The sequence below is a fragment of the Pirellulales bacterium genome, from assembly GCA_033762255.1.
Taxonomy (GTDB): domain Bacteria; phylum Planctomycetota; class Planctomycetia; order Pirellulales; family JALHPA01; genus JANRLT01.
The window spans coordinates 1-45478 of record JANRLT010000071.1; the positions used below are offsets into that span (position 1 = coordinate 1).

The 45478-nt window shown below is 55.2% G+C and carries 34 protein-coding genes; 16 read left to right on the forward strand and 18 right to left on the reverse strand.

The genetic code is table 11. The features are described from left to right. From SFX18_19915 to SFX18_19935, 5 genes are all read right to left on the reverse strand, one after another. On the reverse strand, positions 1-419 hold a 419-nt coding region (locus SFX18_19915; protein MDX1965422.1), incomplete at its 3' end, for a hypothetical protein. Beyond that, complete coding sequence (locus SFX18_19920) at positions 416-736, reverse strand: hypothetical protein (GenBank protein ID MDX1965423.1); 321 nt, start codon at positions 734-736, stop codon at positions 416-418. The genes SFX18_19920 and SFX18_19915, both read right to left, overlap by 4 nt. Positions 737-800: 64 nt before the next feature. Continuing rightward, positions 801-1106, reverse strand: coding sequence for a helix-turn-helix domain-containing protein (locus SFX18_19925; GenBank protein ID MDX1965424.1), 306 nt, complete (start codon positions 1104-1106; stop codon positions 801-803). After that, positions 1103-1345 (reverse strand): helix-turn-helix domain-containing protein, encoded by a 243-nt coding sequence (locus tag SFX18_19930; GenBank protein ID MDX1965425.1) that lies wholly within the window; start codon positions 1343-1345, stop codon positions 1103-1105. The genes SFX18_19925 and SFX18_19930 overlap by 4 nt, the downstream gene beginning before the upstream one ends. A gap of 198 nt (positions 1346-1543) precedes the next feature. Next, the gene (locus SFX18_19935; protein ID MDX1965426.1) at positions 1544-2914 is read right to left on the reverse strand and encodes a hypothetical protein; all 1371 of its coding nucleotides are present in this window, start codon (positions 2912-2914) and stop codon (positions 1544-1546) included. A gap of 871 nt (positions 2915-3785) precedes the next feature. Between SFX18_19935 and SFX18_19940 the strand changes: the two genes are divergently transcribed. The 7 genes from SFX18_19940 (at position 3786) to SFX18_19970 (ending at position 16121) form a co-directional block, all read left to right on the forward strand. Continuing rightward, positions 3786-4769: a hypothetical protein gene (locus SFX18_19940; protein MDX1965427.1), complete on the forward strand. Its 984-nt coding sequence runs from the start codon at positions 3786-3788 to the stop codon at positions 4767-4769. Continuing rightward, positions 4766-6352, forward strand: coding sequence for a hypothetical protein (locus SFX18_19945; protein MDX1965428.1), 1587 nt, complete (start codon positions 4766-4768; stop codon positions 6350-6352). Before SFX18_19940 ends, SFX18_19945 begins: the two co-directional genes overlap by 4 nt. Before the next feature lie 11 nt (positions 6353-6363). Next, positions 6364-8085, forward strand: coding sequence for an NERD domain-containing protein (locus SFX18_19950; protein MDX1965429.1), 1722 nt, complete (start codon positions 6364-6366; stop codon positions 8083-8085). 20 nt (positions 8086-8105) lie between these two features. After that, on the forward strand, positions 8106-11600 hold the full coding sequence (locus tag SFX18_19955) for a helicase-related protein (GenBank protein MDX1965430.1): 3495 nt from the start codon (positions 8106-8108) through the stop codon (positions 11598-11600). After that, a complete protein-coding gene (locus SFX18_19960; protein ID MDX1965431.1) occupies positions 11593-13476 on the forward strand; it encodes a DUF1998 domain-containing protein in 1884 nt (627 codons plus the stop codon). The genes SFX18_19955 and SFX18_19960 overlap by 8 nt, the downstream gene beginning before the upstream one ends. Positions 13477-13485: 9 nt before the next feature. Further along, positions 13486-14598, forward strand: a complete 1113-nt coding sequence (locus SFX18_19965) for a DNA cytosine methyltransferase (protein MDX1965432.1) — start codon at positions 13486-13488, stop codon at positions 14596-14598. Positions 14599-15449: 851 nt separating this feature from the next. Continuing rightward, positions 15450-16121, forward strand: coding sequence for a hypothetical protein (locus tag SFX18_19970; protein MDX1965433.1), 672 nt, complete (start codon positions 15450-15452; stop codon positions 16119-16121). Between the two features lie 82 nt (positions 16122-16203). Here the strand turns inward: SFX18_19970 and SFX18_19975 are convergent, their stop codons facing one another. After that, positions 16204-16470 carry a hypothetical protein gene (locus SFX18_19975; GenBank protein ID MDX1965434.1) on the reverse strand — a complete coding sequence of 89 codons (267 nt, stop codon included), beginning with the start codon at positions 16468-16470 and terminating at the stop codon, positions 16204-16206. Between the two features lie 794 nt (positions 16471-17264). Here SFX18_19975 and SFX18_19980 point away from each other — a divergent pair. The 6 genes from SFX18_19980 (at position 17265) to SFX18_20005 (ending at position 30288) form a co-directional block, all read left to right on the forward strand. Next, on the forward strand, positions 17265-20384 hold the full coding sequence (locus tag SFX18_19980) for an FAD-dependent oxidoreductase (GenBank protein ID MDX1965435.1): 3120 nt from the start codon (positions 17265-17267) through the stop codon (positions 20382-20384). Between the two features lie 66 nt (positions 20385-20450). Continuing rightward, positions 20451-20891: a hypothetical protein gene (locus SFX18_19985; protein MDX1965436.1), complete on the forward strand. Its 441-nt coding sequence runs from the start codon at positions 20451-20453 to the stop codon at positions 20889-20891. A 62-nt stretch (positions 20892-20953) separates the two neighbouring features. After that, on the forward strand, positions 20954-23152 hold the full coding sequence (locus SFX18_19990; GenBank protein ID MDX1965437.1) for a family 1 glycosylhydrolase: 2199 nt from the start codon (positions 20954-20956) through the stop codon (positions 23150-23152). 14 nt (positions 23153-23166) lie between these two features. Then, positions 23167-25038, forward strand: coding sequence for a glycoside hydrolase family 2 TIM barrel-domain containing protein (locus SFX18_19995; protein ID MDX1965438.1), 1872 nt, complete (start codon positions 23167-23169; stop codon positions 25036-25038). Between the two features lie 333 nt (positions 25039-25371). Beyond that, the gene (locus SFX18_20000) at positions 25372-28743 is read left to right on the forward strand and encodes a PSD1 and planctomycete cytochrome C domain-containing protein (protein MDX1965439.1); all 3372 of its coding nucleotides are present in this window, start codon (positions 25372-25374) and stop codon (positions 28741-28743) included. 54 nt (positions 28744-28797) lie between these two features. Then, positions 28798-30288, forward strand: coding sequence for a DUF1501 domain-containing protein (locus tag SFX18_20005; protein ID MDX1965440.1), 1491 nt, complete (start codon positions 28798-28800; stop codon positions 30286-30288). Between the two features lie 406 nt (positions 30289-30694). Here SFX18_20005 and SFX18_20010 read toward each other — a convergent pair whose 3' ends face one another. The 8 genes from SFX18_20010 to SFX18_20045 all read right to left on the reverse strand — a co-directional run bounded on the left by SFX18_20010 (position 30695) and on the right by SFX18_20045 (position 39491). After that, the gene (locus SFX18_20010) at positions 30695-35296 is read right to left on the reverse strand and encodes a hypothetical protein (GenBank protein ID MDX1965441.1); all 4602 of its coding nucleotides are present in this window, start codon (positions 35294-35296) and stop codon (positions 30695-30697) included. Between the two features lie 100 nt (positions 35297-35396). Next, entirely contained in the window at positions 35397-35591 is a 195-nt protein-coding gene (locus SFX18_20015) for a hypothetical protein (protein ID MDX1965442.1), read from the reverse strand. A gap of 606 nt (positions 35592-36197) precedes the next feature. Next, positions 36198-36872: a hypothetical protein gene (locus SFX18_20020; GenBank protein ID MDX1965443.1), complete on the reverse strand. Its 675-nt coding sequence runs from the start codon at positions 36870-36872 to the stop codon at positions 36198-36200. Positions 36873-36980: 108 nt separating this feature from the next. Next, positions 36981-37196 carry a hypothetical protein gene (locus SFX18_20025; GenBank protein ID MDX1965444.1) on the reverse strand — a complete coding sequence of 72 codons (216 nt, stop codon included), beginning with the start codon at positions 37194-37196 and terminating at the stop codon, positions 36981-36983. A gap of 78 nt (positions 37197-37274) precedes the next feature. Next, complete coding sequence (locus SFX18_20030; protein MDX1965445.1) at positions 37275-37832, reverse strand: hypothetical protein; 558 nt, start codon at positions 37830-37832, stop codon at positions 37275-37277. 55 nt (positions 37833-37887) lie between these two features. Further along, positions 37888-38013, reverse strand: a complete 126-nt coding sequence (locus SFX18_20035) for a hypothetical protein (protein ID MDX1965446.1) — start codon at positions 38011-38013, stop codon at positions 37888-37890. A 274-nt stretch (positions 38014-38287) separates the two neighbouring features. After that, positions 38288-38620, reverse strand: coding sequence for a DUF4259 domain-containing protein (locus tag SFX18_20040; protein ID MDX1965447.1), 333 nt, complete (start codon positions 38618-38620; stop codon positions 38288-38290). Between the two features lie 565 nt (positions 38621-39185). Beyond that, the gene (locus SFX18_20045; GenBank protein MDX1965448.1) at positions 39186-39491 is read right to left on the reverse strand and encodes a hypothetical protein; all 306 of its coding nucleotides are present in this window, start codon (positions 39489-39491) and stop codon (positions 39186-39188) included. A gap of 421 nt (positions 39492-39912) precedes the next feature. Between SFX18_20045 and SFX18_20050 the strand changes: the two genes are divergently transcribed. Next, the gene (locus tag SFX18_20050; protein MDX1965449.1) at positions 39913-40356 is read left to right on the forward strand and encodes a YkgJ family cysteine cluster protein; all 444 of its coding nucleotides are present in this window, start codon (positions 39913-39915) and stop codon (positions 40354-40356) included. 105 nt (positions 40357-40461) lie between these two features. Then, positions 40462-41664, forward strand: coding sequence for a DNA topoisomerase IV subunit A (locus tag SFX18_20055; protein ID MDX1965450.1), 1203 nt, complete (start codon positions 40462-40464; stop codon positions 41662-41664). Positions 41665-41788: 124 nt separating this feature from the next. Here SFX18_20055 and SFX18_20060 read toward each other — a convergent pair whose 3' ends face one another. From SFX18_20060 to SFX18_20075, 4 genes are all read right to left on the reverse strand, one after another. Next, positions 41789-41995: a hypothetical protein gene (locus SFX18_20060; GenBank protein ID MDX1965451.1), complete on the reverse strand. Its 207-nt coding sequence runs from the start codon at positions 41993-41995 to the stop codon at positions 41789-41791. After that, on the reverse strand, positions 41992-42420 hold the full coding sequence (locus SFX18_20065; GenBank protein MDX1965452.1) for a hypothetical protein: 429 nt from the start codon (positions 42418-42420) through the stop codon (positions 41992-41994). Before SFX18_20065 ends, SFX18_20060 begins: the two co-directional genes overlap by 4 nt. A 667-nt stretch (positions 42421-43087) precedes the next feature. After that, positions 43088-43744: a DUF6580 family putative transport protein gene (locus SFX18_20070; GenBank protein MDX1965453.1), complete on the reverse strand. Its 657-nt coding sequence runs from the start codon at positions 43742-43744 to the stop codon at positions 43088-43090. Between the two features lie 157 nt (positions 43745-43901). Further along, on the reverse strand, positions 43902-44486 hold the full coding sequence (locus SFX18_20075) for an SET domain-containing protein (GenBank protein MDX1965454.1): 585 nt from the start codon (positions 44484-44486) through the stop codon (positions 43902-43904). A gap of 660 nt (positions 44487-45146) precedes the next feature. On the opposite strand from SFX18_20075, the gene SFX18_20080 reads away from it, so the two are divergent. Next, positions 45147-45478, forward strand: a 332-nt coding sequence (locus SFX18_20080) for a hypothetical protein (GenBank protein MDX1965455.1), incomplete at its 3' end; no start/stop codon positions are given.

Consider the following 45478-nt stretch of genomic DNA (forward strand, 5'->3'; position numbering starts at 1 on the left):
GCAATTCGTTGTGGCCAGAGCCAGGTTATTTCTTCGGGTTGAATGTCGGCCATGCAGCGTAAGACCGCCTGGGTTGTGGTCGGCTGTTGCTGGGGTGGATCATCATCCCGGGCGTGAGGGTTAAAAACAAAGTTAGGGTCGTCAATGTCCGGCAGGCGGGACTTAGGGGCATCGGCTTTGCTGGCCGCTTGGCGTGCAAGGTCAATCAACCATCTGCCGTCCAGGTCTAATCCGTCGGTATCCTTGCAGCGTGCATCTATGACCAAACTGGCTAGGCAAGCTTGCTCCACAAACCGCATCCGCTCGCGGGCGTTATCCAGGTCGATTGTGTCCACAAATACGGACTGGCGATTCTCAAAAATCTCAAGTCGGCGTTTGCCGATTCTATTTAACTTTCCCGCTGTGACTGTGATATTCATGCCACCACCCGCCGCCGCGTTGCGGTCTGTACGGGCATCGGGCCAACTGATATGGCCTGGGGCTGTTCCGCTGGCGTTTCCGGCTCTTGGGTTGTCACAATGGCCCGTGCCAGGGCATGGGAATATCGCCGTAACTGACGCCATTCGGGTGGAAATTGACTCAATAGCAATTCAACCGCCGCCTGTTCATCCCTTAGGGTTCCCACGCGATAGCGGGGTCTCACTGGCCCCTGCTGACCGCGTTCCCGGGCCAAGTCTTGGGCAGCTTCACGCAAAATTGCGCGTGCCTCAATCTCTTGCAAATATGTGTTAAACATTCTATATTTCCTTGTGAAACGCGGCGGACGTGCGCTAACACGTCCACCGCTAAGAGAGGTAAGGTTACAGCGTCGCGGCCACGGGATCATTCCTGTGGCCGTCGGCGTTTGGGGAGAAAATCGCCGGGCATTGCTCTTGAGCCAGCTTGGCTAGCCAGTCCTTGATTACCGCGACGGGGAACATCCGGCATTTGCCAATTTTGGCATGGGGGATGACCCCGCGCTTGCACCAGCGTTCGATTGTCGCGGGGCTGACCGCAATCAGTTCGGCTAGATCGACGGCATCCACCGCCAGCTTTTCGCAATCAACGGCGTTGATCCGCGCTAAGTGCAGTTGCGGATCGCGGACTTGAGAGGGGGTAGCATTCATCGCGCACCCCCTTTGTCCGCCGGGGTGTTCGCGGTTGCCTGGGTGTCGATCCAGGCTTGCAGTTTCGCGGGGCTGTAGAGCGTTCGCCGCCCCACCCGTAGGCAGGGCAACTCCCCCTCTCGGGTCATTTGCCAGAGGGTTTTTGTGCAAATGCTAAGCATTCGCGCCGCTGTCTTGGAATCCACCAAGAGTGGGGGTTGTTCGGGGGCGGGGGATTGCTTGTAAATCGCAACTGCCATCGGTTCACCTGGGGTTTGAGTGCCAGCCCTAAAAATGGGCCGATACTCCAAATCCCCTTGCGCCAACCGATTGCGCCAACCGTGCTTGAGAATGTGCGGGAGTGAAAGCGTAAATTACGGATTGAAAATTTCTAAAAATATTTTCGCTGACAACCGCGCGCCAACCGCGCCAACCAGTTTACAGCCTGATTTTAGGGACTATTCGTCGCTGTCATCGCCGCCAACATAGGGATTGTTTCTTGCCCTATGATTTTGGGGACTGCGCATTTTATCTTTATGGACCTGTATTCGACGGCCTTGGTTTTCGTCATCTTTCCCCGCGCGATTTTTCATCCACCAATCCGTTTTGCCGATAGCCGATCGCGTTACCCCAAACGTATCCGCCAGGGTTTGCATAGTGATTTTGGCGGGGAATTTCAAAATCCTATCAATCGCCCACAGCTTTTGATCGACGGATTTGCTTGTGTCGCTGGCAATCCGCTCAATTTCCACGTATTTGCCCTTGAGAATGCTCCCGCCATAGAGCATGGCAACTTTGGGCGTGCCGCTGGAATCGCTATCGAGGGGCTTAGGCGTGTTTGCCTCCAATCCTGGGTTGCTGGGGGAGTGCCCCGCAATCTCGTTCAACCCGCCCCAGGCTTGCTCAAAATCGCAGCGTAAAAGCGGCCAGTCCAGGCGTAACGTAACCCGTCGCTTATCGTCCAGAATCACATTCCGTAGCGTGTCAAATTCAGCCAAAAGCGTTTTCCACTCATTCCCCCATTCCCTCATCAAACCCCGCAAATCCAATTCACTGACTGCCGCCCCGCACAGACGCTGAAACTCCCCCTGATCCATCCCCCCAAATGCCGCATAGTGGTCTGGCTTAGACTCCGTTGCCGGTTCCTTAATCCAGGCCCCAATCCGGTCAATTTCAGCTTTGAGAAAATCCAAAAATTGCCGTAGTGCTGGCGTTCCGTTCCGTTCCATTGTGGTTCCCTTTTCCCCCGCATCCCGGCCCGCGCTCGCCGCGCGCTCAATTTGCAGAATCCCGGCATAATTCGGCATTTCCCGATACGGCAGCAGCGATTTTCGCATGCCTTCCAGACAACGCTCCGCCGCCATCGCAGAGGACTGTAATTCAGCTTCCTTAGCGGAAACGTGCTCATTCCAGGCTGTCAATATGGCGGACGCCACCTGCGAAACCGCTTGATGGGCGGTCGCAAAGGTTTGGCCACCCAGCATGATGGGTTGTTGGCTGGCGGCCCGCATATCCAGGCAGGCGGTTTGAAAATGGGGCAGATTGCGGCTTTGTCTTAACTTCCCGGCCAAAGACGCTATGCCGGACTTGAGCCGCTCTAGTCGCGGGAATAATGGCTCGCTTTCCAATTCGTCGTCGATTTCCCGAAACGTGTTATCCCCCTGGGACTGATAATACTCCTGCACCTGGGCGTACTCGGGCAAATGCCGGTGAGAGGAGGGTTTTATGAAAAGTGCCTGCAAAAATGCGACATTACTGTGATTCAGCCAAAAATGCACTTGGGCAAATTCTGCAAAACTTCTTTCGGGGAACTGCTCACGCCAATCCATGCGTCTCCTCCTTGGATATTGAGCGATAGTTGCGGAAATAGGCCCTAAATGGCCCCCGCACGGTCCATCAGCTAATTTTATCCCCCCAAAAATTTTAAGTACAGTCACCCAGCCTATCCCGCGCGCACGCGAGGGACGACCCGCCAAACCGCTAAAAACACCGTAAAATGCGGCATTTCATTTGAGAAGGGATTTTTAGGTTTAAGGCCCACGGCATCCCTGCGGTCACGGTTGAAAAAGTATTTAGTTCCCTGCATGGCCCAGTGTTGCCGAAAAAATGGCTATTATCACGTCAGTTCAACTTTCCCCCCGTAGAAAAGGTGTAGGTTGAAACACGCTTCCCGCTAGGTTCCAAGAAATTCTAGGGGCTGGGGTCATCCGCCATCGCCACGCGGCTGAATGACTCAAAAATCCGCTGCCGCGGCAAAGGCCGCCTGTGGCCCTTGGTCCATTCCCGCCCTCACACTCTCTAGCTCTCTGCTTATCAGATCTCAAGGATTTACAACCTCATTGGCTTTTGACCCCCGATTCTAACTGGTACAGACACGAGTTAATGACGGCTCACGCGCAAATTCTATTTGGACGGAAGACCACCATGCCAGCTGATCTAGTTTAGAACTCTTGAAAAAACCTGATTGAAAAATTTACTAAACAAGGGAAAATTAATTACTTGAAAGAAGTGGAAATTTTGATATATTTAGTGTGACTGCTTTCTGTCTCAATGTTAACGATATCGAAGCTGTGACAGCTCTTCTAGCGATTCTAAAGTTTCGTCGGCAGCTTGTACGGGCAACTCCTTAAGTCGTTTTCGGAAACTTAAAAGGCAATAGTAGTGGGAACTTCAGTGAATAGAGATGTTACGACAGTCAAGTTGCACTTTGAAGATTCTGGAGATTGGTACAGTCTACCGGAATGGGCAGAGTATTTTATCGGCATCGGAAAACAATTGGCTTGTGCTGATCAATTAGAAAGCAGGATTGTAACTGCAATTGTCGTTCCTACTCGTGCGTTCGGAGCAGCGTATGTGAGCCTTGGAATGGTTATAAGCGATGCGGCAGCACGTGATTCTTCATCCGCAGCAGCCCACTTTGAAAATCTTCTCGCTCTTGCAGCAGGCACTCCTGTCATCTTCCGCCAAGGTCCTCGCAAGGTGCTAAAGGGCGTGTTGAAAGGAACGGAAGAGTATAATGGTAATCTGCATGTTCGGGTGCAGGTACAGTCTAGAGATCCCCGGACTGGTGGCGGGCTAACATACCTGATTGACAAGTCGCGGGCACTCTTGGTACAACCTGCTAAACATTCCGGTAAACTACCCAAGAAGCAGGGGGGTGAGAACAAACGGTTCGCCAATAGCTTCGTTGACACCCTCTTGGGCGATGCCGACCCGGTACAACTCGGTATACGATCAAAGCTTGTCTGCGCCATCGTGGGAAAGAAGAGTTCGCTTGAATATGAAATCCGTCACACACCCCTCGCCCTACATACCAATGGTAACTGCCAGGCTGAAGGACAATTGCAGGATGTGCTGCGAATAGATCGCTTCGTCAGTGGCGAGCAATCCTACCGCTCCGCGCTTGTACCCGTTGGCTCCAGTCCCCCATCTGGCGACGTTATCAGCAAGGTTGAGATCGGGGTTGTATTCGACGGTGCGGCTGGTTTCCTTAAATGGGGATCAATGTGGCCAGACCGACACCAAGTCATCATACTTGATCGCACCGAACTATATTTCGACGATGCAATTACTGCCATCAATTGTCGGTTCTCGCAAAACCGTGCCGACGCCTCGTCACACCTGCCTGCCGAAGGCGCACTACCCGGTGGTGAAGTCCTCGTTTTTCGGGAGGCGATTCCATGAATTCCGTCTCCATCGGCAGAGCAACAATCGTTTACGAGACCGCTTCCAAGTGTGAGATCACACGTCATTGGGTAGATCATACGGGACTGGCAGATGTTTCACGAGATCTACGGACATTAGTTAAGTCACTTGGAGTAGACGCGGAAGACGAATTCTGGCAGCGGACTCTTGGCCCTGTCCGCCGCTTAGCGTTCGCATTCTGTTCTACACCGCTGCCGTTTGACCACGCCGCCTCAGCTTCATGCATCGAGTGGGACAAACTGCACCGACAGGTGCGGCTTTGCCAGCAACTGTTTCCCGATTCTCACGTAGCACTTGCAAGCCTTGTGGAGCAACTTCAAAGCCTATGCGAGGAGACTTGTTCCCCTTTTACCGAGAACTTAGAATCACTACACAACGCAAGTGGCGGTATATCGGTTATCCTCCGCAATCCCCGAATGAACCAGGCTGTGGCCGCGTACTTTGCCACCAGTACTAGGCTCAGGAACGCCAGGGTGGTTAGTGCGAGACAGTTACGCGAAACGCAGTTCTGCAACTCCCTTGTCGCCATTGGCCCGTGCGGTTGGTTCCCAGAGTATGTGTTCTCTGCACCGCGTGCTTCGCACATCCATGTTGTGTCGTTCCGCTGGATACGCGATCCGTGGAAGCCGGGACCGGTATTTCTCAAGGCCGATGTTTCTGAAGGCGACAAAAACGGCAAACACTTTGTCGGAACAATGCCGCATATCAAGGGCCATGTTGCTCCACCCAGCCAGTCTATGACGGATATTCAACCATTGGACTTGCTCCCGCCCCTGCCGCCATTCGGCAAGGCGGGTTCGCGCATCCCAGGATGGCCCCCAAACACCAGTGTCGGTGATGAGACGCTACCAGCCCGGCTCTGCCACTTGAGCGGTGAACGTGCCGTCTTTGTATCGGCCGAGGAAGGTGCATCCTCCCTCGTTATTGATTCATCAGAGACCGGCGATTCCACGGTAAGGCGCGTGCCCATTGATGAACTGGAGCCGGAACTGAGCTTACTCCTACGCACATCTGGTGGAGGCGATTTCATTGCCCCGCTTGCAGACCGCATTCTCGGAGACCGTGCAGCAGAGCTGCGCACGCAACAGGCCGGATGGAAAGTCCGTTTGGTCGCCGCAGCGCAAGAGCAGTTTGGGGCACTCAACCGCCGCGAACTTGCAGCCCGCGTCGCAGTAAATCTTCGCTCGCATGGGCTTTCCGAAGCCCGCACTGCGAATGTCCACTATTGGATGTCCTCTAAATGCATCCACCCGCGCAAGGAATCAGACTTTGCTGCGATACTTGTCTTCGTCGGTATGGCAGACAGAACGCGGGAACTGTGGGAAGCGATGTTAGAGATTGACCGGGCGCACAAGAGGGCGGGCCAGGCTATTCGGCAAATGCTTTTGCAGAAGATTGCAACATCATCCTTGGAACCGCTAGAAAGGGATGGTGAAATGGCGTTCGATCTCGGAGAGCAGGACGGTGGGACGCTTTCGGCGTTCCAGATCACGGCCATTTCGGAAGAGGAGTTCGAGGTTCCTTCCGACCGCATCGGCGTTCTATTAGATTCGGAGGAATAACCGTGGCCCGCATGATCCCTCCAACCATGGCTGCCTCCTGCCCCAGCCCTGGCGAGCAAGAGATATTCGCTAAGCTTAAGCAAGAAAATGCGGCACGGGAATGGATTGTACTTCACTCGCTAGACATTGCACAGCATCTGCGGCAGGTGTCTGGAGAGGCCGACTTTGTGATCATCGTTCCTGCAATCGGCGTGCTCTGCCTCGAAGTAAAGGCGTGCCGCTCACTCGACATCAAGGATGGGCTGTGGTTTTACGGCCATGATCCGAAGGGTGATCCACGCGGCCCATTCAAACAAGCATCCGAAGCGATGCACAGCCTCCGGCAACAGGTTATTCAAAGCGACGCATCGCTTTCCCGAGTTCCGTTCTGGTCTGCTGTTGCGTTCCCGTATATCGAATTCAAGGTTGCATCCGGAGAGTGGCATCCGTGGCAGGTGATCGATTCGACCCGCTTCAAACAGCAGCCGATGGCGACTCTGGTAGGCGGCATACTGCGCAGTGCGAGATCACATCTAAGTTTGCAGCCAACGGCCAAGTGGTTTCGCGATAGCGACCGCATACCGGATAGCAAGCAGTCGGCCGCGATTGCCAGGATTCTCCGGCCGAATTTTGAATTCACCGAGAAGGCCAGTGATCGCCGCGCGCGCAAGCAAGCGGAAGTCATTCGCTACACCGAAGAGCAGTTCGTTGCGCTAGACACAATGGAGGATAACCCTCGCGTCCTCTTCACAGGTCCGGCAGGGACTGGCAAGACACTCCTCGCTTTGGAAATGGCACGCAGGGCAGCAAGCGCAGGGAAAAGTGTTCTGTTCGTGTGCTTCAACCGTTTGCTCGGCCGATGGCTGTCTTACCACCCTATAGTGCGCAGCGGCCAAATCGCGGCTGGAACACTCCACCAGTACATGGCGGGAATCGCCGACATCAAAGTGCCGGAGGGCGCGGACGAGTCATTTTGGAAGGCCGAGTTACCGGAAGCCGCCCTGTCGAAGCTGCTGGACGGGCACCGGGATGCTGCACGGTTCGATATGGTGGTTGCCGACGAAGTGCAGGACTTGCTCCACCCACAGTACCTCGACGTGCTGGAACTGGTACTCAAGGGTGAGCTTTCAGGCGGTTCGTGGCGAATGTTCGGCGACTTCGAGCGACAGATGCTCTACGGGCAAGACCGCGAACTAGCCGAAGAATTGATCCGCAAGCGGTTAGGGTCGTTTGCTAGAGGAGCGCTCCGCGTGAATTGCCGAAACACCCCTCGCGTTGCGACACTATCCCAGCTCCTCGGCCGCCTCAGACCGAATTACTTGCGCATTCTCCGCCCCGATGACAACATCGAGCCAGCTATTAACTACTACGCCACACCATCACAGCAGCGCAAGGAAATCAGCAATACGCTTGAACGACTTTTCAAAGACTCCTACAGCGGCGATGACATTATTGTCCTTTCGCCGAAGGCCGGGCAGCGGTGCGCGGCGGCTGGTGTGACAGAGAAGCCTTGGTGCGACCAGCTAGCTCCCTTCGAGACGGCTGCGCCCGGCAAGATTCGTTATACGACCATTCAGAGTTTCAAAGGACTAGACGCTCCAGCCATCGTCGTTACCGACGTCGAGCACCTTGATGGCGACACGTTCTCGTCGCTTTTCTACGTTGCGACAACGCGCGCGCTAGAGCGACTCAACATCATCGTGCATGAGACGGTCAAGCCTGACATCATTCATTCGCTGCTCGGCAGCAGATAAGAGTAAAGGGGGAGCAACCGGTGCAAAATATTGAGAATCGTGATGCTGTGCTGCGGGCGCTCCGCGAGGAACTGGTCGGGCCATACCCGCTCGGGCAGGAAATAGACTGCGCACAGGCGATACAACTGGACGACGCCGAGGCTGCGTACCGGCCACACCGCCAGCTCGGTTCCGGTGAGGAGATTCTCCAGCGGGATTCTCCTACGAAGCGTTACGGCGTTGGTGTTCTGTATCCGATGGAGGCACCAGTCGCGCCCGACGAGCTTGATTCTCAGTTACCTCCACCCGATGAAGAAGCTGAACCCGCGCCGCCGGAAAATGCCAGAGAGCCGCTCGCACCTTCTGCCGTGCATGACTGCGAGACGATTGCGGCGCGTGCTGAATATCGTCTCCCGGAGGCCGATTCAGACGACTTCGACCTCTCATCTGCCAATACATACAAACCGAGCAGCATGGCTGTGAGCCTACTGGTACATCTGCCACGAGGAGCTGTACTCGAAGTCGTGGCAAGTGGCGGCCGTTATCGGCTCTTGCCAGTAATGCTCACCGGGCGCGAAAGAGAGTGGTGGCTACGTTCGCTCGTCAGACTCGCGAGCAATTTCCACCGCGAAGATTTCCCCGCAGCAAATGCCTACGTCAATGCTCGCGATCCGGTGCGAGAAAATGTCGCAGACCTTGACGTGCGAATCGAAGTCTTCGCAAGGCCTTACCAGTCTCACCCAGACGAGTATCTCATCACAGTGTGCCTGGTCAACCGCGAGCCAGCTGGTGGCAGGCTGGATTTGCAGTCCTTGTTCCAGTCTCGGATAGAGGTCCGTTTGAAACCCGGCTCTGCCGGAACCATTCTGCCATACCCGACGGCTGAGCCGCTGGACAGCGATGAGCGCTCGCAGGAGCTGCTGTACCGAGACAAGCTCACTTTTGCAGTAGGCCACGGGTGCGCGGCTGACTGGACTCGCAGCGCCCCAACCTCCGCTGAAAGCGTCACCGCCGAATGTCTGCCAGTCTTTGAAACACCGAGCACAACGCCAGACATCCGCTCAAGCAGCGGCCAGCCGCTTATCGCTTCCATGCGAATTTTGGCAGGAATTGAACAAGGCTCCGATGGCACCGAACAACTTGAGGCCATTGTCAGCGAGTACGAAGCATGGATCACGGTGCAGCGCGGGCGCATCCCAAGCCTGAACGCGCGATTGCGAGAAACCGCCGAAGCCCACATGGAGCAATGCTCGGAAGCAGCCCGGCGGATGCGCGATGGATTGTCACTACTTGCAAGTGACCCGCAAATCCGCCGCGCCTTCCAGCTTGCCAACCTCGCAATGGTTACTCAACAAGTGCGGTCGAGGCGAGAGGCCCGCACTGCCACATTCGACCAGGAAGCCTCGATACTTCAATTTGCCGAACCTTATGAGCCGCTCGACCTAAACTCTGTGCGTGCGCGCGGAAGCCAGTGGAGAGCTTTCCAGATCGCATTCATTCTCGCATCTCTCCGTTCCACGGCGGACGCATCAGATGCCGACCGCGAGCGGGTCGAACTTATCTGGTTTCCTACCGGCGGTGGCAAAACTGAAGCGTACCTCGGGTTAGCCGCGTTTAGCATCTTCCTTCGTAGATTGCGCAACCCAGCAGATACCGGACTGCAAACACTGATGAGGTACACGCTCCGTCTCCTAACCGCACAGCAGTTTCAGCGTGCCTCAAGACTGATTTGCGCAATGGAATACGTCCGGCGGCAACATGCCGAGGAATTGGGCGAGGCAGAAATCTCTACGGGCATTTGGCTTGGCGGTTCCACTACTCCAAATTCTCGGGACGAAGCCCGCTCTGTACTCCGCAGCCTGCGAAGTGGAGACGGGCGAGAACAGAACAGATTTGTTTTGGATCGATGCCCGTGGTGCGGTGCCGAGATGGGGCCGGTTAACCTCACCGCTGGCCGTGGGCGCGGTCGCCGGAGCAGTATTCCCCGCGTCATTGGCTACGAGTCCCGCAACAATACCGTCGTCTATGCCTGTCCCGACCGACACTGCGAATTCCACAGGTTGCTCCCGCTATATGTCATCGACGAAGACATTTATGAGAAGCGCCCTGATCTTGTCATCGGCACGGTTGACAAGTTCGCTATGCTCGCTTGGAAGCCGCAGGCGCGCTCACTGTTCGGCATTGCCGAAGATGGGACGAGAGCCTCCTCGCCGCCCGGCCTCATAATTCAGGACGAACTGCATCTCATTTCTGGCCCGCTCGGGTCGATGGTCGGCCTCTATGAGCCGATTATCGAGGAATTGTGTACCGATAGGCGGGGACAACACGCAGCTAAACCAAAGATCGTGAGTTCTACGGCAACCATCCGCAACTTTGTCGAACAGGTGCAGGGCCTGTATGCGAGGGACCGAACGAGCCTGTTTCCACCGTCCGGATTGGATGCCGACGACTCGTTCTTTGCGAGAGTCGCACGGCGGCCCGACGGCACTCTTGAACGCGGCCGTATCTACGTCGGCGTCCATGCTCCCGGTCTTGGTTCGCTCCAAACGGTGCAAGTACGAACATTTTCGGCCTTGCTCCAGGCCCCCCAAACGATGTCGGCTGCCGACCGCGATCCGTGGTGGACGCTATTGCTCTTCTTCAACAGCTTACGCGAACTCGGGACAACGCTCACGCTGTTCCAGTCTGACATTCCAGTTTTGCTCAAAGGTGCGCTCAGGCAGCGCCTTGGCATCAACTTCCAGGATGTGCGGCAACTCAGAAAGATACTTGAACTGACGGGCCGCCTGCCGGGCGACGAGGTGCCAAAAGCCATTTCCGCCCTCGAAATCCCGACCGTCTCGCAGCAAGGGCAACCTGTCGATGTCTGCCTGGCATCCAACATCATCGAAGTAGGGGTCGATATTGACCGGCTTTCGATGATGGCAGTTGTCGGCCAGCCGAAAACAACATCCCAATACATTCAGGTGACGGGGCGCGTCGGCCGCAAATCGGATCGGCCTGGCCTGGTCGTGACAATCTACACCGCGTCGAAACCCCGCGACCGCTCGCATTTCGAGAAGTTCCGCAGTTATCACGAGCGGTTGTACGCGCAGGTGGAACCGACAAGCGTTACTCCATTTTCCCGGCCAGCACTGGACCGAGCCGCCCATGCCGTCATTGCAAGCTATGTGCGGCAACTCGGTGACTCCGATCAAGCCGAAAGCCCTTACCCATTTCCGGCAACTTTGGTTGCCGCCGTGTCGCATATCCTCGAACAGCGCGCAGCTTACGTTGATCCCGATGAACTTGTGGCGCTTCGCAGGATCATCCAACGGCGTGTTGATGAGTGGCAGAGGTGGCAGAGAACACAATGGGATCGCGGGCAAAATACAGAGAACATGCCTCTATTGAGGCCATCCGGCGCTTATGTGACGCCGGAAAAATCTAGGGTCTCATGGGAGACACCGCAGTCTTTGCGAAACGTGGACGCCGAATGCCAGGCCGAAATCACGCAACTCTACATTCTCGGAGAAGAGGAGGCTGGCGATGCCTAGAAGACCAGTACGCCGCGGCCAACTCATCTCACCGTTCGGCCCCGGCGCGATGATGATTCTGCCTGATGGCGTCTCCGTGATCTGCGGTGGACTAGACCACTGGTTCAAGCACGAAACCGGCGGCACAGAGAACATCGACCAGCGGGAGTACCAAGTCGATGAATGGCGGCTTGCTGCGCGCCTCAATGTCGGGCATTTCTATCTGCCACCCGACCACCGGCGGGTGCGTCGCCCCGCTCCCCCGACCAACGGCTACCTCACTGTGCCGTTTCTGCGGTTCCCGCAGTGGCATTACTGCACTCGTTGCGGGTTGATGCGCAAGGTGCCACTCGTGACCAAAGGGCGGATCAAATGCGCGGAATGCGAGGCCCGTGGATGGACAAGGTACATTGTCCAGGTTCCCTTTGTCGCCATGTGCGATGCGGGCCATCTCCAGGACTTCCCGTGGGTCGAGTGGGTATATGAGACCGCAAATCCGCCGCAGAACCAGCTTCCAATGCGGCTCGTTTCGACAGGCGGCATGACACTCGCGGGACAAAAAGTGAAGGTCGATGGCGGCCCTGAGCGGACGCTGGCAGGTATCACCAATGCCAGCCCGGACGGCAACGATACGGACCTGAGCCGCCTGCTTGACAACAGCCGAACGCCCTACCTTTGCCCCGGCCACCGCCCGTGGCTCGGTACCGAGGAAGGTGAAGGTTGCGGCAGGCCATTAAGGGGAACCCTCCGCAGTGCCGCCAACGTCTATTTCGCACAAATCCACAACTCGATTTACCTCCCACGCAGTGACGACACGACCGTGGCAGAGGCCATCTCGCTGCTTGAACAACCGCCGCTGAGCACCTTTCTATCCATTTTCACCAGTGCTGGTGGAAGCCCAACGCCAGCACAGCTTCGGCAACTGTATAGGGAACTCGTTAGCACATTCACTGACCGCCAGCTTGAGCAAGCCATCGCGACCGTGTGCGGCGGTGGTGGGAGACAACAACAGCAGCAAACAGCCGGTGACGATGCCGAAACCGGATTCAGGCGGCAAGAATACGATACATTGGTCGCGGCCGCAGATTTCGACCAACTCGTGCTCAGTCCCGCAGATCTCAGACAATACGCGCCTGACTTTTCACGTTTCTTCTCGCATATCACGCTCGTCCACAAACTAAGGGAAACGCGGGCACTTACTGGCTTTACGCGAGTCTTTGCCGATACTGACCGCGATCTCGCTAGCCAGCAGGCCATGCTCCGACTCGACCCGCCAGATGAAATGTGGCTGCCGGCCTACATGGTCTTTGGAGAAGGCATTTTCTTAACTCTCGATGAGCATCGCTTGCGGCAGTGGGAAGCGCAGCAGGACATTCAAGACCGCGTTGCACCGCTACTTGCCAGGTACTTGGCTCTCAGGCAGGCGCGCCATCTGCGCGACCGCCACATTGGTCCCCGATACATCCTCCTGCATACGCTGGCACACTTACTCATCAACCGCCTAACTTATGAATGCGGCTACAGTTCCGCTGCGCTCAGGGAGAGATTATACGTGTCGGAGAATTCCGCCGCTCCGATGGCGGGCATTCTAATCTACACTGCTGCCGGCGATGCCGAGGGTACGCTCGGAGGGCTGGTGCGAATGGGCAGGCCGGGGAAGTTGGAACCGCTCCTGGACCGCGCGCTTACAGGAGCGCAGTGGTGTTCTGCCGATCCAGTGTGCATGGAAATGGGCCAAAGCGGCGGGCAAGGTCCCGACTCCATGAACCTTGCTGCCTGCCACGGCTGCTGTCTGGTCCCGGAAACCGCCTGCGAAGAATTTAACCGACTGCTCGACCGCGGGCTTCTTATCGGCCCCTTCAGCAACCTCGTTATCGGATTCTTCAATCGAGCCTAGGAGGGCTAGATGATAATTCCAATTTTGTCCTTTTTTACTGGAGGAGGTTTCTTCGATCTCGGGTTCAAGCAGGCGGGGTTTGCGATCTGCTGGACTAATGAGAATTGTCCGGCGTTTGTCGAGGGTTACGCGCACGGTATGTCCGCATGGCTATCATCCTTTAAAAAGACACAAACTACTAAGGCGGATATCTCGAACACCAGCAGCATCTGCGACCTATCCGCGAGGAAGGTGCTCAACGAGGCATTCGATAGCCCGCTCCCCGATGTCTTCGGCATAATCGGCGGCCCACCCTGCCCGGACTTCAGTAACGGCGGCACCCATGCCGGGGGTAATGGAATCAACGGCCAACTTACGACAACCTTTGTGGACATGATCTGCGGCATCAAGCCATCGTTTTTCGTCATAGAGAATGTGGCTGGCCTCTACCGCTTCCACAAGCACCGTAAGTTTTTGCACAAGAAGATTTACCAGTTACAAGAGAATGGCTACGCCGTGGATTACAGAATTCTGAATGCCCTTGAATTCGGAGTGCCACAGGACCGAGAAAGGATTTTTGTTGTCGGTTTCAAGCGCCCACTTGCGCAGAAAGCACTGGGACGAAAGTTGACGGCGGATGAACGGGAGTGGTTCGTGTGGCCTGAGAATGATACCTACAAAGGGGCCAAGTCTCTGCCCTGGCCGAGGGTCTCGCCGTTTGGCAAGGAGCCGAGTTTGCCTGACGACCTCCCCATCGAACTCACCGTTTTCCCGGCACTGCTCGGCAATGGCGACCCAGAGAAAGTTGCGAATGGCTGCGATTTCTTCAATCCTTACTCCGACAAGTTCAAGCAGGTGAAGGAAGGAGATGTGTCCCGCAAGTCATTCAAGAGGCTGCACCGCTACCGGTTTAGCCCGACTGCATGGTATGGCAATCAAGAAGTTCACCTACACCCATGGAAGGCACGCCGATTATCAGTTCGTGAAGCCCTGCGAATCCAGACGGTTCCGGATGAATACGTCTTGCCATCAGACATGACCCTTTCCGCAAAATTCAAAATGACATGCAATGGAGTTCCTTGTATAATGGCAAATCATCTTGCATCAATGGTCCAGATTTTTTTGGAAAACGCGATCAAGTGAGCCTTAATTTGCTTTTTGTTCCCCGCGGGTCATTAGGTTTCAGTATATGAGTTGTTCGAGTGACTGTAATCCCGCCGCCCGAAAAAGGCGTGACACATCTCCCTCTGCTTTTCCCAACTCAGCGTCGGCACAACAGGTCTAAACTGTTTTTCCGCAATAGCGTCCGTCACGCCGCTAGGCGACTATAACTCTAGCAAATGCAACATTGGTAAAAGCAGCACTAGCAAAAGTATCACTGGCAACGGCAAAAGGGGACCTGCAAACATTTCCACCCCACTACAAACCAGCTTACCCAGCTTAACACTCTTTTTCCCATCTCCCGCTAGTTGCTAGTGTGACTCTCCGCGTTATTATTCACCGGGGGTCCGGGGTCAAAAATCCCAAAGGCAGGAATTTGAACCTAGGCACTACCGTTTTTGCCGGGTCCTTCACGGCGATACTAGAAACTGCGGTCGCCCAGAATCGCATCAATACGAGCAAAATTCTTTCATTCCACCCCCGTTTTCACGGGGGGGGCTTGGGGGGAATATCCGAATCAATTGCTTTAACTTATTGCTCACTTGTCCAAGCGCCCTGACTAGCGGGCGCTACACGTTTTAAGTCAAATTCTGGCAACAGATTACATCGGTTCTCTAACCAGGTGCCACGGCTACCGCGAAGAGATGCTCATGTTACAAGCCGCCTGGATTCACAATCCACCTTGTCTGACTGCGATCTTCCAAATCGGCTTTTCGAGCCACCAAAAGGAACAACGAAATTCACGGTGAAAATTCTTGCGTCCTAGACTACCCCCTATTACAACTGGTACGTGGCACTTTCGCCACCAAATTTCTTTTCCCTGGGGGCCGCTCATGAATCGCTGGACTTCTACGCTGTTTTTGTCGCTGTCGTTTGTCTTGGCAATTACAGCTCCTACCCAAGCTAATCCCATCTTGTGGCCTATCGAACAAGGGGGAAACGGGCATTATTATGAGTTAGTGGAAGAGCCACAATTTTGGGCAGAAGCAATATCCGCCAGTATGCTACGTACGCCACCAACCGGCTACAATCCAGGGCATTTAGCTACAATTTCAGGTATAGCAGAGAATGAATTCCTACGATTCACATATGCCAATAACATGAGAGTCGGCGCTTGGTTCGGATTTACGGATGAACTTATCGAGGGGGAATGGCGTTGGATCGATAATACTCCCGGGATTTGGCAAGACCCGGATAATTTTGCACACCCAATCCAAACTGCTTTTGTAAATTGGATTCCAGGAAATGAGTTTAATCCTAGTGAACCCAATAACCATAACGGCAACGAAGACTATGGATTATTCAGTTTTGAGAACGCCTTTTTTCCAGGGTTTTGGAATGATGGGGTAGGCCCAAACACCGGAAATAAATTCGCCTATGTCGTCGAATACGAACCTATCCCAGAACCTTCCACTATGGTTATCGTAGGCTTGCTTGGGATAACCCTGCTTGCTCGTAAGTCCCCCGGACTTTTTCGGCGTAAAAAATTGGCGGGCGGAATGTAACTGATAATACTGCCCCGCTGGGGGCCTACCCGGCCAGTCTCCTGGATGCTGCCAGGATGTATTTCTGGCAGTTAGGGCAACACTACCGGGTAGCGGAATGTTCCCCAGCTTTGCCGGTCGGCAACGTGCCACCGGTTAAACTGTCGAGAATCAAATCTTTGATCCGCTGGCGGGTTCCCACAGTGAGGGACGGCCAGACGCGGATCAGGTCTAAGAGGTCGGCATCCGTTACACCGTCAAGAATTTCGCGGGGAATATCCGCGTTTACGTTACGGATTACGTTACGGCGGGGATCGTCACTGGAATTTGCCGTATTTTGCGGCTTTTTTTGATCCTGTTCGAGGCACACCGGGCCTAGTTAATTTTCGTTTTTATCTATGCGCGGCCTTTTCCCATAATCCGTAATGGCGTTCAAGCTACCTCAAACTTTGCCTAAGGTACCAGGAGCACAAGATCGCACGCCCCGTGGTGGGATCGCGGATTGCAGGGTATTTTACTCAAATATTCAATCCCGGAAATAAAAATTCATAAAAAATAATTAGATCGCTAGCTGCTCTGAGAGGTTTATCAACGCAGCCATTGGCAGGCGCATTTTGACGGCCTCATTACGTTTCAGATCATAGTTACCAACCAGCACGTAAAACCAATCAGCGGTTGATGGCTGGATTTTGGCAATGTGGGCAACGATAGTCGGAGCAACTATCTAAAGCAAAGTATGATAACACCAGCTTCTGATTCAGGGACCGGTCAAAGATCGGCCGACACACCAATCAGTCGCCAACCATTGCGGCACAAAACGTCCCGCAAATTTATTGATATATGTCTCTCTACATCACATAACATTTGATGATCCCAAGTGTCAAGATGTCACAAGAAAATTTGCATCACAAAATATTTATCAACAATTTTCCCAGCAGCCTTTGATCACCAACGCTGTTAAAAAAGTATTCTGACATAACATCTTGTCGTAACTAAATTAACGCATTCTTTGGTAGAAATTGTGCCAACATGGATTATTCGACAACCCCCTCCTTTAAAAACACGGTTGTTTTAGACAGAAAACCACGAAATCCGTGTCATGGCACGTAAAATGCTTTCCATAATTCGCACATTATTTTAGTACTTTGTGGGAGTATTACACCCATGCACGCGAATTTGGAATTTTTAGTTTTTTCCCATCTCCGTTGGAACTTTGTTTATCAACGGCCGCAACATATTTTATCCCGTTTGGCTCGGCATCATAAAGTGTATTTTATGGAGGAACCATTGGAGACGGAATCTTCCACTGGAATGTTGGAAGTTTCTCCCTCCGCCGAAGATCCCAATGTCATCGTCCTTCGCCCCCATACCAATGTGCGGGAAAAAGGATTTACCCCGGCCCAAATCCAAGCCATCACTCCGCTGTTAAAGGGATTTTTATCAGAAAATCATTGTGATAACTATGCCGCTTGGCTGTATACGCCGCTGGCACATGGTTTTTTAGAGCAGTTGCGTCCCCAGGCGGTGATTTATGATTGCATGGACGCCTTGGATGCCTTTTTGCATGCTCCCCCGGAATTGCGGGAGCAAGAAGAAAAGCTTTTAACGTCAGCCGATTTGGTCTTTACCGGAGGGCCGAGTCTGTTTCGTCGCCTGCAAGGTCGCCACCCTGCGGTGCATTGCTTTGCCAGTAGCGTGGATGCGGAGCATTTTTCCCAGGCGCAGCAGCAGCGGGAATCGTCCGACCACCGGCCCGAACCCGCGGATCAACAATTTTTACGCAAGCCCCGCCTGGGATATTTTGGCGTCATTGATGAGCGCATCGATCTGGAATTGCTGGATACCTTGGCCCGCAGCCGTCCCAATTGGGAAATCGTCATGGTCGGTCCCGTGGTCAAAATTTCTCCCGAATCCTTGCCTCGGCACCCCAACCTGCATTATCTGGGCCAAAAACCCTACGCTGAATTGCCGTTATATATGCGCAGTTGGGATGTTTGCCTGCTCCCCTTTGCGCTCAATGATTCAACCCGGTATATCAGTCCCACCAAAACCCTGGAATACATGGCGGCGGAAAAACCGATTGTTAGCACGCCCATTACGGATGTGGCGGAACCGTACGGCGAGGTGGTTTATCTGGCGGATACCCCGGATACTTTTGTCGCCCAATGTTCGGCGGCCATGAACCGTACACCGAGTGAGAAAGAGCGGCAAGTAGAACACATGCGCGGCATATTGGCAAAAACCAGTTGGGAGCGAACGGTCGAGCTTATGCGGGCGCTTATCATGGACCACCTGGGCCAGGAAAACCAGAACGGGGCGAGCGTAAATCAATCTATGAATCGCTTGAAGGTGGTCGTGGAAAAAACCAAGGGAAATTCCCTGGGAAACGGGGCTGGACAAAGTTATTCCGCGAATGGCACCAACAAACAGCACAAAAATAACGACCACAACATTGATGCCCCGGTGGTGGTGATTGGAGCGGGCCCCACCGGACTTAGCGCGGCGTACCACCTAGGGAGTCGGGGCTTTTTAATCGAGCAAAATTCCACCGTGGGTGGATGGTGCCGTTCCCAGGAAGTGGCGGGATTTACCTTTGATTGCGCGGGGCACATCATGTTCTCTAATGATGCTTACGTGCAAGAATTATATCGCATTTTGCTGGAAGACAACGTCCATTGGCAAAATCGCGAGGCCTGGATTTACAGTAAGAATGTGTATACCCGTTATCCCTTTCAAGGAGCTTTATACGGCTTGCCGCCCAACGTTATTAAAGAATGCTTGGTCGGCGCGATTGAGTCACGGTTCGGCAGTTTAAAAAGTCCCGTGTCCCCCGATAGTAAAGCGAATTCCGCGCATAGCGACACCAAAAACAATGGCTCGACGACAAAATCCGGTGGTAACGGCCGCGCTGTCGAACAGAACGGCAACGGGCATGCCGCACATTCGGACGGAGCATCCACGCAGCGTCATGGCACAAATGGAACATTAAAAAATGGCGCCGCTACAAATGGCATCTCACCACTTGGTTTATCCGGAGGAACTCCGGCGCCTGTGAGGGGAGGACGCCTGGGCAATATGGCCCTGCCGGGCCAACGGCCTGAATTACACCGTGAAATTTTGCCCGCCGCCAGCACACCGCCCGCCCCTTTGTCATGCCAGCTCTCCAAGGATACCACCAACGGAAATTCCGCCAAGATTCCCGCGGGAGATGTCAAAGATTGCTGCGCGGATGGAATCCTGGAAAGCAGCGCTCCCCTGGTCGATGCCGCCCCCCATGACGCGCCAGCAAAAGAACCGCGTAATTTTGAAGAGTTTATTTATAAGGTCTGGGGGGCGGGCATCGCGCGGCATTTTGCGATTCCTTACAACCAAAAATTATGGGCCGTACCCCTGACCGAAATGGAAACTTCATGGCTCGGGGGCCGAGTGCCACTACCCGATCTGGAAGAGATCATTGATGGAGCGTTGCAGCCCGTGGCCAAACCCATGGGTCCAAATTCGCGGTTTGGATATCCGCTGCGCGGCGGCTTTCAAGCGCTCATGAATGGTTTTTTGCCCCATGTGCGGGATCGTTTAGCCTTGAATTGCCGGGTGGCCGCGGTTTCCCCCGCGCGGCATACCATTACCCTGCAAGATGGCCGGGTGGCGCGCTATCAAAAGCTTATCAGCACCATGCCCTTGCCGGTGCTGGTGCGCATGCTGGGGGACGAGGCCCCCCCGGAAATCCACGAGGCCGTTTCACGGCTCAGGCATGTTTCGGTCCGGTGCGTAAACTTGGGCGTGGGACACGAAAAACTGACCGAAAAACACTGGATTTACTATCCTGAACAAACCGTTTTTCACCGGATCTTTGTCCAGGGCAACGCCAGCCCATATTGCAATCCTCCCGGGGGATTTGGGTTAACCTGCGAGATCACCTATTCCCCGCACAAACCATTGCCGTGTGATGGCGAAGAGTTAACTCAATTGTGCATCCGCGAATGCCGCGAAGTGGGAATCATCGGGCCGGATGATCCCATCTGGGTCACCAGTCAGGTGGATATGCCTTATGCGTATGTGGTCTACGATCATCAACGGGCTGCAGCGATCTCCGTGATTCGTCAATTTATGGCCGAGAATGACATTATTTTATCGGGACGTTACAGCGAGTGGGAATATTACAACTCCGACCATGCGTTTATCGCGGGAAAGAAAGCCGCGGAAGAAGCCTTGGAAAGTATTAAGCCCCACCCCACGCATGGCACTGCCAAGCCTAGCCCGGAAACGGCGCGCTCGCTCGCCTGATAAGCGAAAGATTTATCCCCAGGCGTTGATTAACTCATTGAGAGCACCCCTAGCCCAGAGCCGTTTATGTTAACCCTTTCCGAAGAATTATTGTCTCCTTCCCCGGGAATCGCGGAAGACACCTGGGAAGCCGCCTGTCGCCAATTACTGGATGCCGTCCCCCAAGAATACCTTTCCTTGATTAGCTTGTTGCTGAAGGAGCGGAACGGGGGAGGCTGCGGGTTGCGCGATTGGATTTCGGCCGTGGCTTTTCGCGGAGCCAAGTTTCCCCACAGTATTCCTCCCCAAATCGTGAGAATTTATTTAAATGATCCCGAAGCCGTCCCCTTGCATGATTGTGAGGAATGCGGCTTGGCCGTGCCTGTGCGTCCCAATCGGGTCCATGGCCTCGAAAGCGACCCGGAATGCGAGTATTTTCCCACTTGTCCGTTATGCGGCGGCCGGACCGGTCCCTTTTATTATTGGTCGGAATTTCGCACCCAGCTCCAGCGCCGCAAACCGCGCTAGGTATGCCTTATCGCTAATCCGCGAACCGACAGGGGGGATTAATGTCAATAACATTTAGTCCAATGGATTTGCAAATGTGGGGTGGCTTGGAATGTACCGTCAACCGCGTACGGAATCGGTATTTTGACCAGTTGCATTTGTCCGGACACCGCGGCGCGCAAAGTCTTCAGGATTTGGAGCTGTTGGCCGGAATGGGGTTGACCGCCCTGCGATACCCGGTGTTATGGGAACATCATGGCACGGCCGGGGGAAGTTTACGGGAACTCCCCTTGGTGGAACGGCAATTGGAAAAAATAAAAAGCCTGGGGATGGAACCAATCGTGGGCTTATTGCACCATGGCAGCGGGCCTCCGGGAACAGATTTGCTATCCGCGAACTTTGTGGAGGGATTTTCCACATATGCGGCGCGGATCGCCCAAAAATTCCCTTGGATCGAGTATTACACCCCCATCAACGAACCGCTCACCACGGCGCGCTTTAGCGGATTATACGGACACTGGTATCCCCACAAACGTTCGGACCGTGACTTTGCTCTGATGTTATTGCAACAATGCCGCGCCATTCTCAGCGCGATGCGGCAAATTCAGCGGATCAATCCGCGCGCAAAATTGGTATTCACCGAAAACCTCGAATATGTGCATAGCACGCCCCCGTTAAAGTATCAAACCGACTTTGAAAACGAACGCCGCTGGCTGTCAGCGGATTTAATTTTGGGAAAAGTTGGGCGGGGTCATCCCCTGTGGGACTATTTTCGGGATGCCAAGGTTAATCGCGGCGAACTAGAATGGTTTCAACGAAATAAACTGGTCCGCGGGGTAATTCTGGGATGGAATTATTATGTGACCAGCGAACGCTTCTTGGATCATCGCATTAGCCTTTACCCCCCCCGCATGCATGGAGGAAACAACCGCCACGCTTATGTTGATGTAGAGGCCGTGCGCATCCGCCGGCAGGGACTATTAGGCTTGGAGTGCCTGCTTACCCAGGCATGGGAACGCTATGGCCTCCCCTTGGCGCTGACTGAATGCCATTTGGCCTGCCATCGCGAGTCCCAGTTACGATGGTTGTGGGATGCCTGGCAGGCTGGCCGCCGACTTAGAAAACAGGGCGTCGACCTCCGGGCTGTCACCGCTTGGAGTATGTTTGGCAGCCACAATTGGAATCATTTGTGCACGCGGGATGACGGACATTATGAATCCGGCGTATTTGATATTCGCGGACAAACACGCCGTCCCACCGCGCTGGCCCATCTGGTAAAACATTTGACGCAAAAAACGCCGCTGCCGACAACCACTTTGATAGGCAAGGGTTGGTGGAATGGTCCGGAGCGGTTTTGCTATTCCCCCTTTAATACAGCCACGGAATCAAAAGTCCGCAGGAGCTTGCCCACCACCCCGCAGACAACCGCCAAAATCCTTATCTTGGGGGCAAATGGGACCTTGGGACGCGCGTTTCAATGGGCTTGCCGCGAGCGCGGCCTGGACCATGTGGCCTGCGTCCGCAATCAAGTTGACATTACCGATTCAAATTCCGTGGCGGCCATGTATGAACAGTGGCGCCCCTGGGCAATCATTAACGCGGCGGGCTATGTGCGGGTGGATCAAGCCGAATCCGATCCTCGTTCCTGCCAGTTGGCCAATGTCACGGGTCCCGCCCAGCTTGCATGCCTGGCCCGCGCGCGCGGAGTCCGATTATTAACCTTTTCCAGCGATCTTGTGTTTGATGGCCGAACCGCCAACCCTTACTTGGAAAACGCGGCGGTCCGACCGCTTTCGACCTATGGACGAACAAAGGCCCTCGCCGAGGATGTCGTGCTGGCCATCGATAAAAACGCCTTAGTCGTGCGAACCAGCGCGTTTTTTGGACCTTGGGACGATGCAAATTTTTTGACCAGCGCTCTGCGCCGCTTAGCCGCGGGAGAGCGGATTTCAGCCGCCCGCGATTGGGTGGTTTCACCCACGTATGTGCCGGACTTGGTGCATAATTGCCTGGACCTGCTGATGGATGGCGAATCGGGTGTGTGGCATTTAGCCAATGACGGACGGGTGAGTTGGGCCGAATTCGCCTGTCAGGCGGCGGAAATTTTTGGTTTTTCACGCGTGGCCATTCACGCCTGCCCTGGGCGGGAATTAAACCTACCCGCTCCCCGTCCGGCATATAGCGCGTTGGCCAGCACCCGGGGATACCTTTTGCCCACCTTGGCGAATTCCCTGGAACGTTACCATGCGGAACTGATTTCCAGCAATAAGCTCGCGGTTTAACTAGGAGTACTGGCGTGTCCCCTGAAAGCTTGACGGTGGAGCCGCACCCGCGGCCGTTGTTGGAACGCGCGGGCTGGATTTCGCTGAGCGGGACGTGGGACTTTGCCATTGACGCGGACGGAGTTTGGCGGACGCCGCAACAAGCGTCCTGGCCATCCGCCATCCGCGTCCCCTTTGCACCCGAGACCGTCGCCAGCGGCGTGCATCACACGGGACTATTTCGCGCTTGCTGGTATCGGCGCCGGTTTCGCGTTCCTCCCTTGCCCCGCGCTAGCCGGTTAATATTGCACTTTGGCGCGGTGGATTACTCGGCCGAGGTCTGGATTAACAATAAATTGGCGGTGCGGCACGAAGGGGGACATACGCCCTTTGGTGTCGATATCACCGAGCTCCTGGAAGGGGAAGAGCAAACGGTGGTTGTGCGGGCCGAGGATGATCCCAATGATCTGGCCAAGCCCCGGGGAAAACAAGACTGGCAGCTTCATCCCCATTCCATCTGGTATCCCCGCACGACCGGCATCTGGCAGGGAGTCTGGCTGGAAGTTGTTCCGGCGGTTTTTATTTCCACCCTCCGCTGGACGCCCAACATTGAACGGTGGGAAATCGGCATGGAAGCGCGGATAGGCGGCGCGCTTTCTTCGGATACGTATCTGACGGTAAAGCTCTGGTCGGCGAATACCATCATTGCCGAGGATCGCTATCATTTGTTAGGCAATGAGTTGATGCGCCGAATCGCGCTGTCCGATCCGGGTATCGATGATTATCGTAATGAATTGCTGTGGTCCCCCGCCCGCCCCACCTTGATCCAAGCGCGGCTCAACCTGGAAAACGGGGCGGGAGAAACCCTTGACTCCGTTCATAGCTACACCGCCCTCCGCTCCATCGCGATCCAAGGGGATCGCTTTGTGTTAAACGGGCGACCCTACCCCTTGCGCATGGTCCTGGACCAGGGTTACTGGCCCGATACCGGCCTGACCCCCCCCCACGACCAGGCGTTACGCCGGGATATTCAACTTATCAAGGCCATGGGCTTTAACGGCGTGCGCAAACATCAAAAAATCGAATGCCCCGGCTTTTTATACTGGGCCGATGTGCTGGGTTTATTGGTTTGGGAGGAAATGCCCAGCGCTTACCGCTTTACAAAACTTTCCATCGAGCGGCTAACCCGCGAATGGATCGAGGTCATCGAACGGGACTCCAGTCATCCATGTATCGTCGCGTGGATGCCCTTTAATGAGTCCTGGGGGGTTCCCGACCTGCCTGATAGCCCCACGCAACGACACTATGTGCAGGCGCTGTATCATTTGACAAAGACACTGGATCCCACCCGGCCCGTCATTGGCAATGATGGTTGGGAAAGCGTTGCCACGGATATTATTGGCATTCATGATTATGATCACGACCCCGAGCGCATCGCCCACCGTTATGGCGCGGAAACCCTGCCGCGGTTGCTCAAACGCGAGCGCCCCGGAGGAAGAATACTCTTACTGGGGAGCCACGCGACCGATGACCAGCCGATTATGCTCACCGAATTTGGTGGTATCGCGTTTTCCCCCGATCCCGCGCGCACGTGGGGTTATACGCGGGCGGATACCGCGGAACAATTCGCCACAGACTACGCCAACTTGTTGGAGGCGGTAAGATCTTCCACGACTTTGGCCGGTTTTTGCTATACGCAGTTCACGGATACCTATCAGGAAGCAAATGGATTACTGTACGCCGACCGCACCCCTAAAATTCCGATCGAATTGATTCGCGAGGCCACCCGCGGAGGGCAACCCCTCCCGGAACCTATCGAATGGGAATGGCGGGAAAGACTCATGAGCGCGCAACGCACCCAATATCTGATACCCAGCGAAGATTATCGCACGCATCGGGATCGTTAATCAGACGGAAAAATAGGAAACTCCCCGTCCCGACATAAAAAGCCACTCCCGCCCTGGGGATTAGAAAAGCCTTTATATATTACGTAAAGTCCAGCCTTGCAAGAGTTTATGCAATTCCTTAGAGGAGCGCGGCGATTCGTGAAGAGGCATAAATTTGGCTACACCCCGCGTCACGCGTTATAATCCCAAAAATTCAACGGCCAATGCCGTCATGTAACACCTTCAGGGCCGCCGCCGCCGTTGCCCACCTCGAATAGCCATTGGACCCGCTTCGTGGGTCTGGATGGATAGCTGTTTTCGCCCCCCTTTGTCATTCCTGCCAGCGGACTTCCCATGCGTGTCCTGTGGATCATCTTACGCAGCTTGGGCGTGGTTCTTTGTGGAATTATATTTACCAAGGCGCGACTTGCCTTGGCGGAGCCACCCGATTACCTGCAACAGATCAAGCCTATATTGCGGCAACGCTGTTTTGCCTGTCACAGCGGTCTTAAAGCCGAGGGGGGATTGCGCCTGGATGCGGCCAGTTTCATCAACAAAGGGGGAGATAGCGGGCCCGCGCTGCTAGCGGGCCAGTCCGAAAAAAGTGAATTAATCGCGCGGGTTACCAGTCATGACGAATCGGAACGAATGCCCCAGGAAGGAGCCGAGCTGCCAGAGGCCGAGATTCAAATCCTTAAGCAATGGATTGATCAAGGGGCAGCCCTGCCGGAGGAACCACTCCCCCCCGACCCGCTCACACATTGGTCCTTTGTCGCGCCGCGACGCCCCCCGATACCACCCCAAAGCGACCATAGTCCTTTAGCCGCGTCGGCTAATCCCGTTGATCGGTTTATTGCCGCGCGGCAGAACGCGCTGGGCGTGACGCCCCTGCCCCCCGCGGATAAAGCCGAGTTGTTACGGCGGGTCACGTTGGATTTGACTGGTCTGCCCCCCACCACCGCGGAGATGCAAGCCTTTATGGCGGATAGTTCGCCCGTCGCGTACACGGCCGTGGTGGATCGGCTGCTAGCCAGTCCCCGCTATGCCGAGCGCTGGGGCCGGCACTGGATGGATGTCTGGCGATATAGCGACTGGGACGGATTTGGAGCCGAAGTCCGCGAAAGCCAGCCCCATATTTGGCGTTGGCGCGATTGGATCATCCAGTCGCTGGCGGACGACAAACCGTATAATCAAATGCTGGTCGAAATGCTGGCTGGCGATGAGTTAGCGCCCGCTGATCCCGACATCCTGCGGGCGACCGGATTTTTAGCCCGTAATTATCATCGCTATAGCCGCAACACCTGGCTGGAAAACACCATCGAACATACCGGCAAGGCGTTTTTGGGCCTGACACTGAACTGCGCGCGGTGCCACGACCATAAATATGATCCCATTTCGCAAGCAGAATACTACCAATTGCGGGCTGTCTTTGAACCTTATGACGTGCGAATTGATCCCCTCCCCGGAGCAATCGACCCCGTCGCGGGAGGCTTATCACGGGTGTATGACGCCCGCCCGGAGCAACCCACGTATCTGTTTGAACGGGGTAATGAAAAGCAGCCCGACACCGAACATCCACTGATAGCTTCGCTACCCCGCATTTTAGGGGAAAGAAAATTAGCCGCGGAACAGCGCGAATTGCCCGTGACGGCCTGGTATCCGGCTGTCGCCCGCTCGTTTCAGAACGACTTTCTGGCCCAAAAAGAAGCAACCCTGAGCGCCGCCCGCGCGGAACTAGCCACGGCCCGCGCGGACTGGGATAAGCATCGTGCCGCTCCCTCCCCCACCGTCCCCGCTCCGCCAGCAACCGCGACATTGGCGGATCAGGCAAAGATTGTGGCCCCTGATCGGGGTGAGAAATTTTTATGGGATAATTTTTTGCGGCGAGACACCGAATTATGGCTATATGACCGGGGCAATTGGGAATTGACGGGGCAAGGTGTGCGGCAAACCGATCCCGCCGCCGATTTTTGCCTGATGATTTCCCAATCCCAACACCCCGCTGATTTCGTCGCCCGATATGCCTTTACCATTCGCGGCGGCGATGGCTATCGCTCGGTCGGACTGGCGTTTGATTTGACGGATAAGGATAACTTTCAGGCTTATTATTTAACGGCGTTTCCCGACAATCCCGGTAGCCAGTTCTTGCAGCGTGTTCGGGGAGCGGATACTTATCCCTCCGGCACCCACCGCGCATTTCCTGTGAATGTTGACTCCCCCCAAGAGGTCATCCTGGCGGTCCGCGGCCAACTGGTCAATGTTTGGGTGGGGGGAAAATTTCTCCTGGCATACCAGTTACCCCAGCCCCGCGCGGCGGGGGGCAAACTTGCGCTTTGGACCTTTGACGCGGTCGCTGATTTTCATCAAATTAGCGTGGAAGAGCTTAGCCCGGAGGTCGCGCTCGTTCCCGCCACACTTCCCGACTCTGGCGACAAAGCAATCGCGCAGCCGGAAGATCCCGTATTGACACAATTACGATTGCAACAGCGGGTGGAATTGGCAAGCGCAAAGCTCGCCCTGGCGGCGGCGGATGAACTATCCACGCGGGCGCGCATGGCGGCGGATCAATTGCGGTACATGGTCCCGCGGGAAGAAGCTCCCTCGGACGCCACTTCCACTCCCACTCCCGCAGTAACGGACGCCATCTCCGTGGCGGTGCGGGCGGAAGCAGCCGAAAAAACCGCCGCCGCTCAACTAAAGCTTGTTACCGCGCGACACGAATTGTCCCTGGCCGCGACTAAGGCCGAAAACGCCTCCACCTTGCCAAAGTTGCAAGAAGCCGTCGCCCAGGCTGAACAAGCGGTGCAAACCTTGGCGGCCCAAGCGCCCGCGGCGGATTACGCCCCGCTTGGCCCCCAATACCCCAAAAGCAGCACCGGCCGACGGTTGGCCCTGGCGCGGCGCATCGCCGATAATCAAAATCCACTGACAGCGAGAGTGGCTGTCAACCATCTTTGGCTGCGTCATTTTGGCGCGCCATTGGTCCCCACCATGTTTGATTATGGTCATAACGGCAAACCTCCCACCCACCCCGAATTACTGGATTGGCTGGCGGTTGAATTCATGGAAGGGGGCTGGCGAATGCGGCCGTTGCACCGGCTGATCGTGACTAGCCAGGCATATCAAATGGCTAGCCACGGCTCCGAGGAACTTACATCGCAGAATATGCGGCTGGACCGGGATAATCAGGCGCTGTGGCGGATGAACTCGCGCCGGCTCGAGGCCGAAGCGGTTCGGGACGCGGTGTTGTATGTGTCGGGACGATTGGATTTTACCGCGGGAGGACCGGATTTGGATCAAAATGCGGCTTTTGAGAATCCCCGGCGCAGCCTTTATTTTCGCCAGGCCAAGGAAAAGCGAGTGCCGTTTTTAGCGATCTTTGACCAAGCCAATGTCGCCGAATGTTACCGGCGCGACGAAACGATCGTCCCGCAACAAGCCCTGGCCCTGGCCAATAGCGAATTGGTGGCGGCGGCAGCCGAGCAGACAACAAAAAAGCTGGAACAACTCGCTGGCAAAGTTCCGTCGGATCCGGAGTTTGTAGAACGGGCTTTTAAGGCGATCTTAAATCGCGCTCCTACTTCCGCCGAGTTAGAACGCTGCCTGCGATTCTTAGCGCTCGTTCCCAGCGTGGAGCATCCCCAACCCGCCTCCGCTAATCACTCCCGGCGGCAAAGCCTGGTCCATGTGTTGTTTAATCATCACGAATTTGTCACCATCCCCTGACGTTGTCGCCAACCCCCCGGAACACCGCCCTACCGCGACAAAAAGGTAACTTCCATGTTTCAGCACGCTCACCGCCGACCTTGCCCTGTTCCCCTCGCCGCCCGCAGGCAATTTTTGCAACGCATGGGCCTGGGGTTTACCAACCTGGCGCTGGGCGCGATCCTAGCTAAGGATGGATACCTGCGGGCCGAAGCGGCACCATCCATTCCCCCGGACGGCAAACCGCATTTTCAGCCGCGGGCCAAAAGCGTCATCTGGATTTTTTTATGCGGGGGATTGAGCCATCTGGAAAGTTTTGACCCCAAACCCGCTGTCACCAAGTATGCGGGGCAGACTATCGCCGAAACCCCCTATAAGGATACCCTGGATTCCCCCTATCTTAAAAAGAACGTGCGCGAATTTGTCGCTGGTCGGCATAAAGTGCAACCCAAACTATATCCGCTGCAAGTCGGCCACGCTCCCCGCGGTCAAAACGGGCTGGAAATGAGCGATTGGTTTCCAGAGTTGGGCCAGTGCGCCGACGACCTGACGATCGTCCGTTCTTTATGGACGACGGACAACGACCACGGGGCGCAACTGCAGTTTCATACTGGTAGGCATGCCCTGGAAGGAGCGTTTCCCACAATCGGCTCTTGGGTGCATTATGGTTTGGGTTCGTTGAATGATAACTTGCCGCAATTTGTGGTCCTGGGGGGCGCTTTGGCCGATTGTTGCGGCGGCGTGGGGGGGCATGGGGCAAATTACCTCGGTCCCGAACATAGCGGCGTCACGCTGTCGGTTGATCCGGCCAACCCCCTTCCCTTTGCCAAGCCCAGCCGGCCTATTTCCCGTGAAGACCAACGCGCCGAGTTTGATCTGATTCGCGATTTGAATCAGCTTTCCGCCGACGGACAACCGGCGGATCCCGCCTTGGCAGCGCGGATCAAAAGTTATGAGCTGGCATTTGAAATGCAGGCCGCGATCCCGGGCGTGGTGGATTTAACCCCCGAACCAGCCCATATCCGTGAACTATACGGCCTGGATCAGGAAGCCACCCAGGTCCTGGGACGGCAATGTTTGGTCGCACGGCGTCTGGTGGAACAAGGGACGAGGTTCGTTCAAATTTTTCACGGCGCCAATGGGGGCGCGGGGGAATGGGATGCTCATGGCAAATTAAAGGAAGGCCACACCCGGCTTTGCGGGCAGATCGACCGACCGGTGGCCGCCTTGCTGCGGGATCTCAAACAGCGGGGGATGCTTAACGAAACGATCGTGGTCTTGGCCACCGAATTTGGCCGAACACCGGGAGCCGAAGGAGGCGATGGCCGAGATCATCATCCGTTTGGCTTTTCTATTTTGTTGGCGGGAGGTGGCATTCGCGGAGGCCTGGCCCATGGCAAAACCGACGAAATCGGATTTCACTCGATCGAGGATCGACACTATGTCACTGACATCCACGCCACTGTTCTGCACCAACTGGGCCTGGAGCCGCGCAAGCTAGAAATTCCCGGCCGCAAACGGCTGGAAATCGATTACGGTCAGCCTATACGACAAATTTTGAGTTAAGCAACTGGCCCCCTGCAGAATGTCAGTCTAGGTCCATGTTAACTCGCTAGATTCGAGTATGACCAATCAGAGGCTGAGACTACCTCATGGTTACTTGACATTTAAACATTCGCCTAGCGCCCAAAGGCTCATCCGATAGCCAAGTGCTATACTATTATTGTTCAAGCGCGGTCCGCGCATAAAAAAAGCCCGGTGAGTGGGGCAGGAACTCACCGAGCGGTTGTGCAAGCATAGCTCGCACATAACTCATTGTAGAAGTTTCGTTTAACGGGTCAATATAGCGGGTTAAAAAATTCTAAAAAAAGACCCATTTTTCCATGAAGCAATTTTTTGGGTATCAAAAAAATCGAACATCCCCCGTTAAGTTGGGTAGTATAACAAAAACTAATGAACCCCGTTCCATCGGTCATTTAGCTTTTTTCTTGCTGTTTTCCCGGGAATTTAGCGATTCTTCCATCCATAGACTCCACAATAACGCTTCCTGTTCATCCGGGTCTGCTCCTCTCCAGGATTCTTGTGCGGCAAAAGTTAATTCCAAGGATCTCGCTTCCAGATCCCCCCCAAGCGGGGTACCCACCCCTGATCCAAAGAAAGAATCAATCGGCGTATAGTCGCCATTTTCGATCAGGCCATTAAAGTCTCCATCCCCCAGAAAAAATCCCCCCGCGCCTCCCGTGGTAACCATTCCCAAATTGGAATCCACCGCGCCATAGTCGGTCCCATCGACCCGGCCGTCTAAATTGTAGTCGCCTGGATAGGTAAAGCGGACAATCACCTGATTAAAACCGGTCCCCGCGCTACTGTCCCCCAGCGTCAAATCGTAAAACGGATTGCCGATATCGCCAAAGCTGGCGTTCGCGTTATCGACAGGGATAATGACGCGCGTCCCCAGACTGTCCGCGACGGCGGAACTGCCAATGACCGGGACACCCGTCGAGCCGTTATAGTAGTTATCGAGCGCGGCGGTAATGACGGCCAGGGGATTGATCCCCAGGGGATCATAGGCCACGACCAAGTCGTTATCCGCCAGGTCCAATAAACTGTCGTTTGCCAGGGACAACTCTCCGTCAATCACGAACAACCCGGCTGCGGCCCCTTCGGCAATCCCGGTGACAACCGCATTTGCGCCCGCCAGCGTCAAATCTCTCGCGCGCAGACCGCGCGTGACCAGTTGCGCCGCGCCAAACACCGTCACATCTCCGCTGGTAGTCAAACCATTCGTTAAGGTGACTCCTCCCGCGGTAACAATCAAATCGCCCGAGGCGGCCAGGGGACCGTTAAGGGTCAAACTGCCCCCGCCAGCCACAGTTAATTCGCTAAATCCCAACAATGGCGGGACCGCGGCGCCGCCGGTTTGCACGGTTACACTTTCCCCTGAATTTAATAGCCACATGCTGGGATGGATCAATGCTGGCAAGGGACTTGCCAGGTTAATTGTCTGCACACCTCCACCGGGTATTTCAAAGGCGATCCAGGCTGGAATGGCCGGTCCCGCATTGGCGGCCAAAATCGCCGCCCGTAGCGATCCTACGCCGGCATCGTTGGTGTTAAGAACCGTATAACTGGGCGTGACAACGGTCACAGATGTCGTGTCATTAGCAGTGCCGCTGGTGGCCTGAACGGTAAACTGGCCCAGGCCCGCGCCCGCGGTAAGCAAACCCTGGCTATCAATGCTATTTCCCGCGCCGGTCACGCTCCATACCAGAGCGGGATTGAAGATCGGTTGGCCAAATTGGTCGCTTACCGCCGCGCTGTAGGCCAATTGCCCCCCCGCCGCGACGCTGGCATGATCGGGCGTGATGATCATTCCCGTGGGCGTTTGAACAACAGAAACTATGACCATGCTCGAGGCGGAAAGGGATCCCGCGTCGGTAACGTTAACTAAAAAAGCGTAATTCCCCGCCTGGGTAAATGTGGCGGTGGTCTGCTTGGCCAGATTGGTGCCGTTGACGCTAAATTGCACAGGCGCGGGTGGAGTGCCCAAGGTCGACCATGTGTAGGTTAAATTCGACTCTCCCCCGTCATCCGCCCCCAACACGTTTAGACTGGTGGTGGTTCCCGTTACGGGGTCGGGACTGGCATTGGCCGGATCGACGATCACGGGCACCTGATTTAAAGCGGTGGCCAAAAACGTTAAATCGTCAATTGCCAAACCCGGCGCGTTGACCCCGGGGGCTGGATTTTGCCAACGGATGACCAGGTTGGCGCCGGAGGCCCAGTTTAATCCCGTGACCGTGACGCTTTTCACCGCGCGATTCGCCGGGGAGTTGCCATCGAGCGCTCCGCTAGCTCCGTCCTGAATGATCGGAACTAAATTTCCCAAATTGTTCGAGATAAAACCCGTGTCATCCAGTCCCATGCCGCCAATTTTATATTCAAACACCAAATTGTTGTTTTCGCTAACGCCGGTGTTTTTACGCCATTGTTCCTCGGTAAAGGTCAATGTAAATCCGCCTAGGGTTTGGCCCGTCTGATTAGCAATGACCGCCCCATAACGGGGCGCGCTCGATCCACTGGTCACGGAACCCAACGCGCGGTCCATGACGGGATTGACTCCGGCCACTCCATAGCTATAAGTGCTGCCCGTGGTTGAAGCGCCCGCGTCCGTTCCAAACCGCGGCGTGCCGGTGTTGACGCTGGTATACCATCCCGCCAGACTGGCGGCGGCATTGATCGGCGCGGCGGTCAGGGCCACGGGAACCCCTCCCAGGACCGCGGCTGCGGAAATTACACTGGGTAGGCCATTAAAATTTTGAAAATAGGGAGTCCCCGCCGTTGTATAGGGAATCACCGCGCCTGCGGGAGCCGCCGTCAGGTTGATGTGGATCGACAGCAGGTTACTGGCGGTAACACCGTCATTTGCCAGCGCGGTCAATGTTGCGCTAGGTCCATTGCCGGGCGCGGTATAGGCCAGCGTGGCCAACGCGGCGTTCACGTCGGCTAGCGCGCCGCCAATGATCAAGAACGGGGTGCCGTTTCCAGTTACCGTCGCTCCCCCCGCAACCACGTTTAGTGTCCCCGCGGTCACGCCCAGCGTAACTGTTTGATTGTCGTTATCAGGGTCGGCAATACTGATCAGATTTGCGCCGGAAAGCTCCACGGTGGCATTGTAAACCGCGTTTATCCCCGCCGGACCGCTGACCACGGGCGAATCATTGGCCACGGGAAAGCTATAATCCGCCACTACGGGGAGATGATCGCTCACGGTGGTCAGTAAATTGAGCACCGTCGCGCGATTGGCCAGCCCCGGCAGAGCCGTGTTCATCGCGGCATCAATTTGCCCATTTAAACTGACCGAGCCATTGTTGCCAAACGCATGATAGCTATTTGATAGATATTCTAACCCCTGTCCATCGGTTAATTCGCTCGTGAATATCTGAAAGTCAAACCGATCATCCAGCCCGCCGCCGATCAATCCGCCAGGAGGCGAAATCGCCGGCGCTTGGGTCAGAAGCCCCACAAACACGCTATTGTTGCTCCAATTTCCCGTAGCGGAAAGCGGATCAAAGGCCTGTCCGTTACCAGGGGATAAGAACTCTTGGTAAGAGTCGTCCCCGCTGCCGTAAATGTTAAAATCCCCGGCATAAATGATATTGATCCCCTGGCCCAGGGCGTCGGCGTCGTCGCGGATTGCCTGCGCATCGACTAGGCGGCGGGCCTCGTCCGTGGTCGTGTTCCCCGACTTTAAATGGCTGTTATACAGGTAAAAGTCCGCGGAACCACCGGTCCCCACGGGCCGAAAGTGGTATCGTAATGTCTGCCGCGGGGCCCCATTGACATTCGGCGCGCCAACCGCCACTTCGCCTAGCAATTGCACTTTTTGACTGTTGTAGACCACCCCCTGGGTGTCGTCATTTCCCCCCGTGGACAGGCCATCCATATTTCCCCGGGCATAATGATTGCCGCCATACAGGGAATTAAGCAGGCTCACCACCGCTTGCGTGGTGATGGATTGCGACTGCACTTCTTGCAGGGCCAAAACATCAATTTGCTGGACCAGGCCATTTACCGACTCCAGGCCAATCCCCTGCAGAATGGTTTCCAACCCGCTCCGGGGGTTTCCCGCCAGGCTGGCAATATTGTAACTGACGATCCGCAGGCGGCCATTCGACGGCGGCACCAGGTTGATCGTGGTGGTCACCGTATTGCCGGTGGCGGTGCCGTCGTTTGCGTTAGCAGTCAAGGTGGCGGCGGTCCCGCTGGCCGGGGCGGTATACGACAACGTGGCCAGCGCGGCGTTGACCTGGGCAATAGTGCCGCTAACGATCAGGGCCGAAGTGCCATTGCCGCCAACGGACGCGCCCCCGGCGGTCAGGCTCAATGTCCCGGCCGTCACGGCTAAATTTGCCGTTAACGAACCACTGTCCGGGTCGCTCACGCTATATTGGTTGACCCCGGTGAGTTGCGTGGCCACGTTCAATTCGGCCAAAAAACTGGCTGGGCCGCTGGTAGCGGGAGGGGCGGTAGCGCCAGTCGCCGTCAAGCGAAAATCATCCACCGCCAAGCCATCATCCGCCCCGCTGGCGTTGGCATCGCTCCAGCGAAACCAGATTTGCGCGCCATTCGCCAAGCTCACCGTGGTAATGGTAACGCTCAGGAGGGCGCGATTGCCGCTGGCGTTGCCGTCCTTGGCCCCTACGGTCAGCGTGTTCGGCGTGACAAAATCCAGCGCATCCACATCGGTCCAGGCGCCGGAAGTCAAACTGGTGGCGTCGAGGCTATACTGAAAGTCCAACCGATCGGTGCGCCCCTCCGCCCCTAAACGCCACTGCTCTCCCGTGTACTCAATCGTCAGCGAGTTAAGCACCAATCCCGTGTTGTTTTGAATGTTGACGCCGATTGTAGGCGTCAGGTTTGTCGAAAGCAGCGTTCCCAGCGCGCGCTCATTGCCGCCGACATCACCATAACTATAGGTGTCGCCGGTATTGGAACCGCCGTTATTCGCCGTGTAGGTGGTGTTGGCGTTGGTGCCGCTTTCCACGAATGACCAGCCCGTGGGCAATAACACGGATGTGTCACTACTTGCCAAAGAGCCAAAATCCTCTTGATAGGCAACACCCGGGGTTGCGTAACTGACCGCGCTCTGATTGAGGCGCGGTTCGAGCGTTTCAAACCCGGGGGTTAAATGGCGCCGACGTAGAGGGGAATTTGCGGATCGCCGAAATCGCCAAGGATTTTGCGGCATACCGCCGGGGAAATAACTCATGGGACCAGCTTTCAATGTTGTCGCGCACGGGGGAGACAAGAGTGCAGGGAGTCGCCAGCAGAGGTTGAAAAGTCTCCCGCGAGAGGTTTTCACCCATTTTTCGCGGGAAATGCTGGCAATTCCGGGCAAATACGATGGCAGAGTCGAATTTGCCATCTTAGTTAATTTTTCCGTCCAGGGCAACGATTGGGCAAGCGACTAAATATAAAGATGAGGTAATACACGTAATGAGAATTTTTATATAAATCGGCTATACAGTACATATTGCTAACGCAAGTATACTCAATTTCCTTACCCGACTAGACTATGGTACACAGGGATGGCAAATTGGCGCAATTGCCGGGGTGTGCTGTGGTGTATTGATTAGGCAGCGTCGTGTGGAAGTGGTAGGAGTAGCTCAATACCGACGAGACGTCTGCTCTCGTCAAAGTCCAAGTAAACGTCTATGCCAGAGAAATCGGGAAGAAGGTCTCGCAGCCTACCAGTAGCGGCGACCGAACCCGGACTACCGAGATGGTCGGGGAGATATAGATAACCCACATCATTTCCCTGTCGTACGCTCAATTCAATTTATTCTTTTGTCATAGTTGTATGAAGCGATCGTACGACCAAGGTAACCCGGCGGGCGCGGGGAGTACTGAACTCCCAGAAAGTTTTCGTGCCTCGCCGTCTGCTGCTGCGCTTGGATCGGCGGTTATAGCGACTAAATCGATGTAGGTAACCTTAAAGAAATCAATATCCTTTCACCCTCGGTACTGTTGCAGCCGTACCAGTCATCACCGTCGGCTTCATTTGGCGCATTGCGAACAATAATACACCCGGCGGCGAGGAAGTACGATGGCCGGTGTAAGTTCCACGCGTACTCTCCTTTCAGCCACACCGGCTCCGTTTTCACACCTGCGTCGTTGAACAAAGCTCTCGTATTCGTCGATACGCCAAGAATCCGGGAACCGAACAGCAATTCCTGCAGTACAAAACTTACTAGGAAATGCGAGAGTGGATTGTCAAGTCGCCTCCACACCTTGAGGATTTCACGATGTGAACAGTTTTCACTTAACCATACTGGAGGATCAGTGCCGGTTCTCTCTGTTGCCGCCACCCATACACCCTGATTTTCCCAAACGAATACGAGCCTGCCGTCCATCAATTGCAGTGTCGGCGCGTATCCATTTTCCCGAATCGCGCAAAGCGTGTCCTGCATACAAAATCGGTTCGCAAAAGGTGTGGCCGAATTGTGACCCGGCCAACGACCTGCAAAGCAATAGAAACGTCGAAGGGGATCAGGCAACTCAATCGACTGAATTTCATCGACTGGAGAACCAAATTCCGGACGCCGCTGTTCGAGGAACTGCTGGAGAAATAGTTCCAGTCCGGCCATTCGCGCATCGGTACTAGTATTGGGTATGATGGGTTCCATCGTGAAGGGCAGCGACTACTTGTCGGATTAAGACGGCGTTCTCCAAGCCACGACAGCCTTGCATTAGGCCTACTTCTTGACATTTTTCCGGGCAAGGACCACCAAAGCGCGGAGGGCGGCATTGACGGATTCGGAATCGGGAAAAAACTCGGCCACGTCCGGCGATAAGACAATAATATTCGTACCCTCGGCATATCGCTGGGCATACTTCCCGCGAACTCCTTTGCTAAAGTCGTATTCATCTCGCATTTTAGGGGCTGATTTTTTCTTAACGGCCTTTTTCATAGTAATGTTTCTCCCCGCTGGACTCGGCCCGCGCACTGATTAACATTATTCGATCACGGTTTTTGCGCGAATCCCACTTTATTTGGACTTCGGTTGCGAGTCCTCCGCTGGGACGCGTTTTTCCTGGCACGAAATATCCAAATAAACTTTGCCGGCGGCATCGGTTGCGAGAACCCGCCATTCCTTGGTGTCTTTGTCCGGAAAACGGGTTATGGTGCGCATGCTCACACCCTGGGGCATTGTTGCCACACCTTCAAATGCTTGCGATTTGTCGTTCCAATGGATCGTAATATCGGTGCGGTTGCCCCCTGGCGACTGAAACATCGTGTAGTGAAACGCTTGTTCGCTTTGATCGTAATGCCAGATGCCCAGATGCTCGGAACCGCTCCCCGGCGCTTTGCGATCTTCCAGGAACCAGCCATCCATGATCCAGCGGGTGGTGGCGACATCCCCTTGACTGCGTACTTCCGCGGGAGACCATTCGGCTTTTTTGCTGACAAACGATTCGACCTTCCAAGTGCCCACGAGTGGTTCGAGGGCCTGTAGCTGCGCTGGCAACTTCGGGGGCTCCGCCGCCAAGACTAGGTTGGCCAGGCACATAAACATCACGGTAAAAACAGCGTGTGTGATTTTCATAAACGCTTTTCTGAATGGAAGGGGAATGAAGGTGGAAACTGGTGAATTAGCTGGGCTACCCGCTGGCCAAGGCCCCGCGTCCGGACAAGTCGCCGATCACTTGGCTAACACCCTCGTGATCCAAAAAGATCGGCACGTTGCCCGGTGCCAAAAGCACCGCCGCGGGGTGGAAACCGCCCACGGAGAATTGTCAACGGTTCAATGCCAACTTCGGTCTCTGGACTCCAGAAGATTACATGAAAATGGGGAGGGTTGTGATTATCTAATCGATTCGAATTGAAATTCCAAAGAAGCGATTCACTTCCGGCATGTTCGAACCTCAACTCTTTAACTCCGCTGATGATTAATTATCCGGACGACTAAGCTCAGCAGCGGCGGAGGCCGAGTGAGCTACTTGTCCCGAAGAGCTGACATGCCCCCGCCGACTGCTGCAGCGCCTGGTTCGGCGTCTGGGGTTAAGGCTGAAGCCGGGAGCGCAGAACGGCGATCTCTGCGTCGATGCCCTCGACAAACCCCTCGGCCTCCTGAAACTCCTCCAACCCGCGCACCGCCTCCAACTTCTGGATGGCGAGAGCCAGATGGCGATCCAAGTCGTCCACCGGCCAAATGTAGACACGCCCGAGTTGGACCAACAGGAATGCGGCCGCTCGAATCACGTCCGCGTCCTCCTCCGGGTCGCGATTGAGCGCGTCCTCGACGTGCTTGGCGAGGCCTGTGGCGTCGAACAGGTCGCCGAACCAGTCGGCGGCGCTGTCGTTGTCCCAAGCCGCCGTACCCCACGCGCCCATCAGAACCTCCGCGCCTCGTAAGGCTTTCCCCGTCCAACATTGCATTGTGCAGGCTTTTCGCTGGGATATTCGTAATATCCAGGTCAGCGACACAGCGATTTTCCTGTACAGTACTATCCTGAAAAACACCTGTCAAGCAACGCAAACGCCTGCAAGCACGGTTGTTATGAAAAATCTGGCAAGTTTACAAATTCGTTCTAACCAGTGAATAACCCGTACTCCTGCCAGCGGGTGCCCAGTGATAGCCCAATTGGCTGGCAGCGGAACTTGTTCCCTTGCCAACCGCCGGGGTAACCGCATTTCGGCGAAGGCGTGTTGCTTGGGCGTTCCACCGTGGCTAGAAAAACAGGCTAACGCCGCCGCTACGCGGCTCTGTTCGAAAATCAACTCGCAATCCCGGGGTTTGCACCCGCGGCTAGAATCCTGACGCCGCTGCGCGGCTGGGCGGAATTCACCTCCCAAATAAAACAACACGGCCGCAGAGCATGTGCTTTGCGGCCGTGATTACGTTTATATGGGCACTTATAATAGTTCCCATGCGATTATACGTGGTTAGCAGCATTCCCTAGTAAGGGAACGGTCCGGGGCAAGGAAACGGAGGGAATGGACGGGGGTACGGATACGGACGGGGATAGGGGAACGGATAGGGCCGGGGATACGGGAAGGGACGGGGATAATGTCCCCCCCATCCGCCACCATGCCCACCACCCCAACCTCCACCCCAGCCGCCGCCATGCCCACCCCAACCACCGCCATGATGGCCATGATGACCATGCCCACCGTATCCGCCCGCTTCGGCGGTGGAAGTCGCAAACAACGCCCCCACGGTTAAAACCACACAAACGGTCAAAATCTGCGCAAAACGTTTCATGGCAAAACTCCTCTGCCAAGAAGATTTAGGATTAAGAGCCGGTCCCAGTGACCCGCTCGTTCTAAACATCCCAGCGAAGGCCGAGCGGCGGAGCGGCAAGATTTCATCAAAAAGATGACACTCCCCGGCGGGGTCGGGAATCGTGGTCGCCAGCGCTTGGCAATTCCTTGTAAACCAGACTCGACCAGGATTCCCGTCCCCCCTGCGAAATGTCACCTCCAGGGGGTTCAGGAGTCTTCCGCGAACAGGCTTACCCGCAAAACACGTCCCCACTGCGTCCGACTCCCGACCCCGTGGCATAACACGTTTCGCCCTACCAGACCTATCCATTGCGGTAGCCAACCCGCGGCAACTTTTGGTAAATTAAGGGACTCACGACAACCCGACTAAAAAAAGCATTTTTTGGAGGAAATTCACAGCGATGGCAGCAACCGCAACCCGGACCAAACCAACCCGCGAACAATTGACGGCGGATCAAGTCCTGTGCGATTTTTGCACGGCCAAATGTTGCCGCTATTTTGCGTTGCCCATTGATAAGCCGACGGAGCGGCGCGATTTTGAGTTTTTACGCTGGTTCCTGTTACACGAGCATGCCACAGCCTTTACCGACGACGGGGTGTGGTATCTCTTGGTCCATACCACCTGCAAGCACCTGCTGGCGGACAACCGCTGCGGTATCTACGAGACCCGCCCCGAAATCTGCCGCGAATACACCACGGACAACTGCGAATACGAGGACGATTGGGTGTATGACCAATACTTTGAAACAGCGGAACAGGTGGAAGATTACATGGAGGCGGTGATCGGCAACCCTGATGGGCGGGTCCGCTCGCGCAAGCCGGCGTTGTTGCCGATTCTCAACTAATACCCCCTATTTTACGGAATATAGCGTCGGACTGTTGGCCGCGAACCGCATTTTGCTTGACCACGTTGATTTTGGCCCACCGGGGCCGCAAGAAAGTTTTATATCATGGCAAAAAAATCCCCACCCGCAAATCGCCCCCGCAAAGCAGCGGGGACCAAGCGCGGCGCGGCGCGCGAAACCGCCGCGTCCGCCCGCAAAACACCTGTCACCCTGAGCAAGCGGGATACCGCCACCATGGGCCAGATTCGCTCGTTGGCGGATGGCGTCGTCACCGCCGCCGAAAAGCGCCGCGAACCGCACCTGGATGTGCCGTCGCGCACATTATCCAACGTCAAATACAACAAGAGCCGCCGCTTTCTCGAGATGGGCTCCGCCACCAACCGCCGCCAGCTCTTTAACCTCAATCAGGCCAAAATTTATATGCAGTCCCTGCTGATCGCCAAGGGGAGCAAAAACCTGATCCAAGAGGGAAAAACGACCAGCCTGCGGGGGCTGTATTACATGCTCAAACACACCATCGCCGACACCAAGGAAGAAACTTTTAACGATCAATCGGAATCCGACACCATCATCGAGGATATGGAAGTCACGCTCAACGCCCTGCGCGAGGAACTGCACCTGTACGCGCAAAAGCGCGGCGAAATGGTGGGTAACATCGTCGTCACGGACAAAGGGGACGACATCGACTGCGCGCGAATGGGTTCCGGCGGTTACGGCATACCCAGCATCGTGGAGCCGGACGTGATTCAATTCAAAAAGTGCGATGCCAAGTTTATCCTGCATGTGGAAAAAGACACCGTCTGGCAGCGCTTTAACGAGGATAAATTTTGGAAAAAACATGGCTGCATCCTTACACACGGCGCGGGACAACCCCCCCGCGGCGTCCGCCGAATGCTCTATCGCCTGCACAACGAGCTGAAACTCCCGATTTATTGCGTGCTGGATAACGACCCCTGGGGGTATTACATTTACAGCGTCATCAAGCAAGGCTCCATCAATTTAGCGTACGAAAGCAAACGGATGGCCATTCCCGAGGCGCGGTTCCTGGGCCTGCGCTCCAGCGACTTTGAACGCTGCAAGTTGTCCAACAGCGTCAAAATTAATTTGAACGACCAGGACACCAAACGGGCCAAGCAAATCGCCAACTATCCCTGGTTCAAGGATAAAAAGCCGTGGCAAAAAGAGATCGAACTGATGTTAAAAAACGGCTTTAAACTGGAAGTGGAGTCCCTCATTAGCAAGGACATTAGCTACGTAACTGAAACTTACGTCCCCGAACGCCTGGAGGAACAAGAGTGGCTGGACTGAACGCGGAATGAAGAATGAAGAATTTAGAATGCAAAAGGGAATACCTGCAATATTCACCAGCAGCGTCAGCCAGAGACACCGCGACGATGCGGTTTCGGCTTAATGACACCTGTTACCTCCACCGCTAGGGCAGCGCCGTGGTAGACCGTGCCTCTTCACTCCCCTCAAAGAGGGCAAGTTCCTCATGGAGCCGCGAAATCAATTTACGGATGCCGGCCTTGGTAAATCCATTCTGTCCCACGGGATATTCCCGCTGAAGATTATCCAATCTGGTCTGCAAGTCCCGCAATTCCGACTGCGCTCGATCATATTCCGTTCGCGTGAGAATCATAGTATAACCTCTACAACACCCTTTCTGCGGTCATCGATTTCCCGGGTTCTAGTAAAGAATTCTACCCAATCCTCCCAGTCCCGTCGATTCTCAGCGGCAAAAATCTCTTCTGGATGCCGATTTATCAGCATTGTTTCCAATTCAAGTGCCTCGACTGATCCAGCGGCTATCTTCGCGGCATAGTCGTCTGGCAACCACACCACGGCATCAACGTCTTTTGGCTCGGCTTTGGCGGTTACAAAGCTGCCATCCACAAAGAAGCGCTGAGCGGAAATGGATCGTGCAAGTTCAATCCATCTCCGCAGACACAAAACCAGTCGCCGTCGCCGGGATGTCGAAGTTCCAAATCGAAATGTCACCTCACCTTCAGTTGCCAAGTGAATGCCTTCAGGCAAATACCCGTCTTGTCGAAAGTCTGGAATCATGTGTGATCAATCCAATTTTGTTGCCAAACAAACAAACTGACCAATGGGGTAGTATCTATTGAGGGAATTATACTTATACTAATTGCAAGTAATCATAGCGCGGTTTTTACCCAGTTTACCATGGGATTCCGCAACTCCGTGGGAGTAGGAGTTCACTGGTTTTGTTCTTTTTCCCAGGGTTGTTCGCTGCGCTCCAACCCGTGGGCTTTGTTACAGAACCGCGTTGCGGTAGAAAAGTACCGCGAAGCGTTCATGGAATTCAGCCCAGGGTTGCCGCGCAGCGGCTAGCCTGGGAACACGACTAACGACAAAAGACAAAGAGCAAGATAAAAGCTAAAAGGCTAAAGTAGAATAACCCGTAAAATATGTTCCAAGCATTACCTTCTCTACAACAGTCATCGCAGCGTAATTCATAACTACTACCTCGCCCGACAATCATGTTGATTGGCTGCAGATGCTCCGCGCAGCTCATTTTCCCGCACTTTTGACAGCGAGTCGTGGCGGGACGCTTGCACGTATAGCAATTTGGCGTACTTAGGCCAGATTTACGCCCCGGTCCAGGATGCCCACACCTTGGGCAGGCTTCTGCCAGTCGCGAGATCTCTTGCCCGCATTCCCCGCAGCTTACTAGCGCCATGCCCCGCTCCCCTGGGGTAAATCCCGCCTGTTATTTTTTTTGCGCCACCACCGGGCAATAGTGCCGCTCTGTGGAGCGTGGGCTGTTGCTGGCTGCATGTTGCCATTTGCCCACCCGCTGCAAGACCGCCGCGCTGCCAAACACCAGCCCGCAGTACAACAAATCCCCCTGCAGCATCCAGCGATAAAATGGAACCGCCGCCGCATAACATTCTAGTAAGCCAGCCAGTGAATCCTCGTAGGCGTTCCCCCGGCGAATCAGCCACACGGCAAAATTTGTTACCACATAAAAAAGCGTCGAACTGGCCACACTGGCCAAAATGATAGAGGCGGTAAATTTTATACCGTGACCCGCGCCCAGGTTTGCATTTTTGGACGTATTACTACCCGTTATCAGCCAAGTTCCCCAAAATGCCGGCGCTACAAAGCAGACATACACGGCCAACATTTCCACCCTACTGCTGTAGTCGGCCAAAAACAGATTGCTGACCGCCAGGATCACGCAGGGGAGCAGCACCGCCATCCACCGTTGCGCAAAAAGTGCCGCCGCAAAAAGGGTGACCGCCGCAATCGGCGTAACATTCCATTGGGGCTGAAAAATGCGCCCTAACACGCCCAAGAGGGCCAGCGCCGCAAAAATCGACCATGTGGCGGGAATATTGGCGTTGAGGCGGGCAGGGGGCAGCATGCTGGACAACTCCCGGGAAGATGCAAATTAAGGAAAAGCCGTCGATTTGATCACGTTGTTCCCATTCTTACCGATAGCCCAGCAGCGAACAAGACCAAGCCTGGCAAAACAGGGAACACACATAGCCCGGCAAATTTAGGCAATTTGCGTGGCTGATTTATATGCCCAATGATTGCCGTGGACGCTTTTTCCGCGGCTGTTGCTGGGTCTGGGAATTTTCAGGGTTTAATTCATGGTTTGCCGGAACTTGGGCCATTGGCACACCGGCTGACTCATGAGCTACTTGTCGCGGGGGAGTTTCCTCGTCCACGACCAGATGAAGCTCTTCGTCGCTGACGATCCAGCCACGGCATTTTTCGGCTTGGCAACCGCAAGGAATGGCATGGTCCGCCGGCCAAGCATAATCAATTAACAATTCTCCCCCCGCCGGGATCGTGCGGGTCGCTTGGACAAACAGCTTATCCAGGCAATGCTCTTGGCCGGGCTGGATGGTAGCTGGATCGTAATAGATCAGTTCGCAGTTAGGGAGACAGCTATGGTTTAAAAAACGGAACGGCTCCCGCGGTTCCAGGGTCTGCCCATTCCCCAATTCCATGCAATACCTGGACGTATAGTCCGGGTCCAGGACGACTTGTCCGTGGACTTCGCCAATGACCTGTCCTTTGCGAATTTTTTTGGTGGCAAAGACTCCCTGGCCAAATTCTGCCGGACGGACCTGTACCGGCGGTTCCTTGCGCTTCATAAAATCCTGGCGACCGTGCGGTCGTTCCCATATGCCTATGCCAAGTTGTAAAAAACGAACGCGCGTGTTGGGCTATGCGTTTTAGTGTATGATCGCGCTGATCGTCAAGTGAGTTCCGCTAGCAATGATATTTTGCGCGGCAAACCCATGACGGTTTCACTGAATCATTCACCACTGTGCAAAATAAATGCCGTATGCAATTCAATGCGCCGAGCAAAACTCTTGACATAAAAAAAACCCGCACAACCCGAATTGAGTCGGGAAAATGCGGGTTTTTGTGAAGTGGTCAGAGCCGGGATCGAACCGGCGACACATGGATTTTCAGTCCGAATGTATTCCGATGATAAATCCGCTCTAAGTAATTCCCCCGTAGGGACTTGTGAAAACGACGGTGAAAATCAGGAAAACGAATTTTCACTAAATCGTTCACTAAACAGGGGAAGCAAGCCCAGTGGAACTACGCCCGCGGGGACAAGCAACCCAGGGCCAGAGGGAGACCTGGACGCGGTCATGCAAGCATGGCCGACCCTGCCCCCAGGCATCCGAAAAAAGATTCTCAAACTGGCCCAGGCGGGTCAGCACAACGACACAACCCGTGGGCATGTTGTCCGCGGGCGTTAGTTTCCCCTTTGCCCTCAGGGCAGAAAGTGAGCGTGAACGATGTCAGATACCCAGAACATTGCCGACCTTTGGCAAGCGAACCTCGATTTGCTGCGGGAACGGAACCCCAAATTATCGGTGGGCCAGGCGGTCGCCAAGCTTGTGAAAGAGCAACCGCTTTTGCATCAACAATTTTTGGCGGCGGCAAACGCCCGGCAGGGGGCACGGCACGAAAAGCCCGGCACCAAGGCCAAGCCCGCCCAAGTGGCATGGGAATCGGCACTTGAGGCATTAACCGACAAAGGCATGCCGCGAGCACGGGCAACGGCACATCTGGCAAAAACCCGACCCGAACTGAGAAGTGCTTACGTGGCGGAACACAACGAACAAGC

Coding starts and splice junctions, on each gene's coding strand:
- SFX18_20045 (MDX1965448.1), bottom strand. CDS start 39,491: ATGAAACGTTTTGCGCAGATTTTGACCGTTTGTGTGGTTTTAACCGTG.
- SFX18_20070 (MDX1965453.1), bottom strand. CDS start 43,744: ATGCTGCCCCCTGCCCGCCTCAACGCCAATATTCCCGCCACATGGTCG.
- SFX18_20030 (MDX1965445.1), bottom strand. CDS start 37,832: ATGAAAATCACACACGCTGTTTTTACCGTGATGTTTATGTGCCTGGCC.
- SFX18_19965 (MDX1965432.1), top strand. CDS start 13,486: ATGATAATTCCAATTTTGTCCTTTTTTACTGGAGGAGGTTTCTTCGAT.
- SFX18_19925 (MDX1965424.1), bottom strand. CDS start 1,106: ATGAATGCTACCCCCTCTCAAGTCCGCGATCCGCAACTGCACTTAGCG.
- SFX18_20050 (MDX1965449.1), top strand. CDS start 39,913: ATGGCAGCAACCGCAACCCGGACCAAACCAACCCGCGAACAATTGACG.
- SFX18_19970 (MDX1965433.1), top strand. CDS start 15,450: ATGAATCGCTGGACTTCTACGCTGTTTTTGTCGCTGTCGTTTGTCTTG.
- SFX18_20000 (MDX1965439.1), top strand. CDS start 25,372: ATGCGTGTCCTGTGGATCATCTTACGCAGCTTGGGCGTGGTTCTTTGT.
- SFX18_20020 (MDX1965443.1), bottom strand. CDS start 36,872: ATGGCCGGACTGGAACTATTTCTCCAGCAGTTCCTCGAACAGCGGCGT.
- SFX18_19935 (MDX1965426.1), bottom strand. CDS start 2,914: ATGGATTGGCGTGAGCAGTTCCCCGAAAGAAGTTTTGCAGAATTTGCC.
- SFX18_20065 (MDX1965452.1), bottom strand. CDS start 42,420: ATGATTCCAGACTTTCGACAAGACGGGTATTTGCCTGAAGGCATTCAC.
- SFX18_20040 (MDX1965447.1), bottom strand. CDS start 38,620: ATGGGCGCGTGGGGTACGGCGGCTTGGGACAACGACAGCGCCGCCGAC.
- SFX18_19990 (MDX1965437.1), top strand. CDS start 20,954: ATGGATTTGCAAATGTGGGGTGGCTTGGAATGTACCGTCAACCGCGTA.
- SFX18_20060 (MDX1965451.1), bottom strand. CDS start 41,995: ATGATTCTCACGCGAACGGAATATGATCGAGCGCAGTCGGAATTGCGG.
- SFX18_19945 (MDX1965428.1), top strand. CDS start 4,766: ATGAATTCCGTCTCCATCGGCAGAGCAACAATCGTTTACGAGACCGCT.
- SFX18_20075 (MDX1965454.1), bottom strand. CDS start 44,486: ATGAAGCGCAAGGAACCGCCGGTACAGGTCCGTCCGGCAGAATTTGGC.
- SFX18_20025 (MDX1965444.1), bottom strand. CDS start 37,196: ATGAAAAAGGCCGTTAAGAAAAAATCAGCCCCTAAAATGCGAGATGAA.
- SFX18_19960 (MDX1965431.1), top strand. CDS start 11,593: ATGCCTAGAAGACCAGTACGCCGCGGCCAACTCATCTCACCGTTCGGC.
- SFX18_19980 (MDX1965435.1), top strand. CDS start 17,265: ATGCACGCGAATTTGGAATTTTTAGTTTTTTCCCATCTCCGTTGGAAC.
- SFX18_19930 (MDX1965425.1), bottom strand. CDS start 1,345: ATGGCAGTTGCGATTTACAAGCAATCCCCCGCCCCCGAACAACCCCCA.
- SFX18_20015 (MDX1965442.1), bottom strand. CDS start 35,591: ATGGGTGAAAACCTCTCGCGGGAGACTTTTCAACCTCTGCTGGCGACT.
- SFX18_20055 (MDX1965450.1), top strand. CDS start 40,462: ATGGCAAAAAAATCCCCACCCGCAAATCGCCCCCGCAAAGCAGCGGGG.
- SFX18_19920 (MDX1965423.1), bottom strand. CDS start 736: ATGTTTAACACATATTTGCAAGAGATTGAGGCACGCGCAATTTTGCGT.
- SFX18_19950 (MDX1965429.1), top strand. CDS start 6,364: ATGATCCCTCCAACCATGGCTGCCTCCTGCCCCAGCCCTGGCGAGCAA.
- SFX18_20005 (MDX1965440.1), top strand. CDS start 28,798: ATGTTTCAGCACGCTCACCGCCGACCTTGCCCTGTTCCCCTCGCCGCC.
- SFX18_19985 (MDX1965436.1), top strand. CDS start 20,451: ATGTTAACCCTTTCCGAAGAATTATTGTCTCCTTCCCCGGGAATCGCG.